This window comes from Pseudooceanicola profundi, assembly GCF_050897955.1.
Lineage (GTDB): Bacteria > Pseudomonadota > Alphaproteobacteria > Rhodobacterales > Rhodobacteraceae > Pseudooceanicola.
Genome location: NZ_JBPAXZ010000001.1, coordinates 3,047,688 through 3,103,320, shown reverse-complemented (window position 1 = coordinate 3,103,320; position 55,633 = coordinate 3,047,688). Strand labels below are relative to the sequence as shown.

The following is a 55,633-nucleotide window of genomic DNA, read 5'->3' as shown; positions in this document are numbered from 1 at the left end:
CTGGCGCAGGTTTCGCGGCTCTATAAGAAAGAAGAGCCGGTTGTCTTCCTCGGCTGGGAACCCCACCCGATGAACGCCAACTTCTCGCTCAAGTACCTGCCGGGCGGCGAAGATTTCTTTGGCGGCGAAGGTGTCGTGAACACCGTGACCCGCAAGGGGTTTTCCGAGGAATGCCCGAACCTGGGCAAGCTCTTCGGCCAGATGGATTTCTCGCTTGAGATGGAAAACGGTATCATGGGTCAGATCCTCGATGATGGCGCCGATCCGGACGAGGCCACGATGGAGTGGATCAAGGCCAATGGCGATGCGGTCATGGCCTGGGTCGATGGCGTGACCACCGCGGATGGCGGTGACGGCGCCGCGGCCGTGAAGGACGCTTTCGGCCTCTGAGGCCTATTGAGCCCCGCCGGTCCGCCGGCGGGGTTTCGCATTCCGGGGCATGGCCCTAATCCCCTGCCCCGCAAGACCAAGATCACCAATGCGCCTCCGCCAGAGAGGCCGGGAACGGGGAACATATTTTGCTGGATTGGCTGACTGATACTAAAATTCCGGTCGGGAAGGCGGCGGCTGCCGTCTTTGAATGGATCCGTGACAATGGGGAGTGGTTCCTGAACGGCCTCTCCGTCGTGATGGAAACACTGATTGAGTCCATCCTCTGGGTTCTGCAGGAACCCTATCCGCTGATCGTCATCGCGGTTTTCGTGGGCCTGACATGGCTGCTTCAACGCAACTGGAAGGTCTGCCTGTTTGTCTTTGTCGGCTTCCTGTTCATCCTCAATCAGGGCTACTGGGATGAGACGACGGAGAGCCTGACGCTGGTGCTGTCGGCCTGCGTGGTCTGTATGGCCATCGGCGTGCCCATCGGCATTTTCACCGCGCACCGGCCCAAGGCCTATACCTACATCCGGCCGATCCTCGACCTGATGCAGACGCTGCCGACCTTCGTCTACCTGATCCCGGCGATTGTCTTCTTCGGCATCGGCATGGTGCCGGGGCTGATCGCCACGGTGATCTTCGTGCTGCCCGCGCCGATCCGCCTGACCCATCTGGGGATATCCTCGACCCCGCAGGCGCTGCTGGAAGCCGCGCGGGCCTTTGGCGCCACGCCGCGCCAGACGCTTTACAAGGTGGAACTGCCCTATGCCCTGCCGCAGATCATGGCCGGGCTGAACCAGACGATCATGCTGTCGCTGTCGATGGTGGTGGTTGCGGCGCTGGTGGGCGCCAATGGTCTGGGCGTGCCGGTTGTGCGGGCGCTCAATCAGGTCAACACCGCGCTCGGCTTTGAATCGGGCTTTGTCATCGTCGTGGTCGCCATCATGCTCGACCGGATCCTGAACCTGGGGAACCGCAAATGAGTGTCGCTGTCGATATCAACAACGTTTCCATCGTCTTTGGCCAGTCGCCGGACAAGGCCCTTCCGCTCATGGACAAGGGGCAGGATCGGGCTGAGATTCAGGAAGCCACCGGTCAGGTTCTGGGCGTCCATAACTGCACCCTCCAGGTAGAGGAGGGCGAGATCCTCGTGCTCATGGGCCTGTCGGGGTCGGGCAAGTCCACGCTTCTGCGGGCCGTGAACGGGCTGAACCCCGTGGTGCGCGGGGCGGTCAGCGTCAATGACGGCAACGGCATGGTCGATGTGACCCATGCCAAGGGCGCGGCGCTGCGGCGCCTGCGCATGCACAATATCGCCATGGTCTTCCAGCAGTTCGGCCTGCTGCCGTGGCGCACGGTGCGCGAAAACGTCGGCCTGCCGCTGGAGCTGTCGGGCATGTCCGAAAAGGAAGCCAATCCCCGCATCGACGAACAGCTGGCGCTGGTCGGCCTGTCGGACTGGGCGGAGCGCAAGGTGGGCGAGCTGTCGGGCGGCATGCAGCAGCGTGTCGGCCTCGCACGGGCCTTTGTGACGCAGGCGCCGATCCTGCTGATGGACGAGCCGTTTTCGGCACTCGACCCGCTGATACGGACCAAGCTGCAGGATGAGCTGCTGGAGCTGCAGCAGAAGCTGAAGCGCACGCTGATCTTTGTGTCCCATGACCTCGACGAGGCGTTCAAGCTGGGCAACAAGATCGCCATCATGGAGGGCGGCCGGATCGTGCAGATGGGCACGCCGCAGGACATCTTCCGCGATCCCAAGAACGACTACGTCAAGGAATTCGTTCAGCATATGAACCCGCTGGGGGTTCTCAGGGCGCGGGATCTGATGCAGCCGGTCACAGGGACGCCGGAGCAGACCATAGATGCCGACATGCTGATCCGCGACGGGATGGACCGGCTGATCGGATCGACCGTGCCGGTCGGCGTCACCGAAAATGGCCAGTTGATCGGGCAGGTGTCCAAGGACGATCTGCTGACCGGGCTCTACAATCCCTCCGGTACGGAATAAGGAATACGGCACCGTACACCCTACTGTGCCGTATTGATCAGCAGCCTTTAAAAATATGAGTCCGGCGCTGCGGTATCGTTTGCTCGAGTCGCGCGCCGGATGTATTTTTAATCCAATAACGAATTAATAACCTCTGAGCCCTGAAATGGGAGGGAGGCGGAGCAGATTACCACGTTTCAGGCAGGACCGACCGTGAGCATTCACAGCGATTTCGATATCCCCCGCGAATTGAGGAATTTCGACCCGGCGGAGGTGCGCCAGCAATATGCGGCGCTATGTTACCGCATCGTGAATGGCAAGGTTCAGATCCTGCTGATCACCAGCCGCGGCACGCAACGCTGGATCGTCCCCAAGGGCTGGCCGATGCCGGGCAAGGAACCGCATGAGGCCGCGCTGCAGGAAGCCAAGGAAGAGGCGGGCGTGATCGGGCGCGTGACCTCTACCCCGCTTGGCACTTACGGCTATCGCAAGGTGCTGGAAGACGGGCTGGAAATTCCCTGTGTCGGCGTCCTGTTCCCGGTGCGGGTACGGCTGATGCGGGCGGAATATCCGGAAGCCGGGCAGCGTCGGCGCAAGTGGTTCAGTCGCAAGAAAGCCGCGAAAAAGGTCGATGAGCCTGAACTGGCAGAGCTGATCCGGACCTTCGATCCGCGCCAGTGGCACTAAGCGCGCAATTGGTACGGGTCATTGCTGTTTCGGCCCGCCGACGCTTGCAACACCCCGGCTTCGCATTATGTAATGTGACAGTTTTCCGACCGGGGTTCCGATGATTCAGTTCTCCCTCAAATGCGATCACGATCATCGCTTTGACAGCTGGTTCCAGTCCGCCGATGCCTTCGACAAGCTACAGTCGAAAGGCATGGTGACCTGTTCCGTATGTGGGTCCGAAAAGGTCGAAAAGGCGCTGATGGCGCCGCGCGTCTCCAAGGAGGCGGCCCCGCTGAGTGCGCCCGCCAGCCCGGCGGAACAGGCCATGGCGGAGCTGCGCAAGAAGATCACCGAAAATTCGGATTATGTGGGCCGCGATTTCGTGAGCGAGGCGCGGCGCATGCATAATGGCGAGGCAGAGGCGCGATCCATCCATGGCGAGGCGCGGCTGGACGAGGCGCGTAAGCTGGCCGAAGAGGGCGTGCCGGTGATGCCCCTGCCCTTCCTTCCGAAATCCAAGGCGAACTGATGCGGGCCGTTGTCACCGGCGCAAGTCGCGGCATCGGGCGCGAGCTGATGCAGGCGCTGTCGGTCCGGGGGGATCGCGTGATCGGCACCTCGACCACGGGCGGCGGCGATCTGGTTCCGCTCGATCTGGCCGGGGCGCCGGACTTTTCCGCCCTGCTTGACGCGATTGGTACCGATCCCGTCGATCTGCTGGTCTGCAATGCGGGCGTCTACCTCGACAAGGGTCAGCCGCTGGAGGACGGGTTCCCGGCAGAGATGTGGGCGCGGCAAATGGCGGTCAATGTCGCCGGCCCCTTTCTGACGGTGCAGGCCCTGCTGCCGGCGCTGCGGCGTGCCGGTCAGGGCAAGGTGGCCGTGATCTCCTCTGCGATGGGATCGCAGGAGCGTGCGCCGGGCGGGTCCTATATCTACCGCGCCTCAAAGGCGGCCGCTCTGAACCTTGCGCGCAATCTGGCCCGCGATCTGGCTGGCGACGGGATTGCCGTCGGGGCCTATCATCCGGGCTGGGTTCGGACCGATATGGGGGGCAGCGGCGCCGATATCTCCGTCGCGGAGTCGGTTGCCGGGCTGATAGACCGGTTCGACGAGCTGGGCCCCGCTTCCTCTGGCTGTTTCGAGGCCTATGACGGACAGAAAATCCCGTTCTGAGAACACTCTGGCCCAAGGCGCGAAACACCGTGACCCTTGCGCTTTTCCCTGACCCCGCTTAAACCGCCGCGAAACTTGTCAGGGACAGTACATGCCCGTTCTCGTGATGAAATTCGGCGGCACCTCGGTCGCCACGCTGGACCGCATCCGCCGCGCCGCCAAACGGGTCGGCGTCGAGGTGGCCAAGGGCTATGACGTGATCGTCATCGTGTCGGCCATGTCCGGCAAGACCAATGAGCTGGTCGGCTGGGTCGGCGAGACCTCCAAATTCTACGATGCGCGGGAATATGATGCCGTGGTGTCGTCGGGCGAGAACGTGACCGCCGGCCTGATGGCGCTGACGCTGCAGGAAATGGACGTCCCGGCGCGCAGTTGGCAGGGCTGGCAGGTGCCGCTGAAAACGAACTCCGCCCATTCCCAGGCCCGGATCGAGGAGATCCCGACCGAGAATATCAATGCGAAATTCGCCGAGGGCATGAAGGTCGCCGTCGTGGCCGGGTTCCAGGGCGTGTCGCCCGAGGGCCGGATCACCACGCTGGGCCGGGGCGGGTCGGACACGACCGCCGTGGCCTTTGCCGCCGCTTTCGGGGCGGAACGCTGCGATATCTACACCGATGTGGACGGGGTCTATACGACCGATCCGCGCATCACCGACAAGGCGCGCAAGCTCGACAAGATTGCCTTCGAGGAGATGCTGGAGCTTGCCTCGCTGGGCGCCAAGGTGCTGCAGACCCGCTCTGTCGAGCTGGCGATGCGGTTCGGGGTGCGCCTGCGGGTGCTCTCCTCCTTTGAGGAACAATCAGATGACGCCGGCACATTGGTCTGTGCCGAGGAGGATATCATGGAAAATCGCCCCGTCTCCGGCATCGCCTTCTCGCGCGATGAAGCCAAGATGACCCTGATCTCGGTCGCCGACCGGCCCGGGATCGCCGCCGCGATCTTTGGCCCTCTGGCAGAGGCCGGGATCAACGTCGATATGATCATCCAGAACATCGCCGAGGAGGGTCGCACGGATATGACCTTCTCCTGCCCCGTCGATCAGGTCGCGCGGGCGGAAAAGGCGCTGAATGCCGCGAAAGAGCGGGGCGAGATCAATTTCCAGGCGCTGGTCGCGGATACCAATGTTGCCAAGGTTTCGGCCGTGGGCATCGGCATGCGGTCCCAGTCGGGCGTGGCGGCGCAGATGTTCAAGACGCTGTCGGATGAGGGGATCAATATCCGCGTCATCGCGACCTCGGAAATCAAGATCTCCGTCCTGATCGACCGCAAGTACATGGAACTGGCGGTACAGGCGCTGCACGACACGTTCGAGCTGGAAAAGGCCTGACAACAGTTTTTGTCATTTTGGCGTTTCAAGGCCATCGCATAGGGTGAAGGTATTAAATCCTTATCCTGGAGCGAGATACCTATGAAGCGCATTATGACCGTTATCCTGCTGTCTCTGCTGCCGGCTGTGGCGCATGCGAACAAGCTGGATGTTCAAATCCTTGAAAACGAATTCGGCGGATGCCAGGCCGCTTGGTATCTGTCGGGCAAAGTGTCCGGATTGAAGGCGGGCGGCGACGGTTTCCTTGCTGTGCGGACTGGTCCGGGCTCAGACTACCGTAAGATCGACGAAGTTCATAATGGGGACGATGTCTATATTTTTGACAAAAAGGGCAAATGGCTGGGCGTGTCCTACAACATGTCTTATCGGCAGCTCACCTGCAGCGAAAACCCCCGTTATTTGAACTATCCCTACATGGGCTGGGTCCATGAGAACTGGATCAAAATCAACGAAGCGGGCTAAGCCGCGCTCTGCTCTGCCAGCCATGAGTCGAGGTCGCGGTTGAACGCCTCGGCCTCGGCCACCAGCCAGTCGCGGAAGCGTTTTTGCAAGGGCGACAGCGTGTGGTCCGCCGACCAGACCAGCCATGTCGAATACCCGGTCCAGATCACGCTGTCGGGGCCGAAAGGCAGGACAAGCCGCCCGTCCTGAAGCGGCTCGAACGAGGTCAGCAGCCCGCACAGCATCATCGACAGCCCGGACGTCGTCAGCCGCAGCCCAGCCGCATAATGCGAAAAATGCGGATCGGACTCGCGGTCCGACTTGCGGGTCACGCCAGAGCGTTCGCACCATCCGTCCCAGTCGGACAGCCAGTCGGGGTCGCTGTTCGGGGCGGCGACGTTGCACAGGGGGACGCCCGTGATATCCGTCCGGCCCGGATGGAGGTCATAGCGCTCCGCGAAATCTGCCGTGCAGACAGGGGCAAGGGAGCCGGGCATCAGCCGGACTGATGCCAGACCGGGACCGGGCGTGCCTATGAACCGCATTCCGAAGTCGAATTCCGCGGTCGAAAAATCCACCAGTTCAGGTGAGGTGTCGACGCGCAGGTCGATCACACCCTCTTCGGACAGGAATTCCGGCAGAAGCGGTGGCAGCCAGTGTTCAGCCAGCGCCTGCGTCATCGTGAGCCAGAGCCGGTTCCGACGCGGCACGTGGCTGAGCGTGGACTGGACGGAGGCGAGAGCATGCAGCCCCTCGGCCAGACGCCTCTCTATTTGTCGCGCCATGGGGGTCGGCTCCGGGCCTGACGGGGTGCGTCGGAACAACTGACATTGCCACGCCAGCTCCACCGTTCGGATCCGCTGCCCCACGGCGGCGGTCGTAATGCCTATTTCATCCGCCGCGGCGCGGAAACTGCCGAGACGGAGCACCGCCTCCGTCGCCCTGAGCCCGTTGAGATGATCGACACGCATGCTGAGAGTATAAAGCCAACCTTTATTGCCGGCTAGAAATCATCGCTCCCCCCACCATACCAGCCTGAATTATCCTGATCACACGCAGAGAGCTGCGCTCATCCCCTAAAGAAAATTGACAGGATATCACATGAAACGCTTTATCATCGAACGCGACGTGCCCGGAATCGGCAAGCTGTCTCCGCCCGAGGCGGCCCAGGCGGCCAAAGCGTCCTGCGACGCGCTGAAGGCGATCGGCACTGACGTGCAGTGGCAGCATTCTTTCATTGCTGCGGACAAGACCTTCTGCGTCTACCTCGCCAAGGACGAAGACGCGATCCGCAAGCATTCCGAGCTGTCAGGCTTTCCGGCCAATATCATAACCGAAGTCCCCGGCATGCTGGACCCCACATCTGCCGCACAGTGAGGCATCGCCGGGCATGCGACGGTTCGCCTGCGTGCCGGGACGAAAAGAGATTTTGGAATCCCCGCCCCAATGGTCTAGTCATGCCCGGCAGAGGCCAGAAGGACAGCTGCCCGGGCATGAGCGACAATTTCCAGACCGACAGCCGGCAGATGCTGGCGCGGCTCCGCACGGCAATGGCCGAGGATGCGGCGGGTCAGGCGCGTCTGGACAAGATCACTGCCCTGATTGCCGATTCGATGCGGACAGAGGTCTGTTCGGTCTATCTGTTCCGGGATGCCGAGACACTGGAGCTCTGCGCGACCGAAGGCCTCAAGGCCGAAGCCGTGCATCAGACGCGGATGCGGCTGGGCGAGGGTCTGGTCGGACGCGTTGCGCGCGCGGGGCGCGTCGTCAATACGGCCGATGCGCCGAAGGAGCCCGGGTTCCGCTTCATGCCGGAAACGGGGGAAGAGATCTATTCCTCCTTCGCCGGTGTGCCGATCCAGCGGCTGGGCGAAAAGCGCGGCGTTCTGGTGGTACAGTCAAAAACCGCGCGCAGCTATTCCGACGATGAGATCACCGCGCTGGAGGTGGTCGCCATGGTGCTGGCCGAGATGTCCGAGCTGGGTGTCTTTGTCGGCGAAGGCGCGGCGCTGTCGGCGCCGCATACACAGCCAAAAGTCTTTCGCGGCACCACCGGCCAGGAAGGCACGGCGGAGGGCCATGTCTGGCTGCACGAGCCGCGCGTGGTGATCACCAATCCCATCGCCGAGGATCCTGTACGCGAGGCAGAGCGGCTGGCGGTCGCCGTGGAGGAGCTGCGGGGTGCGGTCGACCGACTGCTGGCGGGCGCCGTGGGGGGCGACAAGGAACAGCTGGAGATCCTCGAAGCCTACCGGATGTTCGCCAATTCCAAGGGCTGGATGCGGCGGATGGAAGAGGATATCGCCCGCGGCCTTTCGGCCGAGGCGGCGGTGGAGAAGGAGCAATCCAACGCCCGCGCGCGTATGTCGACCATCACCGACCCCTATCTGCGCGGCCGGCTGCATGACCTTGATGACCTGTCGAACCGCCTGTTGCGGATCCTCTCTGGTCAGGGCAGCGAGACCGGGGCGGAGATGCCCGCCGATCCGGTGCTGGTGGCCCGCAACATCGGGCCTGCCGAGCTGCTCGATTATGGCCGGTCGCTGAAGGGGATCGTGCTGGAGGAGGGATCGGTCGGCAGCCATGCGGCCATCGTGGCGCGGGCGCTGGCAATTCCGCTGGTGATCCATGCCAGCCGGATCACGACAGAGGCGCTGAACGGCAACCATATCCTTGTCGATGGCGACAGCGGCGTGGTGCATCTGCGGGCGGAGGATACGGTCGTGAACGCCTTCCGCGACAAGATGGCGATGCAGGCCAAGGCGCAGGAGCGCTATTCCTCGATCCGCGACCTGCCCGCCGTGTCGCGCTGCGGAGAGCGGGTGCATCTGACGATGAACGCGGGGCTGATGGCCGATCTGCCGTCGCTGTCGGGGTCGGGCGCGGAGGGCGTGGGCCTTTTCCGGACGGAGCTTCAGTTCCTTGTGCGCAACCAGATGCCCAAGCGGTCGGAGCTGTCGGCGCTTTATGCCCGCGTCATGGATGCGGCGGATGGCAAGCGCGTGGTCTTCCGCACGCTCGATATCGGGTCGGACAAAGTGCTGTCCTATATGAAGCCCAATGACGAGCCTAACCCGGCGCTTGGCTGGCGGGCGATCCGGGTGGGGCTCGACAAGCCCGGGGTCATGCGGATGCAGCTGCAGGCGCTGATCCGGGCCGCGAACGGGCGGCCGCTGACGGTGATGTTCCCCTTTGTGGCCCAGTATGACGAATACCGCGCCGCCCGGGCGGAGATGGAGAAGGCGATGGAGCGCGAGCGCATCCTCGGCCATCCCCTGCCCGAGACGCTGGAAGTGGGCGCGATGCTGGAGACGCCCTCGCTCGCCTTTGCGCCGCGGCAGTTCTTTGAGGAGGTGCAGTTCCTCTCGATCGGGGGCAATGATCTGAAGCAGTTCTTCTTTGCCGCGGATCGGGAGAATGAGCGGGTGCGGCGGCGATATGATACGCTCAACGTCTCCTTCCTGACCTTCCTGCAGAATATCGTCGATCGCTGCACGGAGACGGGCACGCCGCTGAGTTTCTGTGGTGAGGATGCGGGGCGGCCGGTGGAGGCGATCTGCCTGGCGGCCATGGGTCTGCGCAGCCTGTCGATGCGGCCTGCTTCCATCGGGCCGGTGAAATCCCTGCTGATGCGGACGGATCTGGGCGCTTTGCGGGCCGTGATCGATGCGGCGCGGGAGGCGGGGGAGCAGTCGGTGCGGGAGGCCGTGATGGGCTTTCTGCGTTCGGACGGGTGAGCGCGGGCTGGTCCGGTCTGAGGGTTTGCGCCCGCCTTCGGCGGTCGCCGGGGTCAGGGGGCTTTGCCCCCTCTTGAGCCTGCGGCTCAATTCACCCCCAGGATATTTGAAGACCAGAGAAATATTGAGGGGAGGGCCAGGGACGGCGGGCGGGGCGATGCTTTGGCAGGAGCGAGCGCCGGGCGACGGGTCAGAGGCCGTCGTAGCTGCACAGCGCCGTGACGGACATGCCGAGCGCCTCCAGCCGTTTGCGGCCGCCGAGGTCGGGCAGGTCGATGACAAAGGTGCAGCCGACGATCTCTCCGCCCAGCTCCTCGATCAGTTCGATGCCGGCCTGGGCGGTGCCGCCGGTCGCCAGCAGGTCGTCGACGATCAGGACCCGGTCGCCGGGGGAGACCGCATCGTCATTCACCTCGATCCTTGCCTGTCCGTATTCCAGCGCATAGTCGCGTCCGATCACCCGGCCCGGCAGCTTTCCGGCCTTGCGCATGGACAGGAAACCGGCAGAGAGCTGATGCGCCACGGCGCCGCCCAGGATGAAGCCGCGCGCCTCCAGCCCCGCGACCTTGTCGATCTTCTGACCGGCGAAGGAGGCGACCAGCTGGTCGATGGCCATGCGGAAGCCCTGCGGGTCGTTGCAGAGCGTGGTCACGTCGCGGAACATGATCCCTTCGTGCGGGAAGTCGGGGACGGTGCGGATGTAGTCTTGGACGGTCTTCATGGGGCTCTCTCTTCGCGGGATCAGGCCAGGACCCGGCCTGCGACCGTTGCCAGCCGCTTGATCAGCTTGGGGTCCCGCCGGTCGGGTGCGGTGATGATGGCGTAGTCGAGCGCCGTGGCGCAGCCCTGGTCGCAGGTGGTGGGCATGGTGGCCGGAAGTCCCGCGATCATCGCCCGGGCATGCGCCGTATTGGCGCGCAGCACCTGCATGATCTGGGTGATGTCGACCGCGCCGTGATCCGGATGCCAGCTGTCGTAATCGGTGACCATGGCGACAGTGGCGTAGTGCAGCTCTGCCTCCCTTGCCAGACGGGCCTCGGGCATATTGGTCATGCCAATCACGTCGCAGCCCCAGCTGCGGTAGAGGCGGCTTTCGGCGAGGGTTGAGAACTGCGGGCCCTCCATGGCGAGGTAGGTGCCGCCTTCGTGCACGGTCACACCCGCCGCGCGGGCCGTGGCGGCGGCGGCGGCGCCCAGTGTGGTGCAGGTCGGATGGGCCATGGAGACATGGGCGACGCAACCTGAGGAGAAAAAGGAGTTTTCCCGCCCCTTGGTGCGGTCGATGAACTGGTCGGGGATGACGAAATCGCCCGGCGCCATCTCCTCCCGAAACGATCCACAGGCGGAGACGGACAGGACATGACTCACGCCCAGCTGTTTCAGCGCGTCGATATTGGCGCGGTAGGGCACGTCAGAGGGGGAATGCACATGGCCCCGCCCATGGCGCGGCAGAAAGGCCATGGCGAGCCCGTCCAGACGGCCGGTCAGGATCCGGTCCGAGGGCGCACCCCAGGGGGTTTCCACGACATGCCACTTGGTCTCGGTCAGCCCGTCGATCTCGTAAAGGCCCGATCCACCGATCACGGCCAGCATCTGGGTGGTCATTGCTGTCTCCCTCTGCATCGCCTCTTTGTGGCCGCGCGGCGGTCGGAGGACAATGGCAAAGGTGCCACGGTTTGTGCCGGAGGCAAGGGTCGCGGGCCGATGCGGGGAATTCGGGCCCCTAAAGGTTGCCGCACTGCGGCCGGTGCGCTATCGGGGCGCAACCCTAGACATCATATACAAGACAGACGGACTTCGATGACCAGACCGACCCTGGGCTCCTTTGCCAAACGCCTCACCCTTCCAGATCTCAGCGTATCCGCCGGGGAGGAGATGACCCCTGCCCGGCTGCGCACCGAACTGCTGTCGGGCCTGACGGTCGCGCTGGCGCTGGTGCCGGAGGCGGTGGCCTTTGCCTTTGTCGCCGGGGTGCACCCGCTGGTGGGGCTTTACGCAGCCTTCCTTGTCGGGCTGGTGACGGCCGTTCTGGGCGGTCGGCCTGGCATGATCTCCGGCGCGACGGGGGCGCTGGCGGTGGTCATGGTCGCGCTGGTGGCGGAGCATGGGGTGGAATACCTCTTTGCCACGGTTGTGCTGATGGGCATCCTGCAGGTCATTGCAGGCGTCATGCGATGGGGCAAATTCATCCGGCTGGTGCCGCATCCTGTGATGCTGGGCTTCGTCAATGGCCTCGCCATCGTGATTTTCCTGGCGCAGATGACGCAGTTCAAGGTGCCCGGCTCGGTCGAGAATACCGGCCATGGGACGGGCGGCGGCGCATGGCTGTCGGGTGCGCCGCTCTGGACGATGCTGGCGCTGGTTGCCGTGACCATGGCGATCATCTGGGCCCTGCCAAAGTTTACCAAGGTGATCCCGGCGCCGCTGGCGGGCATTGCCATCACCGCGGCCATCGTGATCGGCTTCGGTCTCGACGTGCCGCGGGTGGGCGACATGGCGTCGATCCAGGGTGGGTTCCCGCCCTTCCACATTCCCGCCGTGCCGCTCAACTGGGAGACGCTGGAGATCATCTTACCCTATTCGGTCATCCTTGCCGCGATCGGGCTGATCGAGAGCCTGCTGACGCTGAACCTGGTCGGAGAGATGACCGGCAAGCGCGGTGGTGCCTCGCAGGAATGCGTGGCGCAGGGGGCGGCGAACGTCATCACCGGCTTCTTTGGCGGCATGGGCGGCTGTGCCATGATCGGCCAGTCCATGATTAACGTGAAATCCGGCGGGCGGACGCGGGTGGCGGCGATTGTTGCGGCGCTGTTCCTGCTGTCGTTCATCCTCTTCGCATCGCCGCTGATCGAACAGATCCCGCTGGCGGCGCTGGTGGGGGTGATGTTCATGGTGGTGATCGGGACCTTCGCTTGGAATTCGGTCAAGATCCTTGCCAAGGTGCCGCTGACGGATGCCTTTGTCATCGTGCTGGTGACGGTGGTGACGGTCTATTCCGACCTTGCCGTGGCCGTCGTTGTGGGGGTGATCGTCTCTGCCCTCGCCTATGCCTGGAACAATGCGCGGCGCATCCATGCCCGGACCTACATGACGCCCGAAGGGGCCAAGGTGTACCAGGTGCAGGGGCCGCTTTTCTTTGGCTCTTCGGACGGGTTCGTGGAGCTTTTCGATATCAAGACAGACCCCGCGCTGGTGATCGTCGACTTCGAGGGCAGCCGGGTGGTCGACCAGTCCGCCCTGCAGGCGATCGAGAATGTTGCGGGCAAGTATGAGGCGGCGGGCAAGCGCATCCAGCTGCGCCATCTGTCGCGCGACTGTCACCGCCTGCTGACCAAGGCCGGTCACCTGATGGTCGATAGCGAGGATGACCCGGATTACGCGCTGGCCGTGGATTACGGCGTGCGGACGGGCATCCTCGGCGGGCACTGAGACGGACAAGGGCGGAGATGTCTCCGCCCTTTTTTATGCGATGGCTGCCTGCGCTTCGGGCGTGGCGACCAGATGGTCGAACCAGCTTCTGTCCGGCTCGTATCCCAGGCCTTCGACGATCTCGTGCAATTCAGGGAACCGGGTGAACTGGTCGATGATCCGGGCCCGGTGATGCGGTGCGCGCCACTTTTCGATGCGGCTGCCGTCCAGCGGGCGCAGACCGGTCAGCGCATCGCCATGGGCCGCAATCTCTCTGGTGTTGAAATCCCGGAAATCGCCGCTGAACTCCAGCTCCAGACAATCTGCCAGCAGGTTCTGCACGCGCTGCGGTTCCGAGACGAGATGCTCATACCTCAGGAAGAAGATGCCCTGCGGCAGGGCCCCGGAGGCCTCGGCCGCCACGATTGCGGCATGTGTCTGAAGCAGACCCGGCAGGATTTGCTGCGGCTGTCCCTGCCCCGCCAGGAAATAGCTGTGATCGGCGGAACAGACGTAATCCTCGGGCAGTCGCGGGTCGTAGCTTGTCAGGATGTCCCGCGGGTCCCGCAGCGTGACGATCATATCAAGCCGTTTGCGCCCTGCGGAGGCTTCCACGATCTTTTCGAATTCGAAGATATCGAACCCGCGGCGCGAGCACGTGCTGCCCGGCATCATCAACACTGCGCGGGCCGGAAATTCCGGGCCCGGAATGCTGAACCCGGTAAGGGTGCGCTGCAACATGGAATACAGCAGGGAAGATCCGGCCCGGGTATGCCCGGTCACCAGCACATGTCTGTTCATTCTATTGCCCCAATTATTCTTGTCTTTAAGACGAGATTGTTCTTGGGGTTTAAGCCGTGGTTAATTTCGGCGCCAAATCAGCAGACTGTCAGCCTGCCGCGGCCCGGACGGGTTTTTCTGCAACAATCTCGTCGAACCAGGACCGGTCGTCTTCGTAGCCAAGACCGATGACGATGTCGTGCAGGTCCGGAAACCGGGTGAACTGGTCGATGATGCGCTCCCGGTGTTCCGGCGCGCGCCATTTCGCCTGACGGCTGCGGTCAAGGGCGCGCAATCCGTTCATCGCGCTCTGGTTTTCCGAGGCGACCTGGTTTTCGTGGAAATTGACAAATGAGTCGGTGAATTCCAGATCAAGCGCCTGCGCCAGAATGCCCTGTATCCGATCCGGATCTTCTACAAGGTGCTCATATTTCAGCAGAAATACACCCTGCGGGAACAAATCGGTCTGCAAGACCTCGACGATGCGCTGATGCACCGGCAGGAACCCCGGCATGATGAATTCCGGTTCCCGATCCGGAAGGATGCGATAACATTTGTCGGCGGCATAGAAATAGTCGCCCTGAAGCCGCGCATGCCGGGAGGTCAGGATATCGCGCGGATCGCGGAGGGTGACGATCAGGTCGACACGCTTTTGCGTGCCGGCCGCCTCAAGGACCTTCTCAATGTCGAAAATGTCGAACGGCCGCTTGGTACAGAAATTGCCGGGCCGGTCGATGATGGACAGGGCCCGGGTTTCTTTGGCAGGCATCTCAAATCCGGCGAGCGCGTGGCGCATCATTTCGTAGAAAAGAGTGCTTCCTGCGCGCCCCTGTCCGGCGATAACAATATGTCTATCCATGCTCGACCTCGATCTGCCTTTGGACTGATATTGGTCGGGCAAGTTTAGCTTAGGTTAAATCGCTGTCTATTTCGGTCTTACAAGCGAAAAGACCTCGCGGATCGTGGAGTAATCCTGATAACCCAGCCGTGTGAGCGGTTGAAATCTGGTGACGTCGAACAGCCCGTCAACCATGCAATCGTCCCGCAGATGCACCCCGACAACCTCGCCCAGAACGAGGTAGTTGGCCGCGCCCTCAAGCTTGACGATCTGGGTCATCCGGCATTCCAGTGACGCAGGCGCCGTGGCCACACGCGGGCCGTCGATAACCTCGCATTCGGCTTTCTCGATGCCTGCCAGGGTGAATTCGTCCTCCCCCGCCGCATAGGAGCCGGAGGTCAGGTTCATCACGTCCCGCGCCGCATATTCCACGATGTTCACGCAGAAAACACCGGTGTCGTTGATATTGCCGACGGAATCCTTGCCGATCTCCCTGTCGTCCTTGGCAGAGGTCGAGGCAAACATGACCTGCGGTGGAACATAGGCCACGGCATTGAAAAAACTGTAAGGGGCGAGGTTGTCGCGGCCGTCCTTGCCCCTGGTGGAGATCCAGCCGATCGGCCGCGGCGTCACAACGGCGTTGAACGGGTTGTGCGGCAGGCCGTGGCCGTTTTTCGGTTCGTAGAACATTCTCGGGGTCTCCACTTGTTTGCTCCCGGAATAGCCGCATGTTAACCCGCGCGAAAGACCCGGAACGCCAGACACACGAGGAGAGCCTGCCGCGTGTTCCAATTGACCGAAGAGACCGCGGCAGACTGGTGGGACGTCGAGGCATTGTATGACCTGTGTTTCGCGCCGGGGCGGACGGCCCTGTCGTCCTACCGGCTGCGCGATGACGTTCCGATGGTTGGCCCGCTCTGCCTGGTCACCAAAGAGGACGGGGTCATCGGCGGGGCGATCCGTTACTGGCCGATTCTGGTGGGCGATCTGCCTGCCTTGCTGCTGGGCCCCGTGGCGGTGCATCCGACGCATCAGGGGGAAGGCCTGGGCGGGCTACTGATCGCGGAGTCGCTGAACCGCGCGCGGGCCGCAGGCTGGGACCGGGTGATGCTGGTCGGCGACGCGCCATACTACAGCCGGTTCGGCTTTACCAAGCTGGAGGGGGTGGAGATGCCGCCGCCCACCAACCCAGACCGCATTCTGGGGCTGGAGCTGCGGGCGGGCGCCTGGGAGGGCGTCACCGGCATGGTCCACAAAGCCAGCGACGGCACATCTTGAACCGGCGCCCCCCTGCCCCAACCTATTAGGCAGGAGAAGGGAGTGCCCATGGCCAAGCCGAAATCCATCGCCGGTCCGGAGCTGCTGCCGGACGAGCCCGAAGAGATCGACGTTGAAGCAGAGCTCGACGCGCTGGCGCGCCGCTACCGACGCGCGGGCGGGCTGGGGCTGCAGCTGCTCAACCTGATCGGCGACAGTGCGGAGGGGCTGCTGAACCGGCTGCCGGACGATATCCGCGCACGGCTGGACCGGGTGACGGAATCGGCGCTGAACACCTCCATGCGGGCGGCCAATGGATCCCGCCGGGTGATCGGGGATCAGCCGGACTGGCTGAACCGGGTCATCACCGCCTCCATGGGGGCGGCGGGCGGGTTCGGCGGGCTGCCTTCCGCCATGGCGGAGCTGCCGGTGACCACGACCCTGCTGCTCCGGACCATTCAGGGGGTGGCGCGGGAACATGGGTTTGATCCCGATGCCGAAAGCGTCCAGTTCGACTGTATCCGCATCTTTGCCGCCGCCGGGCCGCTGAAGGAGGATGACGGGGCGGATCTGGCCTTCTTCACCTCCCGCGTGGCGCTGTCGGGGGCGACGGTCCAGACGCTGATCGCCCGGGTCGCACCCCGGTTTGCCGCCGTTCTGGGCCAGAAGCTGGCGGCGCAGACCGTGCCGGTGCTGGGCGCCGCCGCAGGGGCGGTGACGAATTACGCCTATACGAGCTATTATCAGGAAATGGCCCATGTCCATTTCCGCCTGCGCAAGATCGCCGTGATCGCCGATATCCCGCAGGAGGAGCTTTTGGAGGGGCTGCGTCGCCGCGTCGCCAAACCCAGGATCAAGCGCGCCGGCTAAGCCTAAGGTTCCGCACGCAAAACTGCTCCGGGGTTCATAATGCCATTGGGGTCAAAGACCTGTTTCATGGCGCGCATCATCTCCAGCTTCACCGGATCGCCGTAGCGTTCGAGGTCCTCGACCTTGATCCGGCCAATGCCGTGTTCGGCGCTCATGGAGCCTTCCAGCTCCGCCACCAGATCATAGATCGCATCCTTCACCGCCGGGCGATGCTGCGCCCAGTCCGCCTTGGCCTGCCCTTTCGGCGGGAAGACGTTGTAATGCAGATTGCCGTCGCCCAGATGGCCAAAACAGTTGATCCGGAAGGGGCCAAGCGCAGCGACCAGCTGGTCCGCCCGGGCGATGAACTCCGGCAGGTTGCCCAGCGGCAGAGAGATATCGTGGCTGGAGACGGCCCCGATCAGGCGGTTTGCCTCCGGGATCTGTTCGCGCACCTCCCAGAATTCCACGCCCTGCGCCGCGTTCTGGGCGATGAGCGCATCGCTCACCAGCTCCGCCTCCCAGGCCTCCGCCAGGACCGCTTCCAGCTCTGCCGCGGCGTCCATCCCGGCGGGCAGGCCCAGCTCCATCAGGACCATCCAGTCAGGGGCCGGGTCGAAGGGGCGGCGAATCTGCGGCAGCTTTTCCTCAAGGAAGGCCAGGGACATGCCGGAGATGATCTCAAAGGCCGAGACCGCCTCCCCCACCCGGTCGCGCACCAGCGCCAGAAGGTCCAGCGCGGCCGCCGGAGAGGGCACGGCGACATAGGCCACGCCGGTCTGCACCGGCACAGGCGACAGTTTCAACGCCGCCGCCGTGATCACCCCCAGCGTCCCCTCGGACCCGATCATCAGATTGCGCAGATCATAGCCGGTGTTGTCCTTCCTGAGCCGGGTCAGCCCGTGCCAGATGCGCCCGTCTGCAAAAACCGCCTCCAGCCCGAGGCAGAGGTCGCGCGCATTGCCGTAGCGCAGCACATTCACCCCGCCCGCATTGGTCGCCAGATTGCCACCAATCCGGGCCGATCCCTTGGCGGCCAGCGACAGCGGGAATAGCCGGTTCACCTTGGCGGCAGCGCTATGGATATCCTCAAGGATCGCGCCCGCCTCTGCCACCAGCACATTCTCCCGCGGATCGACGCGCCGGATCGCCGTCATCCGTTCCATCGACAGCAGCAGCGGCGCGGGCCCCTCGGGGGAGATCTGGCCGCCAACCAGCCCGGTTCCGCCGCCATAGGGCACGACAGGGACCCGGGCCGCATTAGCCTCTGCCAGAACCAGCGACACCTCCTGAACCGTCGCCGGGGCCACGATCAGCCCGGCCTGGCCGTGGAAAATACCGCGCGGCTCCTCCAGATAACCGGGCGTGACCTCGCGAAAGGCGGCGGGTGGAAGCTGTGCCCGGAGGCGGGCGGCAAAGGCGTCGTCGGCAGGGGTCAGGTCATGCGTCATAACGGAAGTGCTAGCACCGCGCCGCGTCCGCGCCCAGCGTAATCCGGCCTAATCCGGCTCGCGCAGATAGCTGGGCTGCAGCACGACAATGGTCCGCCGCTCCGGCAGATCACGGAGGGAGACGGTCATCTCGCTCTCCCGCCGGATGTCGATGTCGAATTCCGCCTCCAGCTCCTCAAGGAACCAGTTCAGCGAAGAGCCTGAAAACCAGTGCATCGGCAGAACAATCGAGGATTTCAGCCGTTCCACCACCCGCACCATCGACGGCGTATCCAGCGTCATGCCGCCGTCGACCGGCACCATCACCACGTCGAGCCGCCCGATGGCGGCATATTGATCCTCATTCGGCTCGTGATGCAGATGCCCCAGATGGCCGATACAGAGCCCCTCGGCCTCGAAAATGAAGATCGAATTGCCGTTCTCCTCCACCCCGCCCATGGAGCGGATATCGGTGGAGACATTGCGGATCAGCATCTCGCCCAGATCAAGGTGATGCTCGGCGGCCTCTCCAAATGTCTCGGACCAGCCGCGCAGCACATGCCCGATCGCCGGGTCTGGCGCGCCGGTGAAATGCGAGGAATGCGCATGGTTCATGGTGACGACATCGGGAATGAAATCGACATTGCCATGAAAGCCCGCATAGTCCGTCATCGCCGACAGCCCGCCGACGGTCTGGATCAGATAGGTGGAATGGGCCACATAGCTCAGCCGGACCGAATATTCCGGCACCGGATCGCGAAATCCGGCGAGCTGCACGTATTCCAACCCGGGCGCGGCATTGGCGATGGCGATGCAATGCGACATCCGCTGGGCGTCGGCCGGAAGAGCCGGGAGCGTCAGGCAGGCGGCGATAAGGGCTGGGCGCATGGGGACCTCCTCGTGCGAGGCTAGCATGCGGAGGGTCAGCCCGTGGCTTCACAAATCCGTTGGATGATCGGGTTTCCGCACGATGCGCAAAATGATATCAATCTGGTCCAGGCCTTACCGGCAGATCGGGGCTCCGCCCCGCCTGCACATGTCTGCATGTGCAGGCTCCCCGGGATATTTTCAGCAAGAAAAAGATAAAAGGGTTTTTTCTTGCCGGAAATATCCCCGCCGGAGGCGCCGGAGGGACCTGCCGCAGGCAGGACCCGACAGAGTGGAATGCGCCGCAGGCGCGCCATTGGATTGCGGATCAGCCGGCGTCGGTGCGGCCGCGTCGGTCCATGCGCAGCGCGGCATAGAGCACATGCGTCCGCCAGCGGCCGTCGATCTGGAGATAGCTCTGCGCGACGCCCTCGTATTTGAAACCGCATTTTTCCAGCAGCGCGCGGGAGGGGGTGTTTTCCGGCAGGCAGGCGGCCTCGATCCGGCTCAGGTCCATGCGGTGAAACGCATGATGGACCACAGCGTCAATCGCCTCGCGCATGTAGCCCTGGCGGGCGAAGCGCTCGCCTGTCCAGTAGCCGATGGTTCCGGCCTGAGCGGGGCCGCGACGGATATTGTCGAGGGTGATCGCGCCCACCAGCTCGTCGCTTGCGCGGTCGATCAGAAAAAGCGGCAGGGCGGAGCCGGTGTTGATTGATCTCTGCGCCCAGTAGACCCGGTTGGTAAAGGCACGGCGCGACAGGTGGTCGGCCGCCCATGCCGGTTCCCAACGCAGGAGATAGGCCTGGCTGTCACGACGAAGATCGGCCCAGCCGCGGTGATCGCCGTGGATCGGAGGGCGGAGCGTCAGCCGCTCCGTCTCGATCTTTACCTTCCGCCGCGTCAGAAGCATCAGGCCGCGCGTGCCTCGCTCAGTTCCACGCGGCTGGGCGCGGATTTGACGGGGCCGTAGAGGGCCAGCGCCATGGGGGCTTTGACCGCGATACGTTCCGCATAGGCCCGCAGATCGGCCCGCGTCACGGCGTCGATCTTGCCCACGACCTCGTCGATGGGCGGGACATGGCCCCAGATCTGGACCATGCGGGCCAGCCGTTCGGCGCGCGACGAGGGCCCTTCGAGGCCCATCAGCATGCCGGCCTTCATCTGCGCCTTGGCGCGGGCGGTTTCCTCGTCGGAGAAATCTTCCGCGCAGCGCTTCATCTCGTCGATGGTGATCCGCGACAGCTCGGCCACCTGATCGCCTCCCGTGCCTGCATAGACGGTCGTCATGCCGGTATCGACGTAGGCACCCGCGGAGGCGAAGATCGTGTAGCAGAGGCCGCGCTTTTCCCGGATCTCCTGAAACAGGCGGGAGGCCATGCCGCCGCCAAGCGCCGTGGCATAGACCTGCGCCACATAGCTGTCGTCATGCCGGTAATCGGGGCTTTCGAAGCCGAGCGCGATATGGGCCTGTTCCAGCTTCTTCACGCGGCGGATCTCGCCGCCGACGAATTTGGCGGGCCCTGCATCCTGATGCGGGTGCGCCGTCATATCGCCGAAGAGCTTTTCGGCCATCGCGACCAGCGCCGCGTGATCGACATCTCCGGCGGCGGAAAGGATCATCTGCCCCGGCCCGTAATGTTCGCTGACAAAGCCCGCCAGATCGGCGCGGCTGAAATTGCGGATGCGTTCCTCGGGGCCGAGGATCGTGCGGCCCAGCGGCTGTTCCGGATAGGCCTGTTCCTGCAGCCAGTCGAAGATGATGTCATCGGGCGTATCCAGCGCCTGCCCGATCTCCGACAGGATCACGCCGCGTTCGACCTCCAGCTCGCGCTCGTCGAGAGTGGAGTTGCGCAGGATATCGGCCAGCACCTCCAGCGCCAGCGGCACGTCGGCGCCCAGAACGCGGCAGTAATAGGCCGTCACCTCGCGCGAGGTATAGGCATTCATATAGCCGCCCACATCCTCGATCGCCTCGGCGATCTGGACGGGGCTGCGGCTTGCCGTGCCCTTGAAGGCCATATGTTCAAGGAAATGCGCCACGCCGTTCTGGTCGGGGCGTTCGTCACGGCCACCGGCCGCGACCCAGATACCGATAGAGGCGGACTGGAGGCCCGGCATCCGCTCCGTCACGATGCGGAAGCCGTTGGAGAGGGTATGGAGTTCAGGTTTCAATCAGTAATCTTTTCACGGATGAAGGCTTCGATCTCGCCCAGGTCATTCTCCACGCGGGTCACGCGTTCGTCGCGGTCGAAGAGGTCGGCCATGCGCGGCGGCAGTGCCGGGCGGAGGCCAGTGGCCGCTTCGACGGCGTCGGGGAATTTGGCCGGATGGGCGGTCGCCAGGGTAATCATCGGGACGGCAGGATCAAGGTTCTCTTCGGCCACATGCACACCGACGGCGCTGTGGGGGCAGAGCAGCTCTCCCGTAGTGTCCCGCAGGCGCTTGATCGTGGCGGTCGTCTCTTCTTCGGAGGCGCGGCCGGACAGGAACAGGTCCTGCAGGTGCTCCAGCGCGCCCTGGGAGACGGTGAAGCCGCCGGATTTGAGTTCGTCCATGATCTGGCTGACCGCCGCGCCATCGCGCCCGTAGGCATCGAAGAGCACGCGTTCGAAGTTTGACGAGACCTGAATATCCATCGAGGGGCTGATGGAAGGGATCACGCCGTCGGGGATGTATTTGCCGGTCGACAGGCAGCGGTGCAGGATGTCGTTCTGGTTCGTGGCCACCACCAGCTTGTCGATGGGCAGGCCCATCTTGCGCGCGATATAGCCCGCGAAGATGTCACCGAAATTGCCGGTGGGCACGGTGAAGCTAACCGCCCGGTGCGGCGCGCCAAGCGCCACGGCGGAGGTGAAGTAATAGACGACCTGCGCCAGCACCCGTGCCCAGTTGATGGAATTCACGCCAGCCAGGCGGACCTCATCCCGGAAGGTGAAGTCGTTGAACATGTCCTTCACCCGGGCCTGGCAGTCGTCGAAATGGCCGGTGAGCGACAGGGCGTGGACATTGGCCTCCGCGGGGGTGGTCATCTGGCGGCGCTGGACTTCCGAGACCCGGCCATGCGGGAAGAGGATGAAGACATCGACCGCGTCCAGACCCTTGAACGCCTCGATCGCCGCCGATCCGGTATCGCCGGAGGTGGCGCCGACGATGGTCACCCGGTCGCCGGAGCGTTTCAGGGAGGCCTCGAAGAGCTGACCGATCAGCTGCATCGCGAAATCCTTGAAGGCCAGCGTCGGGCCGTGGAAAAGCTCCAGCAGGAAATGCCCGGAGGAGAGCTGCACCAGCGGCGCGCGGGCGGCATGGCCGAAACCCGCATAGGCCTTGGCGATGATCTCCCTGAAATCGTCATCGGTGAAGGTGCTGCCCAGGAAGGGCCGCATGATGCGGAAGGCGACCTCCTCATAGGGCAGGCCCGCCAGCGCCGCGATATCCGCCTGCGAGAGGGTTGGCACCTTGGAGGGGACATAAAGTCCGCCGTCCCGCGCCAGCCCCGTCAGCATGGCCTGTTCGAAGGTGAGTTCCGGGGCCTGGCCCCGCGTGGAGATGTAATTCACGTCTCTTTGCCTTTTGCCGGTCTTACGGTCCGATAAACCAGTAGGCCGGTCATTGCCAGCCAGATCGCCGCAAGGGAAAACCAGGTGATCGCATATTGCAGGTGATCGTTCGGAATCCCCTCGGTTCCGACAGGCAGCGGGCTGACCGGGCCGGGGTCGAAGCTGGTGTCCTTGGCGACCAGCAGCACCGGGTCGGTGGTCAGCGCTCCGGCCATTTTCTGGACGTCCCGGGCGAACCAGAGGTCGGCTTTCAGGTCCGGCTCCGGCGTGAAACCGTCGGTTTCGTCCGGCCAGTGCAGGTTGCCGGTGACCGTCACCTGCCCTTCCGGCAGCGCGGGGGCCGGGGTGCCCTCGGGCAGGAAGCCACGGTCGACCATGATGCGCCGGTCGCCCAAGTCAAAGCCGGTGATCAGCCGGTAACCCGCGCCGATCTGCTTTTGCGAGGTCAGCACGCGCAGGGTGTCGCTGTCGAACCGGCCTGTGACGGTGACCGGCAGGTAGGTGTCGGCCTCCGCATCCGGTGTTGCGGGCAGCTGGACAGGAGCGTCGGCGATCCGCGTCTCGATCTCCGTCAGGATCGCCTCTTTCCAGTCGAGCCGGCGGAGCTGCCAGGAGCCGAGCGAGACCAGCATGGCAGCGCCGCCAAGCCCGATCACAAGCGCTCCGATCAGTTTGATATTCATGGGTCCTCCGGGGTCACCGGGCGCGAAGAGGCAACCCGGAAACGGGGACGGCGCGAAGCCATGCTCCGCGCCGCCCTGGAATTTGTAGGGTGGGGTTTTACCCCACCGGGGTCAGCCACCCCAGATGTAGACGGCCGCGAAGAGGAAGAGCCACACGACGTCAACGAAGTGCCAGTACCAGGCAGCCATTTCGAAACCGACATGACTTTCGGGTGTGAAGGCCCCGCCGTAGACGCGGAACAGGCAGACGATCATGAAGATGGTCCCGATCAGCACATGCGCGCCGTGGAAGCCGGTCGCCATGAAGAAGGTCGCGCCGTAGATATTGCCGGAGAAGCCAAAGGCGGCGTGGCTGTATTCATAGATCTGGAACACGGTGAAGAGCGCGCCCAGGGCAACCGCCAGCATCAGGCCCCATTTCATGTCCTGACGGTTATTTTCATGCACCAGCGCATGGTGGGCCCAGGTCAGGGCCGCGCCGGAACACAGCAGGATCAGCGTGTTGATCAGCGGCAGGTGCCAGGGATCAAAGGTCTCGATCCCCTGTGGCGGCCAGACACCGTCCTTCAGCGGGGACATCTCGCCCATCGGGTAGATGGCATGTTTGAAGAAGGTCCAGAACCAGGCCGAGAAGAACATGACCTCGGACATGATGAACAGGATGAAGCCGTAGCGCAGGCCGATCCGGACAACCGGGGTGTGGTCGCCGATCACGTTCTCCTTGATGGTCTCTGCCCACCAGCCCCACATGGTGTAGAGCACCATGGCCAGACCGATCAGAAAGACCCAGGGGCCGCTGTCATGCATCCATTTGACCGCCCCGAAGAGCATGATGAAAGCACCGACCGATCCCAGGAAGGGGTAAATCGAAGGTGCCAGAATATGGTAGTCGTGGTTCTTTTCGTGCGCCATCTAAGTGCCCTCGTTCCCTCGGCCTTTAATCAGTTTACATCTTTGTCCGCACCGGTCTCAAGCGCAGCCTGCTGCTCGGCGGTGAGGTCCTGTTCGTAGAAGGTATAGCCCAGCGTGATGGTCTGGACATATTTCGCGTCCCGGTCGTTCACGATTTCCGGGTCGACGTAGAAGGTGACCGGCATCTGAACCGTTTCCCCCGGCTGGAGGATCTGTTCGGTAAAGCAGAAGCAGTCGATCTTGGTGAAATAGCCGCCCGCCTCGTAGGGATAGACGTTATAGGTGGCGGAGCCGCCGATCGGGTGGTCGGTCGGGTTATGCGCCTCGTAAAAGGCCAGGCCGGTCTCGCCGATCTTCAGCGTCATCTCGCGCTGCATCGGTTTGAAATCCCAGGGCATGTCGCGGTCGACGGAGGCGTCGAAGCGGATCTTCACCGTCCGGTCGAGCACGGTGTCGGAGCCCGCGTCGGCCTCCTGCGTCACGCCGCCAAAGCCGGTGACGGCACAGAAGAGGTTGTAGAGCGGGGCGGAGAGGAAACCCAGCGTGGCCATGACGGCGACCACGCCCACGGTGGTGGCGACGGTTTTCTGAGGTCCGGTCAGTTTCTTCATCCGTTGCCTCCCGTCTGGGTCTGAGTCTGGGTCGCTTTCTGCGCCGGGGTCAGGTCCGGCGGATTGTTCGACACCTTGACGATGGTCAGGCCAAAGACCAGCGCCACAAAGATGCCCAGCACCAGCCCGAGGCCGAGGTTGCGGCCGAAGCGGCGCTTGTGCAGGTCATGTTCGACACGGAATGCCATCACCACCCTCCCAGGCCCCAGGGGCGCAGCGCGGCCTCGGCGAGGATCGCGCCAAAATGCAGGAAGAGGTAGAGCAGGGAAAAGGCGAAGAAGCGCTTCTCGACCCGGTATTTATCTTGCTGGGCGTCGCCCTCGTCGCGGCGCCAGATGGTGACGGCGCCGTGCAGGAAGATCGCGTTCAGGATCACGGCCGTGGTCAGGTAGATCGGCCCGCCAATGCCGGAGAAGGCCGCGCCAATGGTCACCGGCGCCAGCAGGATCGTGTAGACCAGCACGTGGTTGCGGGTGACGCGGCGGCCATGGGTCGAGGTCAGCATCGGCACGCCGGCAGCGTCATAGTCGGACTTCATGAACAGCGCGAGGGCCCAGAAATGCGGCGGCGTCCACATGAAGGTGATGGCAAACATCAGCACCGACTCGATGGAGATGCCGCCGGTCGCCACGGCCCAGCCGATCATCGGGGGGAAGGCGCCCGCAGCGCCGCCGATGACGATGTTCTGCGGCGTCCAGCGCTTGAGCCACATCGTATAGATGACCACGTAAAAGAAGATGGTGAAAGCCAGCAGCCCGGCCGCGACCCAGTTGGCCGCCAGCCCCAGCATCACCACGGAGAAGCCGGAGAGGGCCAGGCCGATGCCAAGCGCCTCTTCCCGCGAGACGCGGCCCGAGGGGATCGGCCGGTTCTGCGTGCGCTTCATGATGCGGTCGATATCGGCATCGTACCACATGTTCAACGCGCCGGAGGCACCGCCGCCAATGGCGATGCAGAGCACGGTGAAGAAGACAATGAAGGGATGTACCGGCACCGGTGCCGCCAGAACGCCGACCAGCGCGGTAAAGACCACCAGCGACATGACGCGCGGCTTCAGCAGGGCGACATAGTCGCCGAACCGGGCCTCGCCGGTTTCTGCTGTGGTCTGGATGCTCGCGTCAGTCATGGATGTCCTGTCGGATCAGCTTGGTCTGCACCTGGCGGAACCTGCGCCCGACCGGGTGGCCGGAGGCAGGCAGGAGTGTCGGATCAGCTGCCCATCTGCTCCGGATCGATGTAGCCACCTTCTTCGCCAGCGGCGGCAAGCCATGCGTCGTAGGCCTCCTGCGACACGGCTTTGACGGTGATCGGCATATAGGCGTGGTCCTTGCCGCAAAGCTCGGAACACTGGCCGAAGTAGATGCCTTCCTTCTCGGCGGTGAACCAGATCTGTGCCAGGCGGCCCGGCACGGCATCCTGTTTCACACCAAAGGCGGGCATGGCCCAGGAGTGGATCACATCGGCACCGGTCACGGTCAGCACGACGATCTTGCCGACGGGCACGACCATGGCGGTGTCGGTGGCCAGCAGGAATTCGTCCTCGTTATAGCCAGCGGCGACCAGCTTGGCGCGCATCGCGTCGGAGTTGATGTAGGGCTTGGCGCCTGCGGTCTCGTCCTCTGCCGTCATCGTGGCGGGCTGGCCGATCATGTAGCTGTCAAAGGCCAGTTCCGACTCCGTATCGGTATATTCGTAGCCCCAGTACCACTGGTAGCCCGTCACCTTGATATGCACGTCGCCGTCCGGGAAAGTCTGCTGCTTGAACAGGATCGGAAGCGAGAAGGCGCCGATGAAGACGAGGATCAGGATCGGAACGATCGTCCAGGTGATCTCCAGCGGGGAGTTGTGGGTGAAGGTGCCGGGGGTGGCATTGGCCTTCTTGTTGTAGCGCACGATGATAAAGGCCAGCAGGGCACAGACGAAGATCACGATGGCGGAGATGATCACGAGGATCATGCCGTCCAGCCAATGGATGTCGCGCGCCAGTTCGGTCGCGGCGGGCTGGAAGCCCGTGCCGCCGAGATGCGGCTTGCCGATCGTCTCCAGCCCCTCCTGCGCAAGCGCGGGCAGAGCGGCGAAGGTTGCCATGAGGGCCGTAAGGCTCGTGAGTTTACGCATATGTCACCCTGGTCGGTTGAGGCCGGTCGTTCTTACGGGCCGCTCGCGCCGAATTGCGCGGGTTCCCGTTGTTCGCGCCCGTTTAAAACCATATTCTCGCCAACACCACAATAATAGCGCTTGCGGCAAACGGACGCTTTTTTGATCCAGATCAAGAAAACAAGCTCGAAAAATCTGTCGCCGATGGAGGCCTGCCATGTCCGATACCCCCTTCCGCCCCTTTGAAACCCTTCTGGACGAGGGCACGGCGCTTGGCATTCTGCAGGGCGCGGTCGCGGGCGGCGACGATGGAGAGCTGTTTCTGGAGCGCAAACGCTCGGAAATGCTGCATTTCGACGACGGGCGAATCCGGACCGCCAGCTACGATGCCTCCGAAGGGTTCGGCCTGCGCGCCGTCTGCGGGGAGGTGACGGGCTATGCCCATGGAACCGATATCTCCGAACATGCGCTGCGTCGCGCGGCGGAAACCGCGCGGCTGGCCGTGGGCGCGGGCGGCGGCGTGATGGCCCCTGCCCCTCTGGCGACGAACCGGCGGCTCTATTCCGATGCCGATCCGATTGCCGGGGCCAGTTTCCCGGTGAAGGTGGAGACCCTGCGGGAGATCGACGCCTTTGCCCGTGATCTGGACCCGCGTGTCGTTCAGGTCTCCGCCACCATTGCCGCGTCGCTGCAGGAGGTGGAGATCCTGCGCGCCGAAGGCGGCATCGTACGCGATGCGCGGCCGATGGTGCGGGTGAATGTCTCCGTGATTGTGGAGGATGGCGGGCGGCGCGAGTCGGGCACGGCGGGTGGCGGCGGTCGCGTGGGTCTGGACGGGCTGCTCGATGCGTCGGACTGGCAGGCCAAGGCGCGGGAGGCGTTGCGGATCGCGCTGGTCAATCTCGACGCGGTGCCGGCCCCGGCGGGTGTCATGGATATTGTGCTGGGGCCGGGCTGGCCGGGCATCCTGCTGCACGAGGCAATCGGCCACGGGCTGGAGGGCGATTTCAACCGCAAGGGCTCCTCGGCCTTTGCCGGGCTGATGGGGCAGCAGGTGGCGGCCAAGGGCGTCACCGTGCTGGACGATGGCACGATCCCGGACCGGCGCGGGTCGATCAACGTGGATGACGAGGGCACGCCCTCCGGCAAGAACGTGCTGATCGAGGATGGCGTGCTGGTGGGCTATATGCAGGATCGGCAGAATGCGCGGCTGATGGGCGTGGCGCCGACCGGGAACGGGCGGCGCGAAAGCTATGCCCATGCGCCGATGCCCCGAATGACCAACACCTACATGACCGGCGGCGATGCCACGCCGGAGGAGGTCGTGGGCGAGCTGAAGGACGGCATCCATGCCGTGGGCTTTGGCGGCGGGCAGGTCGATATCACCTCAGGCAAGTTCGTCTTCTCCTGCACGGAGGCCTATCTGGTGAAGGACGGCAAGCGCGGCGCGCCGGTCAAGGGCGCCACGCTGATCGGCGACGGGCCGGAAGCGCTGAAGCGGATCCGGGCGATCGGCAACGATATGGCCCTCGACCCCGGCATGGGCAATTGCGGCAAGGCGGGCCAGTGGGTGCCGGTGGGCGTGGGTCAGCCCACGGTGCTGATCGGCGGGCTCACGGTGGGCGGGTCGGCCTGACCCGCCGGCCGGCACTGACGATGTCAGGCAGCACCTCTCGGCGGAGATCGTCGCGATACGAAGGCGTCAGGTTTCGTTAACCAACCTGTTCATCCTTGATTAACCGCTGGGCGGTAGAACTGATTCTGCAAGTAGGCGGAGTCATCATGGTCGTGGATATACATCCTTCCACTCACCCCCCACTCCCACCCACCACGGAAGATGAGCGTCTGTCGTGGCTTCGCCTCTTGCGCTCGCGTCGCGTCGGAATTGCCACGTTTTACCGGCTTTTGTCGGAACATGGCTCTGCCGACGCGGCGCTTGCTGCCTTGCCGGCGGTCGCGGCAGAGGCCGGGCTGACCGATTACCATGTCGCAACCGAAGCCATGGCTGTGTCCGAGATGAAGGCGGCGCGGAAGGCGCGGGCGCGGCTCATCTGCATTGGCACTTCGGAATATCCCGCGCAGTTGCTGGATTTAAGCGATCCACCGCCCCTGCTCTGGGTCATCGGGCAGGCCCCGGCGCTGACAAAACCCATGATCGCGCTGGCAGGGGCGCGGAATGCCTCCTCCCTCGGGCTACGGATGGCGCGGCAGATGGCGGCAGAGCTGTCGGAGGCCGGCTATATCGTCGTGTCAGGCCTCGCCCGCGGGATCGACGCGGCGGCGCATGAGGCGTCTGTCGACAGGGGCACGGTGGCGGTGATGGCCGGCGGCGCCGACAGTATATATCCGGCGGAAAATGCCGCGCTGGCCCAGCGTATCCCCGAAACAGGCGCACGCATCTCTGAAATGGCGATGGGGCACCAGCCGCAGGCCCGGCATTTCCCCCGGCGTAACCGCCTGATCTCCGGCCTGGCACAGGCGCTGATCGTGGTGGAGGCGGCGGCAAAATCAGGCAGTCTGATCACGGCCCGCGCGGCGCTCGATCAGGGTCGCGACGTATTGGCCGTACCGGGGCACCCGTTCGACAGCCGCGCTGCTGGCGGCAATATGCTGATCCGGGACGGGGCTACGCTGGTCAGATCCGCCGCCGATGTGCTGGAGGCGCTGCCGCCCCTCCCGGCCCCGGTGCCCGCTCAGGGAGAGTTTCATCTGGCCGAGGCCGCCGCCAGCGCCCCGGTTGCCCCCCGCGCACGCCGCAGCCTGCGCGAGGTCGCGGCGCTGCACCGGGACATTCTCGACCGGCTGAGCCCGTCACCCGTGGCCGAAGATCAGCTGATCCGGGACGTGCACCGTGCGGCACCGCTGGTCTCCGAAGGTGTCACCCAGCTGGAACTGCTGGGCCGGGTACGCAGGCAGGCGGGCGGGCTGCTTGCCCGGATCAGTGGCAGTGACTGACATGTGATCTGGTGGAAGCGCCCGCAGGTTCCGCGGGGTCACGCTTTCATTGACAATCCCCCCTTGCGGGTCACATGGTCCCCGGCCATATAGCTCCCCTTGAGTTACAAAGCCCGTTTGAGAGGATGTCCGAATGCCCGTTGTTGTTGTCGAATCCCCGGCCAAGGCCAAGACAATCAACAAGTATTTGGGTGCAGAATACACGGTTCTCGCCTCCTACGGCCACGTGCGCGACCTGCCTCCGAAGGACGGTTCGGTCGATCCCGAGCATGAATTCGACATGAAATGGGAGGTTGCGACGGACAGTCGCAAACACGTGAAGGCCATCGCCGACGCGCTGAAGGACGACAATGCGCTGATCCTCGCCACCGACCCTGATCGTGAAGGTGAAGCGATTTCCTGGCACCTGGAAGAGGCGCTGCGGCTGCGCAAGGCGATCAAGAAGGACACGCCGGTCAGCCGCGTCGTGTTCAACGCAATCACCAAAACCGCCGTGACGGAGGCGATGAAGAACCCGCGTCAGGTCGATGGCGATCTGGTGGAGGCCTATCTGGCGCGCCGGGCGCTCGATTATCTCGTTGGATTTAACTTGTCGCCCGTTCTCTGGCGAAAACTGCCGGGGGCGAAATCCGCAGGACGGGTGCAGTCCGTCTGCCTGCGCCTGATCGTCGAGCGGGAGATGGAGATCGAGGCCTTCCGCGCCCGGGAATACTGGTCCGTCAAGGCGCTGCTCTCCACCCCGCGCGGGCAGGACTTCGAGGCGCGGCTGATCGTTCTGGGCGGCAAGAAGCTCGACCGCTACGATATCGCCGATGGCACGGCGGCAGAGCTGGCGGTGCAGGCCGTGACCTCCCGCGATCTGTCGGTCGTGTCGGTTGAGGCGAAGCCCGCCTCCCGCAACCCCTCCCCGCCCTTCATGACCTCGACCCTGCAGCAGGAAGCCAGCCGCAAGTTCGGCATGGGCGCGCGGCAGGCGATGAATGCGGCGCAGCGGCTCTATGAGGCCGGGCATATCACCTATATGCGGACCGATGGCATCGACATGGCGCCGGAGGCGGTGACCGCCTGTCGCGAGGCCATTGGCGACCGGTTCGGCAAGCAGTATGTGCCGTCGGAGGCGCGGGTTTATAAGAACAAGGCCAAGAACGCACAGGAAGCGCATGAATGTATCCGTCCGACGGATATGACCGCCGATGCCGACAGCCTGCGCCTGACCGAGCCCGATCAGAAAAAGCTCTACGATCTGATCTGGAAGCGAACGCTGGCCTGCCAGATGGAAAGCGCCCGGCTGGAGCGCACCACGGTCGAGATCGCCTCGCGCGATGAACAGGTTGGCCTGCGGGCGACCGGTCAGGTCGTGCTGTTCGACGGTTTCCTGCGCATCTATGAAGAAGGCCGCGACGATGTGGTCGATGATGACGACAAGCGCCTGCCGCAGATCACCCAGGGCGATGCCGTCAAGAAGCAGTCGGTCACGCCGGAGCAGCATTTCACCCAGCCCCCGCCCCGCTATACCGAGGCCACGCTGGTCAAGCGGATGGAAGAGCTGGGCATCGGCCGGCCCTCCACCTATGCCTCCATCGTCACGACCATTCAGGACCGGGGCTATGTCCGCAAGGACAAGAACCGCCTGCTGCCGGAGGATAAGGGGCGGCTGGTGACGGCCTTCCTTGAGAATTACTTCCGCCGTTATGTGGAATACGATTTCACCGCCGATCTGGAGGATGAGCTTGACGATGTCTCCGCAGGCTCGCGCGATTACAAGGATGTGCTGAACCGGTTCTGGCGCGATTTCTCCGCCGCGATCGCGGAGACGTCGGAGCTGCGGATCACCGATGTGCTCGACAAGATCAACGAGGTGCTGGAGCCGCATCTTTTCCCGCCGACCCCGGACGGGACCGATCCCCGCCTTTGCCCGAACTGTGGCGCGGGGCGGCTGTCGATGCGCACCGCGCGGTCCGGCGGGGCCTTCATCGGCTGTTCCAACTATCCCGAATGCCGCTACACCCGCCCCTTCGGCCCGCCCGATGCAGAGGCGGAGGCCAGCGCCATCCCGCCTGAGGGCAAATTGCTGGGCGAGGATGAGGGCGATGAGATCCGCGTCTTCAAGGGCCGGTTCGGCCCCTATGTGCAGCGCGGCGCCGCGACCGAAGAGCAGCCCAAGCCGCCGCGCCAGTCCGTGCCCAAGGAATGGCCGCCCGAAGAGCTGAGCCTGGAACAGGCCGTGCGCCTGCTGGTCCTGCCGCGCCTGATCGGGCCCCATCCGGAGGACGGCGTGAATGTCTGGGCCAATGTCGGGCGCTATGGTCCCTATATCAAACATGCGGAGTCAACCTCGGACCGGGGCGGCACCAATGCCAATCTCGACGGTCTGGAAGAGGTCTGGACGGTTGGCATGAACCGCGCCGTGCAGCTGCTGGCCGAAAAGGTTGCCAGCCGGAAGGGTCGTGGCGCCGCCAAGGTTCTGAAAGAGCTGGGAGAACACCCCGAGGCAGGTGGTCCGGTGCAGGTGCTGGAGGGCAAATACGGGCCATATGTCAAATGGGAAAAGATCAACGCCACCCTGCCCGATGAGACGGAGCCGGATGCGGTAACGCTTGAAAAGGCGGTGGAGCTGATCGCGGAACGGGCGGCCAAGACCGGCAAGAAGGTCGCCAAGAAGAAGGCGCCGGCGAAGAAGACCGCCGCCAAGAAAGCGCCTGCCAAGAAAGCTGCGGCGAAAAAGTCCTGACCACGGCGGCGGGCGCCCCCGCGCCGCCAGGCGTACCAGAGATTTCGGACAGCCCTGAAAACGGGCGTCCCGTTCCGCACCGCGCAATCCCCGCCCGCGATGCGGCAGCGCGGCATCTCACATGCGCATGGCAATTGACTCCTCCCGTCCTCAGGCCGCAAGACAGGGCATCTTGAAGGAGGACCCCATGGGAAAGATCTACGGCTCCGCGGCGGAGGCCCTGGACGGGCTGCTGTTCGACGGTATGTTCATTGCGGCGGGGGGCTTTGGCCTCTGCGGCATCCCCGAGCTTTGTCTGCAGGCAATAAAGGAGGCCGGGACGCAGGACCTGACCTTTGCCTCGAACAATGCGGGCGTTGATGATTTCGGCATAGGTATTCTGCTGCAGACCAAACAGGTCAAGAAAATGATCTCCTCCTACGTGGGGGAGAACAAGGAATTCATGCGCCAGTATCTGGGAGGAGAGCTGGAGCTGGAATTCAACCCGCAGGGCACGCTGGCCGAGCGGATGCGCGCCGCGGGCTGCGGCATCCCGGGCTTTTACACCAAGACCGGCGTCGGCACCGTGATCGCCGAGGGCAAAGAGCATAAAGACTTCAACGGGGAGACCTATATCCTCGAAACCGGCCTCTTTGCCGATCTGTCGATCGTAAAGGCCTGGAAAGCCGATGAGACGGGCAACCTCGTCTTCCGCAAAACCGCCCGCAACTTCAACCCGCCCGCCGCCATGTGCGGCAAGGTCTGCGTGGTCGAGGTCGAGGAGATCGTTCCGACCGGCTCGCTGGAGCCCGACAGCATCCACCTGCCCGGCGTCTATGTCCACCGCATCGTCCAGGGCGAGTTTGAGAAGCGCATCGAACAGCGCACCGTTCGCCAGAAGGAGACTGCTTAATGCCCTGGGATCGTAATCAAATGGCCGCCCGAGCGGCACAGGAACTCGAAGACGGCATGTATGTGAACCTCGGCATCGGCATCCCGACGCTGGTGTCGAACTACATCCCCGAAGGCGTGCAGGTCACGCTGCAGTCGGAAAACGGCATGCTGGGCATGGGCCCCTTCCCCTATGAGGGCGAAGAGGATCCGGATCTGATCAATGCCGGCAAGCAGACAATCACCGAACTGCCCCAGACCGCCTATTTCGACAGCGCCACCTCCTTCGGGATGATCCGTGGAGGCAAGATCGCCATGGCGATCCTCGGCGCCATGGAAGTGGCCGAAAACGGCGATCTGGCGAACTGGATGATCCCGGGCAAGCTGGTGAAGGGCATGGGCGGGGCCATGGATCTCGTCGCCGGTGTCGGCCGCGTCATCGTGGTGATGGACCATGCCAATAAGGCGGGCGAGTCGAAGGTGCTCAAGGCCTGCACCCTGCCGCTGACCGGCGCGGGCGTGGTGGACATGATTGTCACCAACCTCGGCGTCATGGATGTCGTCGAGGGCGGGCTGAAAATCCGTGAGCTCGCCGATGGCGTGACCGAGGAAGAGCTGCGCGCCGCGACGGAGGCAACCATCGTCAACTGAGCGGCGGGCGCGCGGGTCCTCTGCGGATCGCGCGCGCCTTGCGCCCGATGCCCGCTCGCGCCCTCTTCTTCATCTTTCCAAAAATACTCCCGCCGGAGGCATCGGCGTTTCCGGGGGCTCGATGCCCCCGGAAACGCCCCGCCGCTCAGGGCTCCCGAAAGGCGCAGCCGTCCGATATCAGCTCCGGTGGCGTCATGCACAGGCCCCGGGCCACGCGGAATGCCGCAAGAACCTTGGGCACGTAATCCCGCGTCTCCGCATAGGGCGGAACGCCGCCATTGCGTTTCACGGCGTTTTCGCCCGCATTGTACCCGGCCAGAACCAGCATCGGGTCGCCGCCGAATTCTTTCATGAGCACATCCAGATAGCTGACGCCGCCGCGGATACTTTCCGTCGCATCCGCGCGGTCGGTGACGCCAAACCGTTCCGCAGTCTCCGGCATCAGCTGCATGAGCCCCATGGCCCCTGCTCCCGATACGGCATCGCTGCGACCGGAGGATTCAATCGCGATCACCGCCAGCGCCAGAGCGGGCGAGACGCGCGTGCCAACCGTCGACAACAGGATATCCCGCCCATGGGCTCGGGTGATCCGCAGCAGATCGTCCAGCCGCGGCTCGGATACGTTCTGGCCGGCCGGCGGATTTCCCAGCCTCTGGAGCGCAGGTTCCAGCCGCCAGGGCCCGGTTTCCGTCATATCCGGCGCGATATTGTCCCAGAACCAGTCGTAGGTGGCCGGGCGCAGCTCTGGCTGCGAGGGCGCCGCGGCCGTTTCAGCGGGGGTGTCCGGTTTGCGCGGCATGGCCGGAGGTTCGGTGATCTGAACCGTGATCCGCTTGCCGCCACCCGAGGGCGGCTTGACGGATTTGAAAGTGAAATTGTCGTATTGCTGGGCATAGCCCACCCCCCCTGCGAACAGGGCCAGGGCCCCTGCTGCAACGAGGGTTCTGGCGACACGTGTCATTGATGCGGCCTGTCCACTGCTCTGACGGTTTTTGTCAGTGTCGCAGAATCGGTGTGATCGGACCAGCGAAACGGGAGATTTTCGCCGCTTTGCCGGGCGAATTGCACGGATAGGTTGATAATTTCCTGCGAGATCTAAAATTTTTCATTTTTTAACAACATCTTACATGTTTTTTCACTTCCTTTCCAATTTCTTCATTTTCGACCATTCACGCCAAAATCCTGCCCAATTCCACAGGCTATATTCGTGCAGTGCCGCAGAGGGTGGTGCCGAGGATTGAGAGAGCCAGAGGCATCAGCGCACCGAAACGGACATTGACACATCCTTATGATCCTTTGGAGGGACATCGAAATGCTGAACTTTATCAAAAAATTCCGCGCAGACGAAGCCGGTGCCGTGACCGTTGACTGGGTTGTTCTGACCGCAGCTGTCGTTGGTCTGGGCGCAGCCGCATATGGCTCCATCCGTGACGGTGCCGAAGACATGACCGGCAATGTCGAAGATTACATGGGCGAAATCGTCATCGGCGAATAAGGCCGGCGCGACGCTGATGCGTATGAGGCCGCGCCCTTTTCATAAGGGGCGCGGCCTTTTCCTGTAAATCAGTGCCGGGTTGAAACCTGGCCACTTGGGAAAACAGTGGAGAGAGCAGATTGACCACCTTTATCCGTACATATCTGATCGCCCAGGAAGACGGCGCCGTGACAGTCGACTGGGTGGTACTGACAGCCGGGATCATCGGGCTCTGCATGGCCGCATTCGGCATTCTGTCCTCCGGATCGGAAGGCATGGCAGATCGGATCAAGACCTACATGGCCGATAAGGAAATCTGACACCCGTCGCAGCCTTTCGGCGTTCAGATCGACCGACAAGGAAGGGTCCCGAAGCAACCCTCTTTCAGCCACAATCGCGTGGCAGGTTTTCTACAGTTACAACGTGATCCGGCGACTTTCGATCGCGCCGATCGCCATGGGCCGTCAGGAACGGTCCGCAATAAGAGGACAAAAGAATGCGAGCAGTATTCGGACTGGTTCTGATCGTGGGCGTTGCTTTGGCGGGCTTTGCGGTCTTCATGGTCAAGGATTTCCTCGGCCAGCAGGCGAAGATGGCGGCAGCCCAGGCCAAGCAGGTCGAAACGGTGCCGACCAAAACGATTTATGTCGCCAAGCGGCAGCTGAAGTATGGTGAGGAACTGACCCAGGCCGATGTTCGGCAGGTCGCCTGGCCTGCTGCGGCCCTGCCCGAAGGCGTTTACACCGAGAAAGAACAGCTCTTCCCCGCCGGCGATGCCCGCCCGCGTTACGTGCTCCGCCTGATGGAGCCGTCCGAGGCGATCATGGAGGTCAAGATCACCAAGCCCGGCGAGGATGCCGGCCTGACCTCCCGGCTGGAAAAAGGCATGCGCGCCTTTGCCATCAAGGTCGATGTGTCCTCCGGTGTATCCGGGTTCCTGCGACCGGGCGACAGGGTTGATGTCTACTGGACCGGCCGGGTCGAAGGGTTCGACCGCAACTCCAATGGTGACGTCACGAAGCTGATTGAAACCGGGATCAAACTGGTTGCGGTTGACCAGACCTCCGGCGGGACCATCAGCGAGGCTGTCGTGGCGCGCACGATCACTGTGGCAGTCAACCCCCAGCAGGTCGCCGCGCTGGCACAGGCGCAATCGACAGGCCGCCTGTCGCTGTCGCTGGTCGGCAATCATGACGATACCGTCGCGGAAGCGATTGAGGTGGACCAGCGTTCGCTTCTGGGACTGGCCGAGGCCCCCCAGATTCAGGAAGCGCGGGAACATCCCGAAGAGGAAATCTGCACTATCCGTACCCGCCGCGGGTCCGATGTGGTCGAAACCCAGATCGCGTGCAACTGACCGCGGACCGGTCAGATTAAAGTCGGCAAGCCGCAGGTCACCCTGCGGCTTTGCTGCATCAGGGCGGCGCCAAGAGGCTTTGTTCCTTGCAAAAAATACCTGACTGCCGCAGTATGCGGTCAAACTACGGGCAAAAAGACCCGACCAGAGGCGTGATCGGAGAGGCAGGTCACATGACAAATTGCAGGTTCCTTCGGGGCGCCCTTCTTGGGCTTTCCTTGGCCATGGCTGGTATTTCCGCCGCTCCGGCACAGGCTGACCGGCTGACCATCGTCGACCGGAATTCCGGCCAGAAGCTGGGCGTCGCGATCAACCGGGCTGTGGTTGTGGAAAGCGATGTTCCCTTTGCGGAACTCAGTATCGCCAACCCTCAGATCGCAGATATCTCATCGCTGTCGGACCGGTCCATCTACGTTCTGGGCAAGGCCCCCGGCATTACGACGCTGACCCTTCTGGATGCGAACGGCCAACTGATCACCAATGTCGATGTGGTCGTGTCTGCCGATATCTCTGAATTCAAGGAACGCCTCCGCCAGATCCTGCCCGACGAGAAGATTGAGGTGCGGACAGCGGCCGATGGTATCGTTCTGTCCGGTGTCGTCTCGTCGTCGCAGAAATTGCAGCGCGCGCTTGATCTGGCAGAGCGGTATGCGCCGGAACGCGTCTCTAACCTGATGTCGGTGGGAGGCGTGCAGCAGGTCATGCTCAAGGTGCGCTTTGCGGAAATGCAGCGCTCCGTCTCCAAATCGCTCTCGGCCTCACTGGCCGCGGACGGGTCGATTTTTGGCGGCGGGACCGGGATCACCGCCGGCGCCGGCCGTTATTCGAACAGCGGCAGCCAGCCCAACGGGCTGTCGGGGACGCTGCCTGCCTCCAATACGAATTCGGGGGCGACCCTGCTGGGGTTCAATGCCGGGTCCGTCCAGATCGGCGTGCTGCTCGAAGCGCTTGAGACCAAGGGCGTCGTGCGGACCCTGGCGGAGCCGAACCTGGTTGCGCTGTCCGGTCAGGAAGCCAAGTTCCTGGCGGGTGGCGAATATCCCGTCCCCGTCTCGCAGGACAACGGGTCTGTTACGGTTGAGTTCAAGCCGTTCGGCGTTGAAATGAACTTCATCCCGCGGGTGGTCGACAAGGACCTGATCAACCTGGAAATGAAGGCCAGCGTCTCCTCCATCGACCCGACCAACGGGTTTGAGCTGGATGCCTTCCGCATTGACGCCTTCAAGAAGCGCGAGACATCGACCACCGTCGAGCTGCGCGACGGTCAGAGCTTTGCGATTGCCGGCCTGCTGCAGGACGATTTCCAGGACACAAAAAGCGCGGTGCCGTGGCTGGGCGATATCCCGGTTCTGGGCGCCCTGTTCCGCAGCGCCGAATATCAGCGCGACCAGTCTGAATTGGTGGTGATCATCACCGCCCATCTGGTGACGCCGACGCGCGGTGACGCGCTGGCGCTGCCCACCGACAGGGTGCGGCCGCCGTCCGAGAAGGACCTGTTCCTGTTCGGACGTACGGAAAAAGACCTCAGCAAGCTTAGAGGCGCCGCAAAAGAAGTTGCAAAACAGGACTTTAACGGGTCCTACGGCTATGTGATGGAGTGACGGATATGCTGCGTATTTCCCGTGTCATCATCCTGATCGCCGCCGGCGTCACCGGCGTGGCCAGCTGTTCAGAGCAATCCATCGTCGAATTCCATGGCGAAGCCGGGCAATACAGCCAGGCCGGTTTCGGCGATGCCACGATGCAGAACACGCTCGTGATGAACGGTGACCTGAGCTATGTCACCGATCTGGCGAACCGGTTTGCCCGCGAAGTCGACAGCAGCGTGACCTTTGCCTTCAACTCTGCGCAGCTCGATGCGGCGGCGCGCCAGGTTCTGGCACGGCAGGCCCACTGGATCCGGCAGTTCCCCGAAGTGCGGTTCCGTGTTTACGGCCATACCGATCTGGTCGGGTCGAACAGCTACAACTACGGGCTTGGCCTGCGGCGGGCGCAGGCGGTGGTTAGCTTCCTTGCCACCCAGGGCGTGGGCCGCAGCCGTCTGGAAGCCGTGGTTTCCAAGGGCGAAACCCAGCCTCTGATCGTGACGCAGGGACGCGAACGGCGCAATCGGCGCACCGTGACCGAGGTCACCGGATGGGTGGAGGACAACCCCCTGATCCTGGACGGCAAATACGCGCAAATCGTCTATCGGGACTATGTGGCGAGCGCTGTGGCTCCCAGCGGGCTGAGCGATCTGAGTTCTGGCGGGGCAGAGGCGTCAGCGTCGCAATAATTCACGGTGGCGCCCGGGATCGTCTCCGGGAGCCGCACAATTTCATCCTTTTGGTCAAACTATTGCCCACATTGGATGACACATATCCTACTAGACCAAAGTGCCCGAGCGTCGGGCCGGCGTTGCACCCCGGACGAACCGGGGGCTCATGGCGGCAGAAAAGCCGAACGTCATTCGGATAGGATTTGAGGCATGACCGCATCTGCACACGCAGAACCCGAAGCAGACCTGATCCTCGCCTGTACGATCCGGCGGGACCCTGACGGTTTCGAGCTTCTGATCGAGGATATGGAAGCAGCGCTTGGCGACAAGTGGGGCGATCTCGGCTTTGCCGAGGCACTGATGTTCTTCAACCAGCCTGACGCGGCCTCCCTCGAATTCATCGCCATGGCGATGGATGAACAGGACGAGGACAATATCGCCATGCTGGGCGAGGTGATCACCCAGGCCCGCAATGCCGGGATCAAGGTGATCCTGATCGCCGAAGATGTCAGCCCTTCGGCACTGCACCAGTTGCTGCGCAAGGGCGCCGACGAATTTGTCCCCTACCCTCTTCCGGAGGGCGAGCTTGCCGCGGCGATTGAACGGCTCCAGGCGCCGGAACCCGAAATTCAGGAAGATGCCCCGGTCCGGCGTGCGGCTGCCAAGGGCACGCGGGACGGTGCGGTGCTGGTGTGCCACGGCCTGGCGGGCGGTGTCGGAACCACGACTTTTGCCGTCAATATCGCGTGGGAACTGGCCAACAGCGCCAATGTCAAAAAGGGCGAGACCAACCCGAAGGTCTGCGTGCTTGACCTCGATCTGCAGTTTGGCGCCGTGGGCACCTATCTCGACCTGCCGCGTCGCGAGGCGATCTACGAATTGCTGTCGGACACCGAGTCGATGGATGACGATGTGTTCATGCAGGCGCTGCTGAACTACGAGGACCGGCTGCAAGTGCTGACGGCCCCGTCCGAGATGCTGCCGCTGGATCTGATCTCTTCGGATGACGTTACGCGGCTGATCGGCATGGCCCGGTCGCATTTCGATTTTGTGATCATCGACATGCCCTCCACCCTGGTTCAGTGGTCCGAAACGGTTCTGAATGCGGCGCATGTCTATTTTGCGCTGATGGAGCTGGACATGCGCTCCGCCCAGAACACGCAGCGACTGAAACGTGCCCTGCAGGCCGAAGACCTGCCGGTCGAAAAGCTGCGCTATATTCTGAACCGGGCGCCGAAATCTTTGGATCTGAACGGAAAATCCCGCATCAAGCGGCTGGCCGAAAGCCTGGATATCTCGATCGATGTCCAGCTTCCCGACGGCGGCCGCCAGATCGTGCAAAGCTGTGATCACGGGCGCCCGCTGGGACTGTCGGCGGCGAAGAACCCGATGCGCAAGGAAATCATGAAGCTGGCCAAGACATTGGTAGAGCTCGGCGAACAGGCCGCCGAGGTCGAGGCCGCATAGAAGGTAGAGGGGGCAGCAGGCAATGTTTTCCAGATATAAAAAGGACGGCGCCGGCGCGGCGCCGGTGGACCGCGGCCGCACGGCACCGGTACCGGCAAATGCCCCGCAGCCAACCAATATGAAACCCGTGGGCGCCGCTGCCCCCCAGGCCGCCCCGCGGCAGGCAGAGCCGGCGCGCACCGGGTCCATGCGCAAACCCTCCGCCGCCCCCGTGGCGGCCATGGCCGCCGCCGGCGACAAGAACCGCAAGCGCAAGGAACGGCTGGGCGAAATCAAGCTTGAGCTGCACCGCGCGCTTCTGGACAACCTGAACCTCGCCGCGCTGGACAGCGCCTCAGAACAGGATCTGCGGATGGAGATCAACTCCATCGCGACCGAGGTTCTGCAGGAAAAAGGCATCGTGCTGAACCGGGAGGAACGCACGATCCTCAACCAGGAGCTCTATGACGAGGTCAAGGGCCTGGGCCCGCTGGAAAGCCTGCTGAAGGACGAGAGCGTCTCCGATATTCTCGTCAACGGACCGCATCAGATTTTCGTGGAACGCGGCGGCAAGCTGCAGCTGTCGGATGTGACCTTCAAGGATGAACGCCACCTGCTGCGGATCATCGACAAGATCGTGTCGGCCGTGGGTCGGCGCGTCGACGAGATGAACCCCTATGTCGACGCCCGCCTGGCGGATGGCTCGCGTTTCAACGCGATGGTGCCGCCGATTGCGGTGGACGGCTCGCTCGTCTCCATTCGTAAGTTCAAAAAGGACAAGCTGGCAATTGACGATCTGGTCAATTTCGGCGCCTTCACCGAGGAAATGGCCGCCTATCTGCAGGCCGCCGTGGCTACCCGCCTGAATGTCATCGTCTCGGGCGGTACGGGTTCGGGTAAAACGACCACGCTCAATGCGCTGTCTTCGTTCATCGACAATGCCGAACGCATCCTGACAATCGAGGATACGGCGGAACTTCAGCTTCAGCAGACCCATGTGGGCCGGATGGAAAGCCGTCCGCCCAACGTCGAGGGCAAGGGTGCCGTCAGCCCGCGCGACTGTCTGAAGAACGCCCTTCGTATGCGCCCCGACCGGATCATCGTCGGGGAGACGCGCGGCGAGGAAGTGATCGACATGCTGCAGGCCATGAACACTGGCCACGACGGGTCGATGACGACGATCCACGCGAACTCTGCCCGCGATGGTGTCAGCCGTCTTGAAAACATGATCGCCATGTCCGGGATCGAGATGCCGCTGAAAGCGATGCGGTCGCAGATCTCTTCGGCTGTGCATCTGATCGTGCAGGCCTCCCGCCTTCAGGACGGGACGCGGCGCATGACCTCCATCACCGAGATCACCGGTATGGAAGGCGACGTCATCTCCATGCAGGAAGTCTTTCGTTTCCAGCGCACCGGCGTGACGCCCGACAACAAGATCATCGGGCATTTCACGGCAACCGGCGTGCGGTCGCATTTCTCTGAACGGTTCCGGATGTGGGGCTTTGACCTGCCCGCGCATATCTTTGAACCGACGCGGGTGGACTGATCCATGGTCATCTCCCCTACCCCGTTCATTTATATCGTCATCTTTGTCGGCGTTCTGCTTCTGGTGGAAGGCGTCTATCTGGTGGCCTTTGGCAAATCCATCAGCCTGAACAAGCGGGTGAACCGCCGGCTGGAGATGCTGGACAAGAACACCAACCGCGAAGAGGTGCTGGACAAGCTGCGCAAGGAAATGCAGCAGCACATGGCGGCGCAGCAGATCCCGCTCTATTCGCTTCTGGCGGACAAGGCTCAGAAAGCCGCCATCGCCTTTACGCCGCAACAGCTGCTGCTTGTGATGGCGGGGCTGTCTCTGGTGTCGTTTTTTGCGCTGACAATCGGCGTTGAGACCTCCGCCCCGATCCGGGCCGGGCTGTCCATCGCCATGGGGGTCGGCGGCGTTTATGTCTGGGTCGCCCAGAAGGCCAAGAAACGCATGTCGATGATCGAGGAACAGCTGCCCGATGCGGTTGAGCTGATGGTGCGTTCCCTGCGGGTTGGCCATCCTTTTTCCTCGGCCGTTCAGATCGTTGCGCGCGAGGTTGCCGATCCGCTGGGGTCCGAATTCGGGATCATTTCGGACGAGGCCGCCTATGGCCGCGACATGGGCGAGGCGCTCAAGGAAATGGCCGAACGGATCGGGTTGCAGGATCTGCGCTTCCTGGCCGTGGCCGTGACGATCCAGCAGCAGTCCGGTGGTAACCTTGCCGAAATCCTGGCCGGTCTGGCGCAGGTGATCCGGTCGCGGTTCCGGCTGTTCCGCCGGGTCAAGGCAATCACGGCAGAGGCACAGTGGTCCGGCAAATTCCTGTCGGGCTTCCCGATTGCCGCGCTGATTGCCATCAATGTCATGGATCCGCATTATTACGACGAGGTGATGGGGCATTCGCTTTTCATCCCCGCCTGTATCGCTGTGGTGGTCTTCCTGGTGATCAACCTGCTGGTCATGCGCAAGCTGGTTGACATCAAGGTCTGAGGAGAGGGGGGCGACATGAGTGGTTTGATGGATATGCTGACCGGGCTGATGGGGCCCATGGGGCCGCTGATCGCCGTGGGCGGGCTGGGCTTTCTGCTGATCATCGGCACCCTGCCCTTCCTTCTGGTCCGGCAGGAGGATCCGCTGGAAAAGCTCAAGCGGGACCGGGAGGCTGCGCCAAACGTTCAGAAGGACCGCCTGCGGACCAACAAGCGCAATGACAAGCTGGAGCGGTATTCAAGCTTTCTGGAGCCCCAGAATGAAGAAGAATATTCGGCGATGCGGATCAAACTGCTGCAGGCCGGTTATCGCGACAAGGATGCGGTCAGATATTTCCACTTTGCGCAGTTTGCGCTTGGGCTTCTGGGCCTGCTGGTTGGCGTGATCTACTATCTCACCGTGCTGGCTGCGCAGCATCCGGACCTGCAGAAGACCCTGATGTATGTGCTGGGACCTGGCGGCGCCGGGTATTTCTTTCCGAAATACTGGATCAACAAGCGGATGGCCGCACGTCAGGAGGAAATCACCAACGGTTTCCCCGATGCGCTGGACATGTTGCTTGTCTGCGTCGAGGCCGGGCAATCCATGGATCAGGCCATCCTCCGGGTCAGCCATGAGATCCGGTCATCCTACCCCGCGCTTGCGGATGAGTTTGAACTGGTGAGCCTTGAAATCAAAGCCGGTAAGGACAAAAGCAACGTGCTGTCGGATATGGCAGAGCGCTGTGGCGTGTCCGATATCGCGAGCTTTGTGACCGTGCTGATCCAGTCCGCAAGTTTCGGGACGTCGATCGCCGATGCGCTGCGTGTCTATGCCGGCGAAATGCGGGACAAACGGGTGATGCGGGCCGAGGAAAAGGCCAACAAACTGCCGACCAAGATGACGCTGGCCACGATGGCGCTGACAGTGCCGCCGCTGCTGATCATCCTGATCGGGCCCTCGGTTCTGAATATTTCCAAAATGGGACAGATCACACCGGGATCGCAGGCCGAAGCCGCGGAGGACAGCTCTCAATGAGAGCTGCCGCCGGCGCCTTGTCGGTCTTGGCGCTGCTCGCCGCCTGTGCCCCTGCCCCGGCCCCGGATGGGCCGTTCGCGCCCGGTATCGACCGGCGTGGCGAGGAGGTCGACCCGCTGGTTGTCGGAAATCGCCTGCTGGAGGCCAAACAATACGAGCTGGCGCAGGATGCCTTTACCCGGGCTGCCGCCCGTGACGGGATGACGGCCGATGTCTATGCCGGGCTGGGCGCGGCCAGTTTTGGACTGGGCCAGGTCGGACAGGCCGAAAGGCAGCTGCGCAAGGCCATAGACTTTCCCGAAGCCGCGCCAGAGACCTGGAACAACCTCGGCCTGCTGCTGCTGGAAACCGACCGGGTGCCCGAGGCCGTCGAGGTTCTGCGCCGCGCCTTTGCCCTGTCGGACGGGGAGAGCGACGAAATCAAGGCCAATCTGCGCAAGGCACTCGCCACGAGCGAAAAAAATGTCTATACTCCGGAAGCAGAACAACAACTCGACCTGGTGCCTGCCGGTCACGGTGTCTACGAACTCCGCGATGACGAGCAGTTTCCTTGATTGAGGCGACGGCAGTAAAGGACGCAGGCATATGCGCCACCCGATATTTCTGACCACCTGCCTGGCGGGGGCTCTGGCCCTGTCCGCCTGCGGTAATTCGAAAGACGCCGAGGTCAATCGTGCCTTTCGCGATGTGAATGTCGTCGATGAGAGCAATCTGAACGATATCATGCTGACGGTCGGCGACCCGAATGAGGCGGTCGTCTATTTCCAGCGCACCTTGAAAGACAATCCCGACCGGGTCGACATCCGGCGCGGACTTGCCACCAGCCTGGTTCGCGCAAAACGCCCGACAGAGGCCGTGTCGGCCTGGGCCAAGGTTCTGGAATTGCCGGATGCCAGCAATGACGACCGGGTCGATTATGCCGATGCCCTGATCCGCGACGGCCAGTGGGACAAGGCGGACAAGGTTCTGGACAGCATCCCGCCGACCGTGGAGACCTATAATCGCTACCGGCTGGAGGCGATGGTCGCGGACAGCAACAAAGAATGGAAAAAGGCCGATAGTTTTTATGAAACCGCCGTGGGCCTGACGACAAAGCCCGGCGGCGTCATGAACAACTGGGGCTATTCCAAGCTGACGCGCGGCGACTATTCCGGCGCCGAAAAGCTGTTCAGCCAGGCGATCAGCCATGATCCGGACCTGTTCACCGCCAAGAACAATATGATCCTGGCACGGGGCGCGCAGCGGAACTATTCGCTGCCGGTCATCCCGATGCAGCAGACCGAACGCGCACAGCTCTTGCATACGCTGGGGCTGTCGGCCGTCAAGCAGGGCGACCTTGAGATGGGTAAGACCCTTCTGCGCGAGGCGATCGACACCCATCCGCAGCATTTCGAGGATGCCGTGCGGTCGCTGCGGGCTCTCGAAGGCTGAGCGCCATGTTCGCGCTGGACCCGCTGGCGGCGCTGGTGTTTCTGCCCGGGGCCGCGCTGATCGGGCTCTATATCAGCTGGACCGACCTCAGCGGCATGCGGATCCCCAATGGCAGCGTGCTGGCGCTGGCGGGGCTGTTCGTTGTGCTGGGGCCCTTGGTTCTGCCGTTGGACATTTATGGATACCGTCTGCTCCACCTGGTCGTCATGCTGTTGTTCGGCATGGCTGCGACAGCGGCGGGTGCCATGGGCGCGGGAGATTCCAAATTTATCGCCGCCGCGGCCCCCTATGTGGCCCTGCCGGACAGCCTTTTCTTGATGATCCTGTTTTCCGGCTGCCTTCTGGCCGCCGTCGCCACGCACCGGCTGGCCAAGCACAGCTTCCTGCGCCGGCTGGCCCCCGATTGGCAGAGCTGGTCCCGGGGGCGGGAATTTCCAATGGGGACCGCCCTGTCCACGACCCTGACGCTCTATCTTCTGCTGGCCGCAATTGGCTGATGCCCTCGGGCGGCGTGCATTGCGTCCCGGTCCGGCTTTCCAGCTTTGCCGCGGTCACAACCTGCCGTGGAGTCAACTTGAACCGAACCGCTCCGCGCACCTGCCCTGCGCCGCAACAGATGGTCGCAGACGGCCAACAGGCTTCTCCCAAAGGTCATAATTCCGCCTAAAACGTTGAATATTTTTGCGATAGCGATGGCAATGGCCGGTCTCGTTGTCGTTTTGTGTACCAACCGCGGCGTAGACAACGTCGGACAACAAAAACCATGGCGGCGGACGGCCACACGCCATGATTGAAAAGAAGCAGATGAGCAGAAGCACATGAATATGCAGGTTTCGACGGCGGTGGTCGCCCCGCCGCCGCCCCGTTCATTGGAAGAGCTTGAACTGCCCATTGTTATGGCGCGGGACATTCTCATTAAGACCATGTTCCGCAAGAGCGTGGACAAGATCTCCAAGATCTCGGCCGCGATCAGCCTTCCGCCGAATGTCGTGCAGGAACTGATCGATCTTGCCCGCGATCAGCTCCTGATCGAGGCGATGGGAACGCTGAAGGCCACCGGTGACAAGGAAATGGGCTATCAGCTGACCGATAACGGCAAGGCGCGGGCGCTGGATGCGCTGGCCCAGTCCGAATATTACGGCGCGATGCCGGTGCCGCTGCATATTTATCATCAGCAGATCCGGCGTCAGTCGATCCGCGATATTCAGATCACCCGCTCGCAGCTGACCGCCTCCATGGGGCATCTGGTGCTGCCGGATGACCTGATCTCAAACCTCGGGCCCGCTGTCAGTTCCGGCCGGTCGATCCTGATGTATGGGCCACCGGGGAACGGGAAATCCTCCATTTCCAACGGGATACGGGATGCGCTTGGCGACAAGATTTATGTGCCCCGCGCGGTGGAATATTCCGGCCAGGTCATCACCGTCTACGACCCGATCGTGCATTCCGCGGCCGAGGAACAATATGACGATCCGAATTCGCTGCGTCGCGCCGGAAACCGGTTCGACGACCGCTACGTCCGCTGCGAACGCCCCACGGTGATTACCGGGGGTGAGCTGACGCTGTCGATGCTCGACCTCAATTACAACCCGGTGGCCCGGACCTATCAGGCGCCGCTGCAGATGAAGGCCACTGGCGGCGTCTTCATCGTCGACGACCTTGGCCGTCAGGCCGAACCGCCGCAGAGCCTGATCAACCGCTGGATCGTGCCGCTGGAAGAGGGCAAGGATATCCTCGCGCTGCAGTCCGGCGAGAAGTTCGAAGTGCCCTTCGACACACTGGTGATCTTTTCGACCAACTACCACCCGAACGAGATTTTCGATCAGGCTGCGCTGCGCCGGATCTTCTTCAAGATCAAGATCGACGGACCGACCCAGGAGAATTTCCTGAAGATTTTCGCCCTGGTCGCCCGCAAGAAGAAGATGCCGCTGGACGAGGCGTCGCTCGTTCATCTTCTGAAAAAGAAATATCCGACCATCGGCAATGTCTATGCGAATTACCAGCCGGTCTTCCTGATCGACCAGATGATCTCCATCTGCGAATTCGAGGGCATCCCCTACCAGATGACGCCGGAACTGATCGACCGGGCCTGGTCGAACATGTTCGTCAAACACGAAGAAATCACGAAATAAGGCCGGCAGGTCGGCGGATTATTCCGCCGGCTGCTGCGCAGCTGCCGGACGACCGGCCGGGGCCGGGCCGCCAAGCGGCATCTCGATCAGACGCAGGGAGGCAAGGCAGGCCACGGCCGCCACCGCCGCCCCCACGAAAAAGACAGGCGACAGGGCAGAGGCAAAGCCCTCCAGCACCTGCTGTTGCAGGGCGGGGTCCAGCGCCTCGACCATATCGCCGGTCAGGGCGCGGATTTCCTTCACCTGCGGTAGCAGCGGCGCGACATGCTCATGCAGCCCCAGCGTGAAGATGGCCCCGAAGACCGAGGTGCCGATGGAGCCGCCGATCAGCCGGAACATATTGGCACTGGCCGTGCCCACGCCCAGATGTTCGCGCGGGATCGACGTCTGGATCGACACGATGCCCACAGACATCGTCGGGCCGATGCCGATCCCCACGAAAAGCAGCATGATCGGAATAATCCAGAGCGGCGTATGCGCCGTCAGCGTGGTCAGCAGCAGCATTGCCACCGCCAGCATGGCCGTAGAGACATTGGGCAGGATCTTGTAGCGCCCGGTGGAGCGCATGAACCTACCGCCCAGAAAGGACGTACCGATCAGGCCCAGCATCATCGCAACGAGGTAGAGGCCCGACCGGATCGGGTCGACATGTTTCACGATCTGCAGGAAGAGCGGCATGAAAGCGATGGTGCCGAACATGGCCATGCCGACAAGGAAGTTCATGCAGTTGGCGGCCTGGAAATTGCGGATGCCGAAGAGGATCAGCGGCATGACCGGCTCTTTCGCGCGACGCTCCGCGGTGATGAAGCCGACCAGCGCCATGGGCACGAGGATCAGCAGGAACAGCACCGGCAGCGAGGTCCAGGAGAAGATCGTGCCCGCCACATTGGCCACCAGCACGCAGGAGGACAGCAGGATCATCAGTAGCGCCGCGCCCATATAGTCCATCTTGTGCGGGGTGTGATCGGTGCGCGACGGCAGGGTGCGGGTCAGGATGACAAAGGCCGCGACGCCGATGGGGAAGTTCACGAAGAAGATCCAGTGCCAGCTGACGGTCTGTACCAGGAAACCGCCGATCAGCGGGCCCAGCACCGTGGACAGGCCGAAGACGCTGGACAGGGTCCCCTGCGCCCGCGCCCGTTCGCGCGGCGGCAGCACGTCCGCGACCACCGCCATCGACACGACGATCAGCGCGCCGCCCCCCATGCCCTGCACAAAGCGCCCGGCCACCAGCAGCCACATCGACCCGGCCACGCCGCAGATCACGCCGCCCAGCAGGAAAACCCCGATGGCAAATTGCAGCACCACCTTGCGGCCATACATATCGCCCAGCTTGCCCGCGATCGGCGCGCCCACGGTAGAGGCCAGCAGATAGGCCGTCACCACCCAGGAGATATAGGCCAGCCCGCCCAGATCGCTGACGATCTTGGGCAGTGCCGTCGTGACGATGGTATTGCCGGTCGAGGCCAGAAAAAGCGTCGTGGCCACGGTGATCAGGATCACCCGCAGCCGCTGACTGTCGATCGATGGAAAATCGGTGATCGGGTCGGTCCCGATCTCTGAATTCTGCTGCATATTAGACCTTTGAAACCGGGCCGTCGAAATGCCGCGGGCCTGCACGAAATCTTGGTTTGAAACCGGTTGGGTTGCTGTCATATATGTGCTGAAGGCAGATACATGTCAATAGCACGTAATTTCCCGGAAAGGTCAGAGCCATAGGCAAGCGCGACGACGAGATGAAGGCGGTTCTGGATGGATTCGGGGTGTCTCCGGACACGATCGATCATGCGCTGGAACTTGATGCGATGCTGCAAGCCTGGCGGCGCCGTGTCCAAAGGCGCGAGCTGGGGATCATGGCTGTGAGAGAGCTGGGACTGAAACTCGACATGCCCAAGCTTGATGTGATGATCGCGATCTGGGCACCCTCGAACGAGTTCAAGGGCGCGGGCGAGGATGAGACGATGGTGGCCACCATCGCGGCCCGGCTGGGGATCGACCCGTCCCGCGCCTCGCGGCTGGTGACGGAGCTGATTGCCGAAGGCTATGCCGAACGGGCGGTCAGCCAGCTTGATGCGCGGCGGACCATCGTGACGCTGTCGGAGAAGGGCAATGCCGTGATCTCTGCCGTGCGGAACATCAAGTACCTGATCCTCGGGTCCTTCCTGTCGGACTGGACGGAGGAGGAGATGGAGATCTTTACCCCCCTGCTCCGCCGGTTCACCAAGTGGCAGGATGAGGTCGACGCAACCGGCACGACAAAGTTTCGGGCAGAGATCGCGGAGCTGCGCAAGGACCTCGCCCCCTATCTGGACTGAGCTGCGCCTGCGCAGGGGCGGGTCTGCGAAATTGGCGTCGCCAAGCCGGGCGTTGCGCCCTATGTTCCCGTTATGTCCACCTTGCCCCCCCGATTCCGCGACTGGTTCGCTGCCCGCGGCTGGTCCCTGCATCCGCATCAGGCGGAGATGCTGGTGCGGGCGGATGCGGCCTCGCTCCTGCTGATCGCGCCGACGGGGGGCGGCAAGACATTGGCAGGGTTTCTGCCGACTCTGGCCGATCTGGCCGAGGGTGGGCATGAGGGGCTGCATACGCTCTATATCTCGCCGCTGAAGGCGCTGGCGTCGGATATCCGGCGCAACCTGATGACGCCGGTGGAGGAGATGGGCCTGCCCATCCGGGTGGAGGACCGCACGGGCGACACGCCGTCCTCCCGCAAGAAACGGCAGCGCGCCGATCCGCCGCATATCCTGCTGACGACGCCTGAATCTCTGGCGCTGATGTGTTCCTACGAGGATGCAGCGCGGACCTTTGCCGGGCTGAAACGGGTGGTGGTCGACGAGATCCATGCGCTGTCGGAAAGCAAACGTGGCGACCAGCTCTGGCTGGCGCTGACGCGGTTGCAGGCGATGTGCCCCGGATTGCGGCGCGTCGGCCTGTCGGCCACGGTGGAGGACCCGGGGGAGATCGCGCATCTGCTGGCCCCCGCGCCCGAGCCCTGCGAGATCCTGCATGCCGATCCCGGCCCCGACCCCGATATCGCCATGCTGGAGACGGAGGAGCGCCCGCCCTGGTCCGGCGGCGGCGGGAAGTACGCCATCCCCGCCGTGCTGGAGCAGGTGAAGCGCCACAGGATCACGCTGATCTTCCACAATACGCGGGCGCAGGCGGAGATCTTCTTTCACAACCTCTGGCTCGCCAATGACGAGGGGCTGCCGATTGGCATCCACCATGGATCGCTCGACCGGGTGCAGCGGGAACGGGTGGAAAAGGCGATGGTGGAGGGGCGGCTGCGGGCCGTGGTCTGTACCGGATCGCTCGACCTTGGCATCGACTGGGGGGATGTCGATCTGGTGATCCAGGTGGGCGCTCCCAAGAACGTGAAGCGGCTGGTGCAGCGGATCGGGCGGGCCAATCACCGTTACAACGCCCCGTCAAAGGCGCTGCTGGTGCCTGCAAACCGGTTCGAAGTGGTGGAATGCGTGGCGGCACTGGAAGCGGTGAAGGCGCATGAGCTTGACGGCGACAAGCGCGGACCGGGGCCGCGCGACGTGCTCTGCCAGCATATTCTGGCGCGGGCCTGTGCCGGGCCTTTTGTGGCGGATGAGCTCTATGCAGAGGTGGTGACGGCGGGGGCCTATGCCGCGCTGAGCCGGGCGCAGTTCGACGCCTGCCTCGATTTCTGCGCCACCGGCGGCTATGCGCTGCGGGCCTATGACCGCTGGCAAAGACTGATGCAGGATGCGGAGGGGCGCTGGCATCTGCGCGACCCGCGCGCGACGCAGATCATCCGGATGAACCTCGGCACCATCGTCGATACCGACAAGCTGAAGGTGCGGATGAAGCACGGCGGCGGGCGGCCCCTGGGCGAGGTGGAGGAGGCCTTTGCGTCGCAGCTGAACCCCGGCGATACCTTCCTGATCGGCGGGCGGATCGTACGGTACGAGAGCCTCAAGGAGATGTCGATCGAGGTGACGCGCTCGGCCGCGAAGAAGCCCAAGATCGCGACCTTTGCGGGCACGAAATTCGCCACCTCTACTCAGCTGTCGCAAAGGATGCTCAGGATGTTCGGGCAGGAGAGCTGGCCGGAGCTGCCACGCCATACGGCCGAGTGGCTGGGCCTGCAGCGGGAGATCTCTGCCCTGCCCCGCGAAGGCCGCCTGCTGGTCGAGAGCTTTCCCTTCGACAATCGGGAGAACCTCTGTCTCTATGGGTTTGCCGGGCGGAATGCGCAGCAGACGCTGGGGCTGATCCTGACCAAGCGGATGGAGGAGCTGGGATATGACCCGCTGGGCTTTGTCGCGTCGGATTATGCGACGCTGATCTGGGGGCTGGAGGCGGTGGTCGATCCGGTGCCGCTGCTGGATCCGGAGGCGCTGCATGAGGGGCTGGACCGTTGGCTGGCGGGCAATGCGGTGATGAAGCGGACCTTCCGCAATTCGGCGCATGTGGCCGGTCTGATCTATCGCAATACGCCGCAGGCCAAGAAGACCGGGCGGCAGGCGACATTTTCGTCGGACATCCTCTATGACACGCTGATGAAATACGACCCCGATCACCTGCTGCTGGACATCACGCGAGAGGAGGCGATGCGCGGGCTGGTGGATTTTGGCCGGATCGAGGAGATGCTGGCCCGGGTTGGTGACCGGATCGATGTGCTGCGGCTGGACCGGGTGACACCTTTGGCGGCGCCGCTGTTTCTGGAGGTGGGCAAGGTGCGGATCGAGGGGGCGGGTCAGGACCGGCTGGTGGCGGAAGAGGCGGACCGGATGATGGTCGCGGCGGGGCTGGCATGAGTGTTGCGCCGGTGGCAGGTGCGGGAACGAGGGGCGCTGCCCCTCGCGCTCCCCGGGATATTTGGGGCAAGAAAAAGGAGGGGGCGGCGTGAGTCTGGGGGTGTCCGTGCAGCTTTGCGGGGCGGCGCTGGAGGCGATGGGGTCCGGTGCGCTCTGGTGGCCGGAGCGGCGGATGCTGGTGGTGTCGGATCTGCATCTGGGCAAGTCGGAGCGGATCGCACGGCGCACCGGGGCGCTGGTGCCGCCCTATGAGGTGGCGGAGACGCTGGGGCGGCTGGAGGACGATCTGGACCAGATGGGCCCGGAGGTGGTGGTCTGCCTGGGCGACAGTTTCGACGATCTGCTGGCGGCGCGGGGGCTGGCGCCGGAGGTGACGGGGCGGATCGGGCGGATGCAGGCCGGGCGCCGCTGGGTCTGGATCGAGGGCAACCACGACCCGGGCCCGGTGGAGCTGGGCGGGACGCATCTGGAGGAGCTGGCGGCGGGGCCGCTGGTCTTTCGTCATATTGCTGAGGCGGGGGCGCGGGGGGAGGTGTCGGGCCATTACCACCCCAAGGCCGGATTACGCGGTGTGGCGCGGCCCTGTTTCCTGTGTGATGGCGTGCGGCTGATCCTGCCGGCCTATGGCGCCTATACCGGGGGGCTGCGATGCTCGGACCCGGTGCTCTCGGGGCTGATGGGTCCGCGGGCGGTGGCGATCCTGACCGGGGCGCGGCCGGTGGCCCTGCCGATGCCGCGCTAGACTTTGCGCCGCGCTGCCGCATAGGGTGGGCGGGTTCATGGAGGGGGCCGGTATGGATGGAGAGGCGGGGGCGCTGGAGGCGCGGATCCGGGCGAGTTTCGACAAACAGCCGATGATGCGGACGCTGGGGGCTGAGCTGGCCAGTGTTGTGCCGGGCGAGGTGAAGATCCGGGCGCCGATCACCGATGCGGTGCGTCAGCATACCGGTGTGGCGCATGCGGCGCTGAGCTTTGCCCTTGGCGATACGGCGGCCGGGTATTCAGCCCTGACCACGATGGCGGAGGGGGCGGAGGTCGTGACGGCGGAGATCAAGATCAACCTGATCGCCGCGGCCTCCGGCGACTATCTGATCGCCACGGGGCGCGTGGTGAAACCGGGGCGCCGGCTGGTCGTGGTGACGGCCGTGGTGGAGGCCGTCACGGGTTCTGTACGCCGGGAGGTGGCGATCCTGCAGGGGACGATGGTGCCGGTTTAGGCGGTCAGCCCTTCCGGCTCGGCCAGGTCATGGATACGGGAGGCCGCGGTCACGGTATTGGCCAGCAGGCAGGCGATGGTCAGGGGGCCGACGCCGCCCGGCACCGGGGAGACATAGCCCGCAACCTCTTTGACGCTGTCGAAATCGAGATCGCCGACGAGGCGGGTTTTTCCCGCTCCCTTCTCGGGCGCGGGAATGCGGTTGATGCCGACGTCGATGACGCAGGCGCCGGATTTGATCCAATCGCCGGGCACCATCTGCGCACGCCCCACGGCAGCCACGACGATATCGGCGCGGCGGACGGTTTCGGCCAGATCCTTCGTGCGGGAATGGGCGATGGTCACGGTGCAGCTGTCACGCAGCAGGAGCTGGGCCATCGGCTTGCCCACGAGGTTCGACCGGCCGATCACCACCGCATCCTTGCCCGAGAGGTCACCCAGCGTCGCGCGCAGCAGCATCAGGCAGCCGAGCGGCGTACAGGAGGCCATGGCGTTCTGACCGGAGGCCAGCAGGCCCGCGTTGATCACCGACAGCCCGTCGACATCCTTGGCCGGGTCGATCCGGGCGACGATATCGCGTTCGGACAGGTGGCCGGGCACCGGGAACTGGACAAGGATGCCGTGCACACCCGGGGCGGCGTTCAGACGATCGATCAGGGCGTAGAGCTCGTCTTCCGGCACATCGGCGGGCAGCTTGTGCTCATAGCTGTTCATGCCGGCCTCAAGCGTGGCGATGCCCTTGTTGCGGACATAGACCTGGCTGGCCGGGTCCTCGCCCACCAGCACGACGGCCAGACCGGGGGTGACGCCATGGTCGGCCTTCAGCCGGGCGACATGCTCCGCCACCTTGCCGCGGATGGTGGCAGCGAAGGCCTTGCCGTCGAGGATCTCTGCGCTCATTCACTCTCTCCTTCGGAGCCGTCATGGGGTCTTGCCGGCGCTCTAGCATGGGCGGCCGGGGCGGGAAAGGCAGCGTGCTGCCGCAGGGCCACCGTTAGTACCAGCAGACAGGCCGCGCGGCAGCGATTGCGACCTATCGCTGCCAGAAACGGCCAGGCGCGTGAGAATCACGGCCAAAGACCAGTCCGAGATTTTTTGCAAGTCATGGAACCGGGCCTGTTCAGCGTTCGTTAACCAAGCAAGATCACAGTGACAATGGCGACTGCCCGCCATAGCCAAGGAGATTGAATTATGAAAGCTGCCACGCTTGTTTTTCACGGAAGTTTTGCCCTGACCCTTCTGGCTGCAGTGCTGCTTCTGGCCTGACTTTTCCGACTTACGAGTAGACCGCCGGGGTTTCCCTCCCCCGGCGGTTTTTTTATGGGCTTAAGGTTTTGACAGGTGTCAGGCGCGGGCCAGTTCGGCCCAGACGGGCTGATCGGGGATGGCAAGGCGCAGGGTGTCCCCGAGTTTCAGCACCCCTTCCCGTTCGACCCAGGCAGTCACACCCCGGCGCCCGTCGGCGGCGGATTTGAAGAGCTTGCCCTTGCCGGGCAGATGGTCTTCGATCACGCGGGCGGGCAGCTGGCAGGGGCGATTTTCCATGTCGACGACCAGCGTCACCCCGTCCGGCCCCTGGAGGCGCGACGAGGGCGGCAGATGGGTGAAGTCCGGCAGGCCCTCAACCGCCATGGTGGCGCCGACCCATTCGGGCGGCAGGGCGTCAATCTCCATATTCTTCGCGATCGCGGCCAGGTCCTCCATCGACAGGACGGAGAACTGACGAACATTGCGAATCTCGGTATCGCGCGGGTGCAGATGCATGACCCGGCTGCAGGAGG

General features: G+C 63.6%; 56 protein-coding genes (2 of these 56 only partly in view). 35 read left to right on the top strand and 21 right to left on the bottom strand.

The window, feature by feature from the left end; translation table 11 throughout:
- From choX to ACRARG_RS15675, 8 genes are all read left to right on the top strand, one after another.
- Positions 1 to 390, top strand: partial view of a choline ABC transporter substrate-binding protein gene (gene choX, locus ACRARG_RS15710; protein ID WP_432690958.1) — the 3' portion only. It extends 525 nt beyond the left edge of the window; the window shows 390 of its 915 coding nt (coding positions 526–915); the start codon falls outside the window, past its left edge; it ends in the stop codon at positions 388 to 390.
- 131 nt (positions 391 to 521) lie between these two features.
- Positions 522 to 1,358 carry a choline ABC transporter permease subunit gene (gene choW, locus ACRARG_RS15705; RefSeq protein ID WP_432691379.1) on the top strand — a complete coding sequence of 279 codons (837 nt, stop codon included), beginning with the start codon at positions 522 to 524 and terminating at the stop codon, positions 1,356 to 1,358.
- Positions 1,355 to 2,386: a choline ABC transporter ATP-binding protein gene (choV, locus tag ACRARG_RS15700; RefSeq protein WP_432690957.1), complete on the top strand. Its 1,032-nt coding sequence runs from the start codon at positions 1,355 to 1,357 to the stop codon at positions 2,384 to 2,386. The genes choW and choV overlap by 4 nt, the downstream gene beginning before the upstream one ends.
- Before the next feature lie 192 nt (positions 2,387 to 2,578).
- The gene (locus tag ACRARG_RS15695) at positions 2,579 to 3,052 is read left to right on the top strand and encodes an NUDIX hydrolase (RefSeq protein ID WP_432690956.1); all 474 of its coding nucleotides are present in this window, start codon (positions 2,579 to 2,581) and stop codon (positions 3,050 to 3,052) included.
- A 100-nt stretch (positions 3,053 to 3,152) separates the two neighbouring features.
- The gene (locus ACRARG_RS15690; RefSeq protein ID WP_432690955.1) at positions 3,153 to 3,563 is read left to right on the top strand and encodes a DUF1178 family protein; all 411 of its coding nucleotides are present in this window, start codon (positions 3,153 to 3,155) and stop codon (positions 3,561 to 3,563) included.
- Positions 3,563 to 4,210: an SDR family oxidoreductase gene (locus ACRARG_RS15685; RefSeq protein WP_432690954.1), complete on the top strand. Its 648-nt coding sequence runs from the start codon at positions 3,563 to 3,565 to the stop codon at positions 4,208 to 4,210. Before ACRARG_RS15690 ends, ACRARG_RS15685 begins: the two co-directional genes overlap by 1 nt.
- 91 nt (positions 4,211 to 4,301) lie before the next feature.
- Positions 4,302 to 5,537: an aspartate kinase gene (locus ACRARG_RS15680; protein WP_432690953.1), complete on the top strand. Its 1,236-nt coding sequence runs from the start codon at positions 4,302 to 4,304 to the stop codon at positions 5,535 to 5,537.
- A gap of 93 nt (positions 5,538 to 5,630) precedes the next feature.
- Complete coding sequence (locus ACRARG_RS15675) at positions 5,631 to 5,999, top strand: SH3 domain-containing protein (protein WP_432690952.1); 369 nt, start codon at positions 5,631 to 5,633, stop codon at positions 5,997 to 5,999.
- On the opposite strand, the gene ACRARG_RS15670 is transcribed toward ACRARG_RS15675, so the two are convergent.
- Positions 5,996 to 6,949, bottom strand: coding sequence for a LysR substrate-binding domain-containing protein (locus ACRARG_RS15670; RefSeq protein WP_432690951.1), 954 nt, complete (start codon positions 6,947 to 6,949; stop codon positions 5,996 to 5,998). The genes ACRARG_RS15675 and ACRARG_RS15670 overlap by 4 nt on opposite strands.
- 130 nt (positions 6,950 to 7,079) lie before the next feature.
- Between ACRARG_RS15670 and ACRARG_RS15665 the strand changes: the two genes are divergently transcribed.
- Together ACRARG_RS15665 and ptsP are read left to right on the top strand one after the other, a co-directional pair.
- Entirely contained in the window at positions 7,080 to 7,355 is a 276-nt protein-coding gene (locus ACRARG_RS15665) for a DUF4242 domain-containing protein (RefSeq protein ID WP_432690950.1), read from the top strand.
- 116 nt (positions 7,356 to 7,471) lie between these two features.
- Positions 7,472 to 9,715 (top strand): phosphoenolpyruvate--protein phosphotransferase, encoded by a 2,244-nt coding sequence (ptsP, locus tag ACRARG_RS15660; protein ID WP_432690949.1) that lies wholly within the window; start codon positions 7,472 to 7,474, stop codon positions 9,713 to 9,715.
- 190 nt (positions 9,716 to 9,905) lie between these two features.
- Here ptsP and ACRARG_RS15655 read toward each other — a convergent pair whose 3' ends face one another.
- Positions 9,906 to 10,436: an adenine phosphoribosyltransferase gene (locus ACRARG_RS15655; RefSeq protein WP_432690948.1), complete on the bottom strand. Its 531-nt coding sequence runs from the start codon at positions 10,434 to 10,436 to the stop codon at positions 9,906 to 9,908.
- A 20-nt stretch (positions 10,437 to 10,456) separates the two neighbouring features.
- Positions 10,457 to 11,320, bottom strand: a complete 864-nt coding sequence (locus ACRARG_RS15650; RefSeq protein ID WP_432690947.1) for an S-methyl-5'-thioadenosine phosphorylase — start codon at positions 11,318 to 11,320, stop codon at positions 10,457 to 10,459.
- Positions 11,321 to 11,515: 195 nt separating this feature from the next.
- Between ACRARG_RS15650 and ACRARG_RS15645 the strand changes: the two genes are divergently transcribed.
- Positions 11,516 to 13,144, top strand: coding sequence for a SulP family inorganic anion transporter (locus ACRARG_RS15645; RefSeq protein WP_432690946.1), 1,629 nt, complete (start codon positions 11,516 to 11,518; stop codon positions 13,142 to 13,144).
- 33 nt (positions 13,145 to 13,177) lie between these two features.
- On the opposite strand, the gene ACRARG_RS15640 is transcribed toward ACRARG_RS15645, so the two are convergent.
- The 3 genes from ACRARG_RS15640 to ACRARG_RS15630 form a co-directional block, all read right to left on the bottom strand.
- Positions 13,178 to 13,924 (bottom strand): sulfotransferase family protein, encoded by a 747-nt coding sequence (locus ACRARG_RS15640; protein WP_432690945.1) that lies wholly within the window; start codon positions 13,922 to 13,924, stop codon positions 13,178 to 13,180.
- A gap of 88 nt (positions 13,925 to 14,012) precedes the next feature.
- On the bottom strand, positions 14,013 to 14,762 hold the full coding sequence (locus tag ACRARG_RS15635; protein ID WP_432690944.1) for a sulfotransferase family protein: 750 nt from the start codon (positions 14,760 to 14,762) through the stop codon (positions 14,013 to 14,015).
- A gap of 66 nt (positions 14,763 to 14,828) precedes the next feature.
- The gene (locus ACRARG_RS15630) at positions 14,829 to 15,431 is read right to left on the bottom strand and encodes a flavin reductase family protein (RefSeq protein WP_432691378.1); all 603 of its coding nucleotides are present in this window, start codon (positions 15,429 to 15,431) and stop codon (positions 14,829 to 14,831) included.
- Between the two features lie 93 nt (positions 15,432 to 15,524).
- Between ACRARG_RS15630 and ACRARG_RS15625 the strand changes: the two genes are divergently transcribed.
- On the top strand, positions 15,525 to 16,019 hold the full coding sequence (locus ACRARG_RS15625) for a GNAT family N-acetyltransferase (RefSeq protein ID WP_432690943.1): 495 nt from the start codon (positions 15,525 to 15,527) through the stop codon (positions 16,017 to 16,019).
- Positions 16,020 to 16,067: 48 nt separating this feature from the next.
- Positions 16,068 to 16,868, top strand: a complete 801-nt coding sequence (locus tag ACRARG_RS15620; protein WP_432690942.1) for an EcsC family protein — start codon at positions 16,068 to 16,070, stop codon at positions 16,866 to 16,868.
- A 2-nt stretch (positions 16,869 to 16,870) separates the two neighbouring features.
- Here the strand turns inward: ACRARG_RS15620 and ACRARG_RS15615 are convergent, their stop codons facing one another.
- The 11 genes from ACRARG_RS15615 to coxB form a co-directional block, all read right to left on the bottom strand.
- On the bottom strand, positions 16,871 to 18,298 hold the full coding sequence (locus tag ACRARG_RS15615) for an FAD-binding oxidoreductase (RefSeq protein ID WP_432690941.1): 1,428 nt from the start codon (positions 18,296 to 18,298) through the stop codon (positions 16,871 to 16,873).
- Positions 18,299 to 18,346: 48 nt separating this feature from the next.
- A complete protein-coding gene (locus ACRARG_RS15610; RefSeq protein ID WP_432690940.1) occupies positions 18,347 to 19,165 on the bottom strand; it encodes an MBL fold metallo-hydrolase in 819 nt (272 codons plus the stop codon).
- Between the two features lie 307 nt (positions 19,166 to 19,472).
- Positions 19,473 to 20,057, bottom strand: a complete 585-nt coding sequence (locus ACRARG_RS15605; RefSeq protein ID WP_432690939.1) for a GNAT family N-acetyltransferase — start codon at positions 20,055 to 20,057, stop codon at positions 19,473 to 19,475.
- On the bottom strand, positions 20,057 to 21,319 hold the full coding sequence (locus ACRARG_RS15600; protein WP_432690938.1) for a M16 family metallopeptidase: 1,263 nt from the start codon (positions 21,317 to 21,319) through the stop codon (positions 20,057 to 20,059). Before ACRARG_RS15600 ends, ACRARG_RS15605 begins: the two co-directional genes overlap by 1 nt.
- Positions 21,316 to 22,704 carry a threonine synthase gene (thrC, locus tag ACRARG_RS15595; protein WP_432690937.1) on the bottom strand — a complete coding sequence of 463 codons (1,389 nt, stop codon included), beginning with the start codon at positions 22,702 to 22,704 and terminating at the stop codon, positions 21,316 to 21,318. Before thrC ends, ACRARG_RS15600 begins: the two co-directional genes overlap by 4 nt.
- Entirely contained in the window at positions 22,701 to 23,387 is a 687-nt protein-coding gene (locus ACRARG_RS15590) for an SURF1 family protein (RefSeq protein WP_432690936.1), read from the bottom strand. The genes thrC and ACRARG_RS15590 overlap by 4 nt, the downstream gene beginning before the upstream one ends.
- A gap of 111 nt (positions 23,388 to 23,498) precedes the next feature.
- Positions 23,499 to 24,299, bottom strand: coding sequence for a cytochrome c oxidase subunit 3 (locus ACRARG_RS15585; RefSeq protein ID WP_432690935.1), 801 nt, complete (start codon positions 24,297 to 24,299; stop codon positions 23,499 to 23,501).
- Positions 24,300 to 24,328: 29 nt separating this feature from the next.
- Positions 24,329 to 24,910 carry a cytochrome c oxidase assembly protein gene (locus ACRARG_RS15580; RefSeq protein ID WP_432690934.1) on the bottom strand — a complete coding sequence of 194 codons (582 nt, stop codon included), beginning with the start codon at positions 24,908 to 24,910 and terminating at the stop codon, positions 24,329 to 24,331.
- The gene (locus ACRARG_RS15575) at positions 24,907 to 25,098 is read right to left on the bottom strand and encodes a cytochrome c oxidase system small membrane protein (RefSeq protein WP_432690933.1); all 192 of its coding nucleotides are present in this window, start codon (positions 25,096 to 25,098) and stop codon (positions 24,907 to 24,909) included. Before ACRARG_RS15575 ends, ACRARG_RS15580 begins: the two co-directional genes overlap by 4 nt.
- A complete protein-coding gene (cyoE, locus tag ACRARG_RS15570) occupies positions 25,098 to 26,036 on the bottom strand; it encodes a heme o synthase (protein WP_432690932.1) in 939 nt (312 codons plus the stop codon). The genes ACRARG_RS15575 and cyoE overlap by 1 nt, the downstream gene beginning before the upstream one ends.
- 83 nt (positions 26,037 to 26,119) lie before the next feature.
- Positions 26,120 to 27,028 carry a cytochrome c oxidase subunit II gene (gene coxB / locus ACRARG_RS15565; RefSeq protein WP_432690931.1) on the bottom strand — a complete coding sequence of 303 codons (909 nt, stop codon included), beginning with the start codon at positions 27,026 to 27,028 and terminating at the stop codon, positions 26,120 to 26,122.
- Positions 27,029 to 27,224: 196 nt separating this feature from the next.
- Here coxB and tldD point away from each other — a divergent pair, with 196 nt between their 5' ends.
- The 5 genes from tldD to ACRARG_RS15540 all read left to right on the top strand — a co-directional run bounded on the left by tldD (position 27,225) and on the right by ACRARG_RS15540 (position 34,214).
- Positions 27,225 to 28,643, top strand: a complete 1,419-nt coding sequence (gene tldD, locus ACRARG_RS15560; RefSeq protein ID WP_432690930.1) for a metalloprotease TldD — start codon at positions 27,225 to 27,227, stop codon at positions 28,641 to 28,643.
- A 146-nt stretch (positions 28,644 to 28,789) separates the two neighbouring features.
- Complete coding sequence (dprA, locus tag ACRARG_RS15555; RefSeq protein ID WP_432690929.1) at positions 28,790 to 29,962, top strand: DNA-processing protein DprA; 1,173 nt, start codon at positions 28,790 to 28,792, stop codon at positions 29,960 to 29,962.
- 133 nt (positions 29,963 to 30,095) lie between these two features.
- On the top strand, positions 30,096 to 32,693 hold the full coding sequence (topA, locus tag ACRARG_RS15550; RefSeq protein WP_432690928.1) for a type I DNA topoisomerase: 2,598 nt from the start codon (positions 30,096 to 30,098) through the stop codon (positions 32,691 to 32,693).
- Positions 32,694 to 32,880: 187 nt separating this feature from the next.
- Positions 32,881 to 33,585: a CoA transferase subunit A gene (locus ACRARG_RS15545; RefSeq protein WP_432690927.1), complete on the top strand. Its 705-nt coding sequence runs from the start codon at positions 32,881 to 32,883 to the stop codon at positions 33,583 to 33,585.
- The gene (locus ACRARG_RS15540; RefSeq protein ID WP_432690926.1) at positions 33,585 to 34,214 is read left to right on the top strand and encodes a CoA transferase subunit B; all 630 of its coding nucleotides are present in this window, start codon (positions 33,585 to 33,587) and stop codon (positions 34,212 to 34,214) included. The genes ACRARG_RS15545 and ACRARG_RS15540 overlap by 1 nt, the downstream gene beginning before the upstream one ends.
- A gap of 145 nt (positions 34,215 to 34,359) precedes the next feature.
- Here ACRARG_RS15540 and ACRARG_RS15535 read toward each other — a convergent pair whose 3' ends face one another.
- Entirely contained in the window at positions 34,360 to 35,175 is an 816-nt protein-coding gene (locus ACRARG_RS15535) for a lytic transglycosylase domain-containing protein (protein WP_432690925.1), read from the bottom strand.
- A gap of 396 nt (positions 35,176 to 35,571) precedes the next feature.
- On the opposite strand from ACRARG_RS15535, the gene ACRARG_RS15530 reads away from it, so the two are divergent.
- The 13 genes from ACRARG_RS15530 (at position 35,572) to ACRARG_RS15470 (ending at position 47,846) form a co-directional block, all read left to right on the top strand.
- On the top strand, positions 35,572 to 35,709 hold the full coding sequence (locus ACRARG_RS15530; RefSeq protein ID WP_432690924.1) for a hypothetical protein: 138 nt from the start codon (positions 35,572 to 35,574) through the stop codon (positions 35,707 to 35,709).
- Positions 35,710 to 35,828: 119 nt separating this feature from the next.
- The gene (locus tag ACRARG_RS15525; RefSeq protein WP_432690923.1) at positions 35,829 to 36,008 is read left to right on the top strand and encodes a hypothetical protein; all 180 of its coding nucleotides are present in this window, start codon (positions 35,829 to 35,831) and stop codon (positions 36,006 to 36,008) included.
- 176 nt (positions 36,009 to 36,184) lie between these two features.
- Positions 36,185 to 37,045: a Flp pilus assembly protein CpaB gene (gene cpaB, locus ACRARG_RS15520; protein WP_432690922.1), complete on the top strand. Its 861-nt coding sequence runs from the start codon at positions 36,185 to 36,187 to the stop codon at positions 37,043 to 37,045.
- Between the two features lie 173 nt (positions 37,046 to 37,218).
- Positions 37,219 to 38,646 carry a type II and III secretion system protein family protein gene (locus ACRARG_RS15515; RefSeq protein ID WP_432690921.1) on the top strand — a complete coding sequence of 476 codons (1,428 nt, stop codon included), beginning with the start codon at positions 37,219 to 37,221 and terminating at the stop codon, positions 38,644 to 38,646.
- Between the two features lie 5 nt (positions 38,647 to 38,651).
- Positions 38,652 to 39,320, top strand: a complete 669-nt coding sequence (locus tag ACRARG_RS15510) for an OmpA family protein (RefSeq protein ID WP_432690920.1) — start codon at positions 38,652 to 38,654, stop codon at positions 39,318 to 39,320.
- A gap of 192 nt (positions 39,321 to 39,512) precedes the next feature.
- On the top strand, positions 39,513 to 40,769 hold the full coding sequence (locus ACRARG_RS15505) for a CpaE/TadZ family protein (protein ID WP_432690919.1): 1,257 nt from the start codon (positions 39,513 to 39,515) through the stop codon (positions 40,767 to 40,769).
- A 22-nt stretch (positions 40,770 to 40,791) separates the two neighbouring features.
- A complete protein-coding gene (locus ACRARG_RS15500; RefSeq protein ID WP_432690918.1) occupies positions 40,792 to 42,294 on the top strand; it encodes a TadA family conjugal transfer-associated ATPase in 1,503 nt (500 codons plus the stop codon).
- 3 nt (positions 42,295 to 42,297) lie between these two features.
- Positions 42,298 to 43,266, top strand: coding sequence for a type II secretion system F family protein (locus ACRARG_RS15495; protein WP_432690917.1), 969 nt, complete (start codon positions 42,298 to 42,300; stop codon positions 43,264 to 43,266).
- 15 nt (positions 43,267 to 43,281) lie between these two features.
- Positions 43,282 to 44,283 carry a type II secretion system F family protein gene (locus tag ACRARG_RS15490; protein WP_432690916.1) on the top strand — a complete coding sequence of 334 codons (1,002 nt, stop codon included), beginning with the start codon at positions 43,282 to 43,284 and terminating at the stop codon, positions 44,281 to 44,283.
- On the top strand, positions 44,280 to 44,837 hold the full coding sequence (locus ACRARG_RS15485; RefSeq protein WP_432690915.1) for a hypothetical protein: 558 nt from the start codon (positions 44,280 to 44,282) through the stop codon (positions 44,835 to 44,837). Before ACRARG_RS15490 ends, ACRARG_RS15485 begins: the two co-directional genes overlap by 4 nt.
- A 31-nt stretch (positions 44,838 to 44,868) precedes the next feature.
- Positions 44,869 to 45,714: a tetratricopeptide repeat protein gene (locus tag ACRARG_RS15480; protein ID WP_432690914.1), complete on the top strand. Its 846-nt coding sequence runs from the start codon at positions 44,869 to 44,871 to the stop codon at positions 45,712 to 45,714.
- Positions 45,715 to 45,719: 5 nt separating this feature from the next.
- Positions 45,720 to 46,211 (top strand): prepilin peptidase, encoded by a 492-nt coding sequence (locus tag ACRARG_RS15475; protein ID WP_432690913.1) that lies wholly within the window; start codon positions 45,720 to 45,722, stop codon positions 46,209 to 46,211.
- Positions 46,212 to 46,532: 321 nt separating this feature from the next.
- Complete coding sequence (locus tag ACRARG_RS15470) at positions 46,533 to 47,846, top strand: DUF8689 domain-containing protein (protein WP_432690912.1); 1,314 nt, start codon at positions 46,533 to 46,535, stop codon at positions 47,844 to 47,846.
- 18 nt (positions 47,847 to 47,864) lie between these two features.
- Here the strand turns inward: ACRARG_RS15470 and ACRARG_RS15465 are convergent, their stop codons facing one another.
- A complete protein-coding gene (locus ACRARG_RS15465) occupies positions 47,865 to 49,421 on the bottom strand; it encodes an MDR family MFS transporter (RefSeq protein WP_432690911.1) in 1,557 nt (518 codons plus the stop codon).
- Between the two features lie 161 nt (positions 49,422 to 49,582).
- On the opposite strand from ACRARG_RS15465, the gene ACRARG_RS15460 reads away from it, so the two are divergent.
- From ACRARG_RS15460 to ACRARG_RS15445, 4 genes are all read left to right on the top strand, one after another.
- Entirely contained in the window at positions 49,583 to 50,161 is a 579-nt protein-coding gene (locus tag ACRARG_RS15460; RefSeq protein WP_432690910.1) for a MarR family winged helix-turn-helix transcriptional regulator, read from the top strand.
- Between the two features lie 72 nt (positions 50,162 to 50,233).
- Positions 50,234 to 52,636: a ligase-associated DNA damage response DEXH box helicase gene (locus ACRARG_RS15455; protein WP_432690909.1), complete on the top strand. Its 2,403-nt coding sequence runs from the start codon at positions 50,234 to 50,236 to the stop codon at positions 52,634 to 52,636.
- Positions 52,637 to 52,724: 88 nt separating this feature from the next.
- Positions 52,725 to 53,378 (top strand): ligase-associated DNA damage response endonuclease PdeM, encoded by a 654-nt coding sequence (gene pdeM / locus ACRARG_RS15450; RefSeq protein WP_432690908.1) that lies wholly within the window; start codon positions 52,725 to 52,727, stop codon positions 53,376 to 53,378.
- 52 nt (positions 53,379 to 53,430) lie between these two features.
- The gene (locus ACRARG_RS15445; RefSeq protein WP_432690907.1) at positions 53,431 to 53,853 is read left to right on the top strand and encodes a PaaI family thioesterase; all 423 of its coding nucleotides are present in this window, start codon (positions 53,431 to 53,433) and stop codon (positions 53,851 to 53,853) included.
- On the opposite strand, the gene folD is transcribed toward ACRARG_RS15445, so the two are convergent.
- Both folD and ACRARG_RS15435 read right to left on the bottom strand, forming a co-directional pair.
- Positions 53,850 to 54,752 carry a bifunctional methylenetetrahydrofolate dehydrogenase/methenyltetrahydrofolate cyclohydrolase FolD gene (gene folD / locus ACRARG_RS15440; protein ID WP_432690906.1) on the bottom strand — a complete coding sequence of 301 codons (903 nt, stop codon included), beginning with the start codon at positions 54,750 to 54,752 and terminating at the stop codon, positions 53,850 to 53,852. The two genes, ACRARG_RS15445 and folD, sit on opposite strands and share 4 nt — an antisense overlap.
- Before the next feature lie 444 nt (positions 54,753 to 55,196).
- Positions 55,197 to 55,633: the 3' portion of an MOSC domain-containing protein gene (locus ACRARG_RS15435; protein WP_432690905.1), read on the bottom strand. The gene runs 154 nt beyond the window's last position; only the last 437 of its 591 coding nucleotides appear in the window; its start codon lies beyond the right edge, outside the window — the gene reads right to left on this strand; the stop codon is at positions 55,197 to 55,199.

Excerpts from the sequence above, each read along its gene's own strand:
- ACRARG_RS15590 (WP_432690936.1), bottom strand. The coding sequence starts at position 23,387 with ATGAATATCAAACTGATCGGAGCGCTTGTGATCGGGCTTGGCGGCGCT.
- ptsP (WP_432690949.1), top strand. The coding sequence starts at position 7,472 with ATGAGCGACAATTTCCAGACCGACAGCCGGCAGATGCTGGCGCGGCTC.
- ACRARG_RS15680 (WP_432690953.1), top strand. The coding sequence starts at position 4,302 with ATGCCCGTTCTCGTGATGAAATTCGGCGGCACCTCGGTCGCCACGCTG.
- choV (WP_432690957.1), top strand. The coding sequence starts at position 1,355 with ATGAGTGTCGCTGTCGATATCAACAACGTTTCCATCGTCTTTGGCCAG.
- ACRARG_RS15585 (WP_432690935.1), bottom strand. The coding sequence starts at position 24,299 with ATGGCGCACGAAAAGAACCACGACTACCATATTCTGGCACCTTCGATT.
- ACRARG_RS15640 (WP_432690945.1), bottom strand. The coding sequence starts at position 13,924 with ATGAACAGACATGTGCTGGTGACCGGGCATACCCGGGCCGGATCTTCC.
- cpaB (WP_432690922.1), top strand. The coding sequence starts at position 36,185 with ATGCGAGCAGTATTCGGACTGGTTCTGATCGTGGGCGTTGCTTTGGCG.
- ACRARG_RS15580 (WP_432690934.1), bottom strand. The coding sequence starts at position 24,910 with ATGAAGAAACTGACCGGACCTCAGAAAACCGTCGCCACCACCGTGGGC.
- ACRARG_RS15670 (WP_432690951.1), bottom strand. The coding sequence starts at position 6,949 with ATGCGTGTCGATCATCTCAACGGGCTCAGGGCGACGGAGGCGGTGCTC.
- ACRARG_RS15675 (WP_432690952.1), top strand. The coding sequence starts at position 5,631 with ATGACCGTTATCCTGCTGTCTCTGCTGCCGGCTGTGGCGCATGCGAAC.
- dprA (WP_432690929.1), top strand. The coding sequence starts at position 28,790 with ATGGTCGTGGATATACATCCTTCCACTCACCCCCCACTCCCACCCACC.
- ACRARG_RS15490 (WP_432690916.1), top strand. The coding sequence starts at position 43,282 with ATGAGTGGTTTGATGGATATGCTGACCGGGCTGATGGGGCCCATGGGG.
- ACRARG_RS15630 (WP_432691378.1), bottom strand. The coding sequence starts at position 15,431 with ATGTTCTACGAACCGAAAAACGGCCACGGCCTGCCGCACAACCCGTTC.
- ACRARG_RS15540 (WP_432690926.1), top strand. The coding sequence starts at position 33,585 with ATGCCCTGGGATCGTAATCAAATGGCCGCCCGAGCGGCACAGGAACTC.
- ACRARG_RS15495 (WP_432690917.1), top strand. The coding sequence starts at position 42,298 with ATGGTCATCTCCCCTACCCCGTTCATTTATATCGTCATCTTTGTCGGC.
- ACRARG_RS15615 (WP_432690941.1), bottom strand. The coding sequence starts at position 18,298 with ATGACGCATGACCTGACCCCTGCCGACGACGCCTTTGCCGCCCGCCTC.
- ACRARG_RS15665 (WP_432690950.1), top strand. The coding sequence starts at position 7,080 with ATGAAACGCTTTATCATCGAACGCGACGTGCCCGGAATCGGCAAGCTG.
- ACRARG_RS15685 (WP_432690954.1), top strand. The coding sequence starts at position 3,563 with ATGCGGGCCGTTGTCACCGGCGCAAGTCGCGGCATCGGGCGCGAGCTG.
- tldD (WP_432690930.1), top strand. The coding sequence starts at position 27,225 with ATGTCCGATACCCCCTTCCGCCCCTTTGAAACCCTTCTGGACGAGGGC.
- ACRARG_RS15515 (WP_432690921.1), top strand. The coding sequence starts at position 37,219 with ATGACAAATTGCAGGTTCCTTCGGGGCGCCCTTCTTGGGCTTTCCTTG.
- ACRARG_RS15455 (WP_432690909.1), top strand. The coding sequence starts at position 50,234 with ATGTCCACCTTGCCCCCCCGATTCCGCGACTGGTTCGCTGCCCGCGGC.
- ACRARG_RS15620 (WP_432690942.1), top strand. The coding sequence starts at position 16,068 with ATGGCCAAGCCGAAATCCATCGCCGGTCCGGAGCTGCTGCCGGACGAG.
- ACRARG_RS15610 (WP_432690940.1), bottom strand. The coding sequence starts at position 19,165 with ATGCGCCCAGCCCTTATCGCCGCCTGCCTGACGCTCCCGGCTCTTCCG.
- cyoE (WP_432690932.1), bottom strand. The coding sequence starts at position 26,036 with ATGACTGACGCGAGCATCCAGACCACAGCAGAAACCGGCGAGGCCCGG.
- ACRARG_RS15505 (WP_432690919.1), top strand. The coding sequence starts at position 39,513 with ATGACCGCATCTGCACACGCAGAACCCGAAGCAGACCTGATCCTCGCC.
- ACRARG_RS15635 (WP_432690944.1), bottom strand. The coding sequence starts at position 14,762 with ATGGATAGACATATTGTTATCGCCGGACAGGGGCGCGCAGGAAGCACT.
- ACRARG_RS15645 (WP_432690946.1), top strand. The coding sequence starts at position 11,516 with ATGACCAGACCGACCCTGGGCTCCTTTGCCAAACGCCTCACCCTTCCA.
- ACRARG_RS15485 (WP_432690915.1), top strand. The coding sequence starts at position 44,280 with ATGAGAGCTGCCGCCGGCGCCTTGTCGGTCTTGGCGCTGCTCGCCGCC.
- coxB (WP_432690931.1), bottom strand. The coding sequence starts at position 27,028 with ATGCGTAAACTCACGAGCCTTACGGCCCTCATGGCAACCTTCGCCGCT.
- ACRARG_RS15480 (WP_432690914.1), top strand. The coding sequence starts at position 44,869 with ATGCGCCACCCGATATTTCTGACCACCTGCCTGGCGGGGGCTCTGGCC.
- ACRARG_RS15655 (WP_432690948.1), bottom strand. The coding sequence starts at position 10,436 with ATGAAGACCGTCCAAGACTACATCCGCACCGTCCCCGACTTCCCGCAC.
- ACRARG_RS15445 (WP_432690907.1), top strand. The coding sequence starts at position 53,431 with ATGGATGGAGAGGCGGGGGCGCTGGAGGCGCGGATCCGGGCGAGTTTC.
- ACRARG_RS15690 (WP_432690955.1), top strand. The coding sequence starts at position 3,153 with ATGATTCAGTTCTCCCTCAAATGCGATCACGATCATCGCTTTGACAGC.
- ACRARG_RS15500 (WP_432690918.1), top strand. The coding sequence starts at position 40,792 with ATGTTTTCCAGATATAAAAAGGACGGCGCCGGCGCGGCGCCGGTGGAC.
- ACRARG_RS15545 (WP_432690927.1), top strand. The coding sequence starts at position 32,881 with ATGGGAAAGATCTACGGCTCCGCGGCGGAGGCCCTGGACGGGCTGCTG.
- topA (WP_432690928.1), top strand. The coding sequence starts at position 30,096 with ATGCCCGTTGTTGTTGTCGAATCCCCGGCCAAGGCCAAGACAATCAAC.
- ACRARG_RS15475 (WP_432690913.1), top strand. The coding sequence starts at position 45,720 with ATGTTCGCGCTGGACCCGCTGGCGGCGCTGGTGTTTCTGCCCGGGGCC.
- folD (WP_432690906.1), bottom strand. The coding sequence starts at position 54,752 with ATGAGCGCAGAGATCCTCGACGGCAAGGCCTTCGCTGCCACCATCCGC.
- ACRARG_RS15575 (WP_432690933.1), bottom strand. The coding sequence starts at position 25,098 with ATGGCATTCCGTGTCGAACATGACCTGCACAAGCGCCGCTTCGGCCGC.
- ACRARG_RS15605 (WP_432690939.1), bottom strand. The coding sequence starts at position 20,057 with ATGCTTCTGACGCGGCGGAAGGTAAAGATCGAGACGGAGCGGCTGACG.
- ACRARG_RS15535 (WP_432690925.1), bottom strand. The coding sequence starts at position 35,175 with ATGACACGTGTCGCCAGAACCCTCGTTGCAGCAGGGGCCCTGGCCCTG.
- ACRARG_RS15465 (WP_432690911.1), bottom strand. The coding sequence starts at position 49,421 with ATGCAGCAGAATTCAGAGATCGGGACCGACCCGATCACCGATTTTCCA.
- ACRARG_RS15650 (WP_432690947.1), bottom strand. The coding sequence starts at position 11,320 with ATGACCACCCAGATGCTGGCCGTGATCGGTGGATCGGGCCTTTACGAG.
- ACRARG_RS15510 (WP_432690920.1), top strand. The coding sequence starts at position 38,652 with ATGCTGCGTATTTCCCGTGTCATCATCCTGATCGCCGCCGGCGTCACC.
- ACRARG_RS15470 (WP_432690912.1), top strand. The coding sequence starts at position 46,533 with ATGAATATGCAGGTTTCGACGGCGGTGGTCGCCCCGCCGCCGCCCCGT.
- ACRARG_RS15460 (WP_432690910.1), top strand. The coding sequence starts at position 49,583 with ATGAAGGCGGTTCTGGATGGATTCGGGGTGTCTCCGGACACGATCGAT.